Annotated in this window: 52 protein-coding genes, 1 tRNA gene and 1 pseudogene (2 of these 54 cut by a window edge); 19 read left to right on the forward strand and 35 right to left on the reverse strand. The window is 64.9% G+C overall.

Features of this window, described 5'->3' with window-relative positions; genetic code table 11:
• The 3 genes in view from CXY80_RS18385 to CXY80_RS18395 are tightly spaced (each overlapping or abutting the next) and all read right to left on the reverse strand, a layout consistent with a single transcriptional unit that may run on beyond the window.
• Nucleotides 1-74, reverse strand: partial view of an ABC transporter permease gene (locus CXY80_RS18385; RefSeq protein ID WP_104133322.1) — the beginning only. 769 nt of this gene lie to the left of the window's left edge; the window shows 74 of its 843 coding nt (coding positions 1-74); it begins with the start codon at nucleotides 72-74; the stop codon falls past the left edge of the window.
• On the reverse strand, nucleotides 71-955 hold the full coding sequence (locus CXY80_RS18390; RefSeq protein ID WP_104133323.1) for an ABC transporter permease: 885 nt from the start codon (nucleotides 953-955) through the stop codon (nucleotides 71-73). The genes CXY80_RS18385 and CXY80_RS18390 overlap by 4 nt, the downstream gene beginning before the upstream one ends.
• Entirely contained in the window at nucleotides 952-1,908 is a 957-nt protein-coding gene (locus CXY80_RS18395) for an ABC transporter ATP-binding protein (RefSeq protein WP_104133397.1), read from the reverse strand. Before CXY80_RS18395 ends, CXY80_RS18390 begins: the two co-directional genes overlap by 4 nt.
• 68 nt (nucleotides 1,909-1,976) lie before the next feature.
• Here CXY80_RS18395 and CXY80_RS18400 point away from each other — a divergent pair, with 68 nt between their 5' ends.
• Nucleotides 1,977-3,932, forward strand: coding sequence for an ABC transporter ATP-binding protein (locus CXY80_RS18400; protein WP_104133324.1), 1,956 nt, complete (start codon nucleotides 1,977-1,979; stop codon nucleotides 3,930-3,932).
• A 67-nt stretch (nucleotides 3,933-3,999) separates the two neighbouring features.
• Here CXY80_RS18400 and CXY80_RS19600 read toward each other — a convergent pair whose 3' ends face one another.
• On the reverse strand, nucleotides 4,000-7,341 hold the full coding sequence (locus CXY80_RS19600; protein ID WP_158251706.1) for a glycoside hydrolase family 38 C-terminal domain-containing protein: 3,342 nt from the start codon (nucleotides 7,339-7,341) through the stop codon (nucleotides 4,000-4,002).
• A 213-nt stretch (nucleotides 7,342-7,554) separates the two neighbouring features.
• On the reverse strand, nucleotides 7,555-9,405 hold the full coding sequence (locus CXY80_RS18415) for a phosphoenolpyruvate carboxykinase (GTP) (RefSeq protein WP_104133325.1): 1,851 nt from the start codon (nucleotides 9,403-9,405) through the stop codon (nucleotides 7,555-7,557).
• A gap of 189 nt (nucleotides 9,406-9,594) precedes the next feature.
• Here CXY80_RS18415 and CXY80_RS18420 point away from each other — a divergent pair, with 189 nt between their 5' ends.
• The 3 genes from CXY80_RS18420 to CXY80_RS18430 are packed head-to-tail and all read left to right on the forward strand — an operon-like array spanning nucleotide 9,595 to nucleotide 13,095.
• Nucleotides 9,595-11,037 carry a helix-turn-helix domain-containing protein gene (locus CXY80_RS18420; RefSeq protein WP_104133326.1) on the forward strand — a complete coding sequence of 481 codons (1,443 nt, stop codon included), beginning with the start codon at nucleotides 9,595-9,597 and terminating at the stop codon, nucleotides 11,035-11,037.
• Between the two features lie 55 nt (nucleotides 11,038-11,092).
• Nucleotides 11,093-12,064, forward strand: a complete 972-nt coding sequence (locus tag CXY80_RS18425; RefSeq protein WP_104133327.1) for a nitrilase-related carbon-nitrogen hydrolase — start codon at nucleotides 11,093-11,095, stop codon at nucleotides 12,062-12,064.
• On the forward strand, nucleotides 12,061-13,095 hold the full coding sequence (locus CXY80_RS18430) for an agmatine/peptidylarginine deiminase (protein ID WP_104133328.1): 1,035 nt from the start codon (nucleotides 12,061-12,063) through the stop codon (nucleotides 13,093-13,095). Before CXY80_RS18425 ends, CXY80_RS18430 begins: the two co-directional genes overlap by 4 nt.
• Here CXY80_RS18430 and CXY80_RS18435 read toward each other — a convergent pair whose 3' ends face one another.
• From CXY80_RS18435 to CXY80_RS18475, 9 genes are all read right to left on the reverse strand, one after another.
• The gene (locus CXY80_RS18435; RefSeq protein WP_092448941.1) at nucleotides 13,096-13,389 is read right to left on the reverse strand and encodes a hypothetical protein; all 294 of its coding nucleotides are present in this window, start codon (nucleotides 13,387-13,389) and stop codon (nucleotides 13,096-13,098) included.
• Nucleotides 13,389-13,694, reverse strand: coding sequence for a hypothetical protein (locus CXY80_RS18440; protein ID WP_092448942.1), 306 nt, complete (start codon nucleotides 13,692-13,694; stop codon nucleotides 13,389-13,391). The genes CXY80_RS18435 and CXY80_RS18440 overlap by 1 nt, the downstream gene beginning before the upstream one ends.
• A 42-nt stretch (nucleotides 13,695-13,736) precedes the next feature.
• Nucleotides 13,737-14,519, reverse strand: a complete 783-nt coding sequence (locus CXY80_RS18445; protein WP_092448943.1) for an SDR family NAD(P)-dependent oxidoreductase — start codon at nucleotides 14,517-14,519, stop codon at nucleotides 13,737-13,739.
• A complete protein-coding gene (locus CXY80_RS18450; RefSeq protein WP_104133329.1) occupies nucleotides 14,519-15,703 on the reverse strand; it encodes a thiolase family protein in 1,185 nt (394 codons plus the stop codon). Before CXY80_RS18450 ends, CXY80_RS18445 begins: the two co-directional genes overlap by 1 nt.
• A 41-nt stretch (nucleotides 15,704-15,744) precedes the next feature.
• Entirely contained in the window at nucleotides 15,745-16,551 is an 807-nt protein-coding gene (locus tag CXY80_RS18455; RefSeq protein ID WP_104133330.1) for an RNA methyltransferase, read from the reverse strand.
• A gap of 143 nt (nucleotides 16,552-16,694) precedes the next feature.
• Nucleotides 16,695-17,414: a DUF4397 domain-containing protein gene (locus CXY80_RS18460; RefSeq protein WP_104133331.1), complete on the reverse strand. Its 720-nt coding sequence runs from the start codon at nucleotides 17,412-17,414 to the stop codon at nucleotides 16,695-16,697.
• 109 nt (nucleotides 17,415-17,523) lie between these two features.
• Nucleotides 17,524-18,351 carry an anti-sigma factor gene (locus CXY80_RS18465; protein WP_104133332.1) on the reverse strand — a complete coding sequence of 276 codons (828 nt, stop codon included), beginning with the start codon at nucleotides 18,349-18,351 and terminating at the stop codon, nucleotides 17,524-17,526.
• Nucleotides 18,338-18,892 (reverse strand): RNA polymerase sigma factor, encoded by a 555-nt coding sequence (locus CXY80_RS18470; RefSeq protein WP_233195455.1) that lies wholly within the window; start codon nucleotides 18,890-18,892, stop codon nucleotides 18,338-18,340. The genes CXY80_RS18465 and CXY80_RS18470 overlap by 14 nt, the downstream gene beginning before the upstream one ends.
• 254 nt (nucleotides 18,893-19,146) lie before the next feature.
• A complete protein-coding gene (locus CXY80_RS18475) occupies nucleotides 19,147-20,628 on the reverse strand; it encodes an NAD-dependent succinate-semialdehyde dehydrogenase (protein WP_092448949.1) in 1,482 nt (493 codons plus the stop codon).
• A gap of 112 nt (nucleotides 20,629-20,740) precedes the next feature.
• Here CXY80_RS18475 and CXY80_RS18480 point away from each other — a divergent pair, with 112 nt between their 5' ends.
• The 7 genes from CXY80_RS18480 to hpaD all read left to right on the forward strand — a co-directional run bounded on the left by CXY80_RS18480 (nucleotide 20,741) and on the right by hpaD (nucleotide 28,909).
• The gene (locus CXY80_RS18480; protein ID WP_233195456.1) at nucleotides 20,741-21,466 is read left to right on the forward strand and encodes an IclR family transcriptional regulator; all 726 of its coding nucleotides are present in this window, start codon (nucleotides 20,741-20,743) and stop codon (nucleotides 21,464-21,466) included.
• 155 nt (nucleotides 21,467-21,621) lie between these two features.
• The gene (locus CXY80_RS18485) at nucleotides 21,622-22,968 is read left to right on the forward strand and encodes an MFS transporter (RefSeq protein ID WP_104133334.1); all 1,347 of its coding nucleotides are present in this window, start codon (nucleotides 21,622-21,624) and stop codon (nucleotides 22,966-22,968) included.
• 151 nt (nucleotides 22,969-23,119) lie between these two features.
• The gene (locus CXY80_RS18490) at nucleotides 23,120-24,580 is read left to right on the forward strand and encodes a fumarylacetoacetate hydrolase family protein (protein WP_199182294.1); all 1,461 of its coding nucleotides are present in this window, start codon (nucleotides 23,120-23,122) and stop codon (nucleotides 24,578-24,580) included.
• Nucleotides 24,562-25,251, forward strand: a complete 690-nt coding sequence (locus CXY80_RS18495; protein ID WP_092448951.1) for a GntR family transcriptional regulator — start codon at nucleotides 24,562-24,564, stop codon at nucleotides 25,249-25,251. The genes CXY80_RS18490 and CXY80_RS18495 overlap by 19 nt, the downstream gene beginning before the upstream one ends.
• Nucleotides 25,248-26,198 (forward strand): 4-hydroxy-tetrahydrodipicolinate synthase, encoded by a 951-nt coding sequence (gene dapA / locus CXY80_RS18500; RefSeq protein WP_092448952.1) that lies wholly within the window; start codon nucleotides 25,248-25,250, stop codon nucleotides 26,196-26,198. Before CXY80_RS18495 ends, dapA begins: the two co-directional genes overlap by 4 nt.
• Entirely contained in the window at nucleotides 26,198-27,691 is a 1,494-nt protein-coding gene (hpaE, locus tag CXY80_RS18505; RefSeq protein WP_104133335.1) for a 5-carboxymethyl-2-hydroxymuconate semialdehyde dehydrogenase, read from the forward strand. Before dapA ends, hpaE begins: the two co-directional genes overlap by 1 nt.
• A 156-nt stretch (nucleotides 27,692-27,847) precedes the next feature.
• Entirely contained in the window at nucleotides 27,848-28,909 is a 1,062-nt protein-coding gene (gene hpaD / locus CXY80_RS18510; RefSeq protein ID WP_104133336.1) for a 3,4-dihydroxyphenylacetate 2,3-dioxygenase, read from the forward strand.
• A 318-nt stretch (nucleotides 28,910-29,227) separates the two neighbouring features.
• Here hpaD and CXY80_RS18520 read toward each other — a convergent pair whose 3' ends face one another.
• The 4 genes from CXY80_RS18520 to CXY80_RS18535 are packed head-to-tail and all read right to left on the reverse strand — an operon-like array spanning nucleotide 29,228 to nucleotide 33,076.
• Nucleotides 29,228-29,959 (reverse strand): alpha/beta fold hydrolase, encoded by a 732-nt coding sequence (locus CXY80_RS18520; RefSeq protein ID WP_104133338.1) that lies wholly within the window; start codon nucleotides 29,957-29,959, stop codon nucleotides 29,228-29,230.
• Nucleotides 29,956-30,546 carry an isochorismatase family protein gene (locus tag CXY80_RS18525; protein ID WP_092448956.1) on the reverse strand — a complete coding sequence of 197 codons (591 nt, stop codon included), beginning with the start codon at nucleotides 30,544-30,546 and terminating at the stop codon, nucleotides 29,956-29,958. Before CXY80_RS18525 ends, CXY80_RS18520 begins: the two co-directional genes overlap by 4 nt.
• 34 nt (nucleotides 30,547-30,580) lie before the next feature.
• Nucleotides 30,581-32,056 carry a D-alanyl-D-alanine carboxypeptidase/D-alanyl-D-alanine-endopeptidase gene (locus CXY80_RS18530; protein ID WP_233195457.1) on the reverse strand — a complete coding sequence of 492 codons (1,476 nt, stop codon included), beginning with the start codon at nucleotides 32,054-32,056 and terminating at the stop codon, nucleotides 30,581-30,583.
• A 33-nt stretch (nucleotides 32,057-32,089) separates the two neighbouring features.
• Nucleotides 32,090-33,076, reverse strand: coding sequence for a Gfo/Idh/MocA family protein (locus tag CXY80_RS18535; RefSeq protein ID WP_092448958.1), 987 nt, complete (start codon nucleotides 33,074-33,076; stop codon nucleotides 32,090-32,092).
• A 95-nt stretch (nucleotides 33,077-33,171) separates the two neighbouring features.
• Between CXY80_RS18535 and CXY80_RS18540 the strand changes: the two genes are divergently transcribed.
• Nucleotides 33,172-33,441 (forward strand): hypothetical protein, encoded by a 270-nt coding sequence (locus CXY80_RS18540; RefSeq protein WP_092448959.1) that lies wholly within the window; start codon nucleotides 33,172-33,174, stop codon nucleotides 33,439-33,441.
• Here CXY80_RS18540 and arsA read toward each other — a convergent pair.
• Together arsA and arsD are read right to left on the reverse strand one after the other, a co-directional pair.
• Complete coding sequence (arsA, locus tag CXY80_RS18545; RefSeq protein ID WP_104133340.1) at nucleotides 33,438-35,192, reverse strand: arsenical pump-driving ATPase; 1,755 nt, start codon at nucleotides 35,190-35,192, stop codon at nucleotides 33,438-33,440. The genes CXY80_RS18540 and arsA overlap by 4 nt on opposite strands.
• Before the next feature lie 3 nt (nucleotides 35,193-35,195).
• A complete protein-coding gene (gene arsD / locus CXY80_RS18550) occupies nucleotides 35,196-35,585 on the reverse strand; it encodes an arsenite efflux transporter metallochaperone ArsD (RefSeq protein ID WP_104133341.1) in 390 nt (129 codons plus the stop codon).
• A gap of 90 nt (nucleotides 35,586-35,675) precedes the next feature.
• On the opposite strand from arsD, the gene arsM reads away from it, so the two are divergent.
• Nucleotides 35,676-36,428 carry an arsenite methyltransferase gene (gene arsM / locus CXY80_RS18555; protein ID WP_104133342.1) on the forward strand — a complete coding sequence of 251 codons (753 nt, stop codon included), beginning with the start codon at nucleotides 35,676-35,678 and terminating at the stop codon, nucleotides 36,426-36,428.
• 3 nt (nucleotides 36,429-36,431) lie between these two features.
• On the opposite strand, the gene CXY80_RS18560 is transcribed toward arsM, so the two are convergent.
• Nucleotides 36,432-36,794, reverse strand: coding sequence for a MerR family transcriptional regulator (locus CXY80_RS18560; RefSeq protein WP_104133400.1), 363 nt, complete (start codon nucleotides 36,792-36,794; stop codon nucleotides 36,432-36,434).
• Between the two features lie 242 nt (nucleotides 36,795-37,036).
• On the opposite strand from CXY80_RS18560, the gene CXY80_RS18565 reads away from it, so the two are divergent.
• On the forward strand, nucleotides 37,037-38,557 hold the full coding sequence (locus CXY80_RS18565) for a SulP family inorganic anion transporter (RefSeq protein ID WP_104133343.1): 1,521 nt from the start codon (nucleotides 37,037-37,039) through the stop codon (nucleotides 38,555-38,557).
• 249 nt (nucleotides 38,558-38,806) lie between these two features.
• Here the strand turns inward: CXY80_RS18565 and CXY80_RS18570 are convergent, their stop codons facing one another.
• From CXY80_RS18570 to CXY80_RS18590, 5 genes are read right to left on the reverse strand one after another with little or no spacing between them, the layout of a single operon-like run.
• A complete protein-coding gene (locus tag CXY80_RS18570) occupies nucleotides 38,807-39,748 on the reverse strand; it encodes an aldose 1-epimerase family protein (protein WP_104133344.1) in 942 nt (313 codons plus the stop codon).
• A gap of 14 nt (nucleotides 39,749-39,762) precedes the next feature.
• On the reverse strand, nucleotides 39,763-40,764 hold the full coding sequence (locus CXY80_RS18575) for a glycoside hydrolase family 43 protein (RefSeq protein WP_233195458.1): 1,002 nt from the start codon (nucleotides 40,762-40,764) through the stop codon (nucleotides 39,763-39,765).
• 6 nt (nucleotides 40,765-40,770) lie between these two features.
• Nucleotides 40,771-41,649, reverse strand: coding sequence for a carbohydrate ABC transporter permease (locus tag CXY80_RS18580; RefSeq protein ID WP_233195459.1), 879 nt, complete (start codon nucleotides 41,647-41,649; stop codon nucleotides 40,771-40,773).
• On the reverse strand, nucleotides 41,646-42,659 hold the full coding sequence (locus tag CXY80_RS18585; RefSeq protein ID WP_092448964.1) for a carbohydrate ABC transporter permease: 1,014 nt from the start codon (nucleotides 42,657-42,659) through the stop codon (nucleotides 41,646-41,648). Before CXY80_RS18585 ends, CXY80_RS18580 begins: the two co-directional genes overlap by 4 nt.
• A gap of 3 nt (nucleotides 42,660-42,662) precedes the next feature.
• Nucleotides 42,663-43,970, reverse strand: coding sequence for an ABC transporter substrate-binding protein (locus tag CXY80_RS18590; RefSeq protein WP_104133345.1), 1,308 nt, complete (start codon nucleotides 43,968-43,970; stop codon nucleotides 42,663-42,665).
• 220 nt (nucleotides 43,971-44,190) lie between these two features.
• Here CXY80_RS18590 and CXY80_RS18595 point away from each other — a divergent pair, with 220 nt between their 5' ends.
• The 4 genes from CXY80_RS18595 (at nucleotide 44,191) to CXY80_RS18610 (ending at nucleotide 49,589) form a co-directional block, all read left to right on the forward strand.
• Nucleotides 44,191-45,204, forward strand: coding sequence for a LacI family DNA-binding transcriptional regulator (locus tag CXY80_RS18595; RefSeq protein ID WP_104133346.1), 1,014 nt, complete (start codon nucleotides 44,191-44,193; stop codon nucleotides 45,202-45,204).
• A 55-nt stretch (nucleotides 45,205-45,259) separates the two neighbouring features.
• Nucleotides 45,260-47,095 (forward strand): glycoside hydrolase family 2 protein, encoded by a 1,836-nt coding sequence (locus CXY80_RS18600; protein ID WP_104133347.1) that lies wholly within the window; start codon nucleotides 45,260-45,262, stop codon nucleotides 47,093-47,095.
• A 779-nt stretch (nucleotides 47,096-47,874) separates the two neighbouring features.
• Complete coding sequence (locus tag CXY80_RS18605; RefSeq protein WP_199182295.1) at nucleotides 47,875-48,504, forward strand: RNA polymerase sigma factor; 630 nt, start codon at nucleotides 47,875-47,877, stop codon at nucleotides 48,502-48,504.
• On the forward strand, nucleotides 48,501-49,589 hold the full coding sequence (locus CXY80_RS18610; RefSeq protein ID WP_104133348.1) for a CU044_5270 family protein: 1,089 nt from the start codon (nucleotides 48,501-48,503) through the stop codon (nucleotides 49,587-49,589). The genes CXY80_RS18605 and CXY80_RS18610 overlap by 4 nt, the downstream gene beginning before the upstream one ends.
• A gap of 239 nt (nucleotides 49,590-49,828) precedes the next feature.
• Here CXY80_RS18610 and CXY80_RS18615 read toward each other — a convergent pair whose 3' ends face one another.
• From CXY80_RS18615 to CXY80_RS20875, 5 genes and pseudogenes are all read right to left on the reverse strand, one after another.
• Nucleotides 49,829-50,149, reverse strand: a complete 321-nt coding sequence (locus CXY80_RS18615; RefSeq protein ID WP_092449773.1) for a hypothetical protein — start codon at nucleotides 50,147-50,149, stop codon at nucleotides 49,829-49,831.
• A complete protein-coding gene (locus CXY80_RS18620) occupies nucleotides 50,146-50,385 on the reverse strand; it encodes an addiction module protein (RefSeq protein ID WP_134468324.1) in 240 nt (79 codons plus the stop codon). Before CXY80_RS18620 ends, CXY80_RS18615 begins: the two co-directional genes overlap by 4 nt.
• Nucleotides 50,386-50,634: 249 nt before the next feature.
• Nucleotides 50,635-50,844 (reverse strand): annotated as a pseudogene (locus CXY80_RS18625) (IS3 family transposase); the annotation flags it as partial.
• A 15-nt stretch (nucleotides 50,845-50,859) separates the two neighbouring features.
• A complete protein-coding gene (locus tag CXY80_RS18630; protein ID WP_199182296.1) occupies nucleotides 50,860-51,693 on the reverse strand; it encodes a transposase in 834 nt (277 codons plus the stop codon).
• Nucleotides 51,614-51,946 (reverse strand): transposase, encoded by a 333-nt coding sequence (locus CXY80_RS20875; RefSeq protein WP_369828726.1) that lies wholly within the window; start codon nucleotides 51,944-51,946, stop codon nucleotides 51,614-51,616. Before CXY80_RS20875 ends, CXY80_RS18630 begins: the two co-directional genes overlap by 80 nt.
• 432 nt (nucleotides 51,947-52,378) lie before the next feature.
• Here CXY80_RS20875 and CXY80_RS19605 point away from each other — a divergent pair, with 432 nt between their 5' ends.
• Complete coding sequence (locus tag CXY80_RS19605) at nucleotides 52,379-52,666, forward strand: integrase core domain-containing protein (RefSeq protein WP_158251707.1); 288 nt, start codon at nucleotides 52,379-52,381, stop codon at nucleotides 52,664-52,666.
• Between the two features lie 132 nt (nucleotides 52,667-52,798).
• Here CXY80_RS19605 and CXY80_RS18640 read toward each other — a convergent pair.
• From CXY80_RS18640 to CXY80_RS18655, 4 genes are all read right to left on the reverse strand, one after another.
• Nucleotides 52,799-52,874, reverse strand: a tRNA-Thr gene (locus CXY80_RS18640).
• A 46-nt stretch (nucleotides 52,875-52,920) separates the two neighbouring features.
• Entirely contained in the window at nucleotides 52,921-53,559 is a 639-nt protein-coding gene (locus tag CXY80_RS18645; protein WP_104133352.1) for a TetR/AcrR family transcriptional regulator, read from the reverse strand.
• A gap of 39 nt (nucleotides 53,560-53,598) precedes the next feature.
• Nucleotides 53,599-55,134: an alpha/beta hydrolase gene (locus tag CXY80_RS18650; RefSeq protein ID WP_104133353.1), complete on the reverse strand. Its 1,536-nt coding sequence runs from the start codon at nucleotides 55,132-55,134 to the stop codon at nucleotides 53,599-53,601.
• A 142-nt stretch (nucleotides 55,135-55,276) separates the two neighbouring features.
• Nucleotides 55,277-56,409: the 3' portion of a DNA polymerase III subunit delta' gene (locus tag CXY80_RS18655; RefSeq protein ID WP_092449764.1), read on the reverse strand. 43 nt of this gene lie beyond the right edge of the window; 1,133 of the gene's 1,176 nt are visible here — the last part of the coding sequence; its start codon lies beyond the right edge, outside the window; it ends in the stop codon at nucleotides 55,277-55,279.

Below are 56,409 nucleotides of genomic sequence, written 5' to 3' on the forward strand. Positions count from 1 at the left end.
TACTTACCGACACCACGGCTTCCGAACAGCCGTGGCGGGCGAGCAGCAGTGACGAGCGTCGACGAAAACCTCATTTGTTCAACCTCGCGGCCGTGAGGCGACGCGCCCAGATCCAGCCGACAGCGAGCAGGGCGGCCAGATAGAGCGCGTGCAGGACGCTCAGCCAGATCGGTTCCGGTCGGCCATAGGCGAAGACGCGGGACAGTTCGGTGCCGTGCCAGAGCGGTGAGATCCAGCCGAGCCAATGCAGGTAGGTCGGCAGCACGTCGAGCGGAAAGAACGTGCCGGAGAACAGCGTCATCGGCAGAATCACGAAGCGCTGCACCATGGCGAGCTGGCCGGTGTCGTCCTTGAGGGTGGCCGTGTACGCCATTAGGAGCGCGCCGAACGAGAGGCCGGTGAGTAGCGCCACGAGCACCGCCACGGCACCGAGCGGGCCAGGAACCGCACCAAAAATGAGCATGAAGACAGAGAAGATGGCGCAGGTGAGCAGCATGCGTGCCGCTACCGAGATGACGATGCCGTTGATGATCTGACCGGGTTGAATCGAACTCGCGTTCATACCGAAGAAGGTCGGGTTCCATTTGAAGCCGAGCATGATCGGGTAGCTGAACTCCTCGGAGGCGACTGCAATCGCGCTGCTCGCGAGCAGCGCCGGTGCGAGAAATTCAAGGTAGCTGACCCCGTTGACGGCGTTGTCGCCGAGATTGCCGTCGACCAGGCTGGCCAGGCCAACGCCCATCGCGTAGAGGTAGACGAGCGGGCTGCCGATCGCGGTGAACAGCACCGTCTGCGCGTACGACCGCATGACCCGAAACCGGTGCTCGGCCACATACCAGGAGCCGTAGCGGCGGGTGCGGGCGGCCGAGACGACAGCCGCCGCGACTGCCTGCGAACGGATGCTGTCGGTCGCCCCGCCAGCATCCCGAGCGTTGTCGAAATCGCCCGCGCTCATTCGATCAGGTTTCGGCCGGTGAGACGGAGGAACACGTCCTCGAGGCTGGAACGGCGTACCAGGCTCGTGATCGGGTGCAGGCCGGCCGCGGTCATCCGCTCTAATTCTCGCTCGCCGCTATCGCTGTAGACCAGAATGCGGTCGGGCAGCACGTCGACCCGTTCGCCGAAACCGCTCCCGCCGAAGCTTTGAAGGCGGTCGGCGACCTCGGCATTCTGGGCTGAGCCGAAGCGCACCTCGAGGACCTCGCGGGAGGAATACCGGCGGATCAGGTCGGCCGGAGAACCCTCGGCCATGATGCGGCCCTTGTCGACGACGATGAGGCGGTCGCAGAGCTGCTCGGCTTCGTCCATGTAGTGGGTGGTGACGAGCAGCGTCGTGCCCTGTTCCTTGAGTCGAAACAGGCGGTCCCAGAGAATGTGGCGTGCCTGCGGGTCGAGTCCGGTGGTCGGCTCGTCGAGCAGCAGGATGCGCGGGTCGTTAATAAGCGCCCGGGCGATGGTGAGGCGCCGTTTCATGCCACCGGAGAGGTCGTCGACCTTGGCTGTGGCCTTGTCCTGGAGCTGGGCGAACTCGAGCAGTTCGTCGGCCCGGCGGGCGACTCGGGCGCGCGGCAGCCCGAAGTAGCGGCCGTAGACCAGCAGATTTTCCCGCACCTTCAGCTCGAGGTCGAGGTTATTCTCCTGCGGCACCACGCCGAGTTGGGAACGAATCTCGGGACCGTACCGGTTCGCGTCGAGGCCGAGCACCGTGAGGTCGCCACTCGTGCGGGTGGACACCGCGCCGATCAAGCGCATCGTCGTGGATTTTCCGGCGCCGTTGGGGCCGAGCAACCCGAAGGACTCCCCCGGGGCCACTTCGAAACTGATCCCGTCGACGGCGACGAAGTTTTTCGAGCCGTTGACGGAATAGCTCTTGACGAGATTTCGGGTGACAATGACAGGTTCCGGCACAGTGCCCCACTGTAGACCGATGGCGGGATTGCGGGGAGGCTCGGACGCCGAACGGTTAAGATGAATCAGTGACCACCGCAACCCGCACGCCCGATTCATCCGCTGCCCAGAAGGCCGTCAAGCCGCCGCGCGGCCGACGCGGCCGGCCAGCCCCGACCGGTCCGCGCGCGAAGTTCAGCCAGCTGCTGCCCTACCTCTTCGAGCACAAAAAGGTGCTCGGCGTCGTCATCGTCCTGAGCGTGCTCGGTGCGGCCGCGAGCCTGGCCCAGCCGCTGCTGGTGAGTCAGGTCATCACGATCGTGCAGGCCGGTGACCCGCTCGGTTCGCTGGTTGGAGTACTCATTGCGCTCGTGGTAATTTCGGGCCTGATCAGCGGGTACCAGCACTACCTACTTCAGCGCACCGGTGAGGGAGTCGTGCTCTCCAGCCGCCGCAAGCTGGTCGGACGCCTGCTGCGCCTGCCGATCAGCGAATTCGATGCGCGCCGCACCGGCGACCTCGTCTCCCGCGTCGGCAGCGATACCACCCTGCTGCGCGCGGTGCTCACGCAGGGGTTGGTCGAAGCGATCGGCGGCTCGCTCACCTTCATCGGCGCGCTCGTGGCCATGCTCATTATCGACCCGGTTCTGCTCGGGCTGACCGTGCTCGTGATCGCGGTGTCGGTGGTCACCGTCACCCTGTTGTCCCGGCGCATCCGCACCGCGAGCCAGGCCGCGCAGGCGAAGGTCGGTGACCTCGCCGCGAGCGTCGAGCGTGCCATCAGTGCCATTCGCACCGTGCGCGCCGCGAACGCGACCGAGCGTGAGACGTCCGTGATCGAAGAAGATGCCCGCGGCGCCTGGCGCATGGGTATCAAGGTCGCCAAGATCAGTGCCCTCGTCGTGCCGATCGCCGGCATCGCCATGCAGGTGTCTTTCCTGGTCGTGCTGGGCGTCGGCGGTTTTCGCGTTGCGAGCGACGCCATCACCGTGGCCAACCTGGTCGCGTTCATTCTGTTCTTGTTCATGATGATCATGCCGCTCGGCCAGTTCTTCGGCGCGATCACCTCGGTCAACTCGGCTCTCGGAGCGCTCGGCCGCATCCAGGAGATCATCGACCTGCCCACCGAGGATCAATTCGACCGCGACATCGCGCCGCTCGCCATGACCGTCGGCGCCGCCAACGACAAAGTCAACCCGGAAGCCGCCGCGATCAGCTTCGAGAACGTGCACTTCGGCTACGCGGTGGCTCCGGCTGAGGTCGCCGCTGGTTCAGACGCTGCGCCGACAACGGATACTGCCGGCTCGGCCGAAACGGACGCTGATCTCGACGCCGATTCCATCGGGGAGTCTTCCCTGGGCCCGCGCCCGGTGCTCAAGGGAGTCTCGTTCAGCGCTCCGCGCGGGCTGCGCACCGCGCTCGTCGGGCCCAGCGGCGCTGGCAAGAGCACCATCCTCGCCCTGATCGAGCGGTTCTACGATGTCTCGGACGGCACCGTGCGGCTCGGTGGGCTGGATATTCGTTCGCTGGATCGCACCGCGCTGCGCGCGCAGATCGGCTACGTCGAGCAGGACGCCCCGGTCCTGGCCGGTTCGCTGCGCGACAATCTCACGCTCGCCACCCCCGATGCCACCGATGAGGACTGCATCAAGGTGCTGCAGGCGGTCAATCTGGGTGAAGTGCTCGACCGCGACCCAGCCGGGCTCGGCGCGGCGGTCGGCGAATCGGGTGTGAAACTCTCCGGCGGAGAACGCCAGCGGCTCGCAATCGCCCGGGCGCTGCTCGCGGCCCCGCCGATTCTTCTGCTCGATGAATCTACTTCCAGCCTCGACGGCAAGAACGAGCAGATGATGCGCGAAGCCATCGACGCCGTCGCGGTGGACCGCACGCTCATCGTGATCGCGCACCGCCTGTCCACCGTGGTCGACAGCGACCAAATCGTGGTGCTCGACCACGGCGAGGTCGTCGGCGTCGGCACCCACTCCGAACTCGTCGTCTCCACCCCGCTGTACCGCGACCTGGCCAAGCACCAGCTGCTGGTCTAACACCCCGCGAGAGCGCAAAAAGTGCCCGATTGGAACTCTCAATCGGGCACTTTTTGCGCTCTCGCGTTCAATGGATGGAAGGGTAGCGCAGCGTCACGAGCTGGAAGGGGCGCAATTCCAGGGTCAGGACGGCGTCATCCGTCGCAATGATGGCGGCCGGTGCGACTGGGCGCTCGAGCAGGTCCGTCTCGTGTGCTTCGGCTGCGGCGAATGAGCGGATGACCCGGGCCCGGGACCGGGTCCCGTGCGCCTCGTAGATCCGCACGATCACGTCGCCACTGCCGTCTTCGGCGAGCTTGACCGCCTCGATGACCACGGCAGGGTTGTCGACCGTGAAGAGCGGCTCGATCGGCGTAGAGCCGATGCCCGCGACGGTGCGCAGCGGTAGGTTCAGCCGGTAGCCCTCATATACCGCGTCGGGAATACTCGCGCCGACGCGGAGGGCGACGCGGAATTCGTGCTCGCCCTGATCGGCGGTCGGGTCGGGATAGACGGCGGCCCGTAGCAGAGTCAGTGCAACGGTAGTGCCGATGCGGGCCGCCGCTGCGGGCGGGGCCGTATCCGTCACCCGGTCGGGGCTGGCGGTGCTGCCGACGCGGACTTCTCCGTCACGGCTGGAACCCTGGCTGACGCTGGCATCCTCGCCGGGGCTGGAATACCCAGCTGCGTTCGCGTCCTGCCCGGTGCCGGGGTCACGCCGTGGAGCATCCGTTTCGCCTGGAGCAAACGCGGTGCGGATGATCGCGTGGCCATAGGTGGAGTCGTTGGCAACCGCGACGCCGAAACCCGGTTCGCCGACGTGGACCCAGCGGTGGGCGACGGTTTCGAAACGGGCAGCATCCCAGGAGGTGTTCGCATGCGTCGGGCGGAATATGTGCCCGAACTGGATCTCGGAGGAGGCCCGGTCGGCCTTGACGTCGAGCGGAAAGTTCAGTCGCAGCAGCTTCTGCCGCTCATGCCAGTCGATTTTGACGTGCAGGTCGATCGCGCTTGAATCCGACGCGAGAGTCACATCTTCGACGACCGAAGACTCGCCAAATCGTCGTGTGACGCGCACGCCGACCTGGCCGACCGGACGCTGGTCGAGCTGCTCAACCGAGTCGGCATCGGTGAGTGCCTCGAACAGGCGCGCGTGCGGGGTGTCGATGTCCCAGGCATCCCACTGAGTGGGGGTGTCCCGGTGCAGGGTGAGCAGGTTGGCTCGCGCTCCGGCCGGCACGACCTGGCGGTCAACGTGCCGATCGTAAACCGAGGTGAACAGTCCGTCGTCGTCGATCGTGACGGAGACGTGCTCGTTCGTCAGGACCCAGCCGGCCGGAGTGCGTGAGATTATGGCCCCGGCGTGCGCGGCGGCAGAGTCCCCCACCGCAGTCGCGGAAGCGCGCACGGGAGCAGTCTCCCCAGCATCCCGGCCCGAACCCTCCGCGCTCGTCGCCTCGTCACCCGCAGCACCGGCGCCGAGAGCATCGGCACCCTGAGTATCGGCGCTCGCGCTGCCGCCGAGCGCCGGCACGCCCGCCCGCGCATAGGGCCCCGCATTGAGCACGACCGCGCCATCGCCCGGCCCGACGAGCGCACGAATGGATGCCACAATCACCCCATCGAGCACGCCAGCGACCCGCACATACTCGCGCTCGGCCTGCGCGTGCACCCAAGCGATCGATGACCCCGGAAGGATGTCGTGAAATTGTTGCAGCAACACCGTCTGCCACGCGTTCTCGAGTGCCGCCCGCGGATACTGCGCCCCCACGCGCACGGCGGCCGTCGTCGCCCACAGTTCCGCCTCCCGCAGCAGGTGCTCGCAGCGCCGATTCCCCTGCTTGGTGCGAGCCTGGGAGGTGAGCGTGCCGCGGTGAAACTCCAGATACAACTCGCCCGACCACACCGGCGGCGCCGCATACTCGGCCTCCGCCGCTTCAAAGAACCGCCGCGGGCTGGACAGTTCGACCGTCGGCGATCCCTCAAGCGACGCGGTACGGTGGGCAGCGGCGATCATCTCCTCGGTCGGACCGCCGCCACCGTCGCCCCAACCGAACGGCACGAGCGAGGTATTGGCCACGCCCTTCTCCGCGAACAACCGCTCGGCCCTGGCCAGTTCCAGACCGGAGAGCTGCGCGTTGTAGTCGGCAACCGGTGGAAAGTGCGTGAAGACGCGGCTGCCGTCGAGCCCCTCCCAGAGAAAGCTGTGGTGCGGAAACAGATTCGTGTCGTTCCAGGACAGCTTCTGGGTGAGAAACCAGCGACTGCCGGCGGCACACGCGATTTGAGGAAGTGCCGCGGAGTAGCCGAACGAGTCGGGCAGCCAGACTTCGAGCGGTTCCACCCCGAACTCGCGCAGAAAGAACCCCTTGCCGGCCACGAATTGCCGGGCCAGGGCCTCGCCGCCGGGCATATTCGTGTCGAATTCAACCCACATCCCTCCGACCGGAACGAAGTTGCCGGCCGCGACGGCTTTACGCACGCGCTCGAACAGCTCCGGGTAGAACTGCTGGAGCCAGGCATACTGCTGCGCCGACGAGGCCGCGAACACAAAGTCGGGGTGCCGGTCGATCAGGTCGAGCACGTTGGACCAGGTGCGTGCGACCTTGCGCACGGTCTCACGCACCGGCCAGAGCCACGCGCTGTCGATGTGCGCGTGGCCAACCGCGTGCACCCGGTGCGCGCTGGCGTTGGCTGGGCTGGCGAGCACCGGAGCCAGGGCGGCGCGTCCGGCTTCCGCGGTGCCGCCCACATCGTTGGGGTCGAGCAGATCGAGGCAGCGTTCCAGGGCGCGCAGAATGTTCGCCCGCCGCGGCGATGCGGCCGAAAGCTCGCGGCGCAGTCCGTCGAGTGTGAACACGTCCTGGGCGAGCTGCCAGACCTGCGTGTCGCGCTGGGCGACATCCGCTTGGCGAAGCAGGTAGAGCGGTGTGCTGCCGGCGGTGCCAAGATCGCCGAGCAGGGTGGGAGTGAAGCTGAAGTCGGCGGCGATATTAGGGTTGGCGGCGGCCTCGATATAGAGGTCAATGGTGTCGCCGACCACCGTCACGGTGCGATTTAACGATTCCACGCCCTTGAGGACCCGGCCATTCGAGCTATAGGCGGTGCCCTCGGCCTGGAAGCCCGGCACAGCGACGGTGAACCCGAGGTCGACGACGACCTCGATGCGGGTATCGGCCAGGCCGGCCCATTTGGACGGTACCACTCCGGTGAGATGAAACCAGACAGTGCCCCACGGCCTTCCCCACGACTCGCCGACGACGAATGGTTCAAACGGATGCGAGACCGCCTCGGCAAACGAGACCGGCTCCCCCGGCGCGACCCAGGCGGTGACCGTGAGCGGCGCGGTGGCCCGGTAGATCGCTGGCTGCAACCGTTCGCGAACAAAACGGTTCAGCCGGGCCTCGACCAGTGCGCTGTCGTCATGCATGCTGGCATCCTACGACCGTCGCGCGCGGGCCGTTCGGCCGGTTCCCGGCGGGTTCCTGCGCGATGCCGGTCTATGAGGCCCTGGGCCCACCTTGTGACACCCGGCCCACGATAGATCATGGGCCCGCTTTCCGGGCCCGGAAAGTAATGCACGCACGGGAGGAACACGAACGGCCCCGCCACCTGCGTGACGGGGTCGTTCGCACTGCAGGAACTAGTCCTTGAGGTGGTAGCGCACGCTTGCGAGTTCGGCGCGCAGTGCCGGCGGAACCTTGTCGCCGAACTTGTCGAAGTATTCCTCGGTCAGGTCGCACTCGGCGAGCCAGCTGGTCTGGTCGATCGCAAACAGCTGGTCAACGGATTCCTTGGACAGGTCGAGACCGTCCAGGTTCAGCGCACCTTCGGCCGGCAGCAGTCCGATCGGGGTGTCGACGGCGTCGGCGCTGCCCTCGATGCGACGAATCATCCATTCGAGAACCCGCGAGTTCTCGCCGAATCCGGGCCAGATGAAGTCGCCGTCCGGGCCCTTGCGGAACCAGTTCACCTGGAAGATCGCCGGGGCGTTGGTGCCGAGTTCCTTGCCGACCTTGAGCCAGTGGCCCCAGTAGTCGGCCATGTTGTAGCCGCAGAACGGCAGCATCGCGAACGGGTCCCGACGCAGCTCGCCGACGATGCCGTCAGCGGCCGCGGTCTTCTCGGAGGAGATCGTCGCTCCCATGAAGACGCCGTGCTTCCAACTGCGGGCCTGGGCGACCAGCGGAACGTTGGTCGCGCGACGGCCGCCGAAGACGATGGCGTCGATCGGCACGCCGCCGGCCGCTTCCCAGTCGTCGGCGATCGACGGGCACTGGGCGGCCGCAACGGTGAAGCGCGAGTTCGGGTGGGCGGCGGTTCGACCGGAGTCGGGCGTCCAGTCCTTACCCTGCCAGTCGATCAGGTGATCGGGAGCCTTGTCGGTGAGCCCTTCCCACCAGACATCTCCGTCGTCACGCAGGGCGACGTTGGTGAAGATCGTGTTGCCCCACATGGTGGAGACGGCGGTCGGGTTGGTGGTTTCACCGGTTCCGGGGGCGACTCCGAAGAAGCCGGCTTCCGGGTTGATCGCCCAGAGGCGTCCGTCTTCGCCCTGGCGCAGCCACGCGATGTCGTCGCCGATGGTCTCGACCTTCCATCCGGGAATGGTCGGGCGCAGCATCGACAGGTTCGTCTTGCCACAGGCGGAGGGGAAGGCAGCGGCCACGTGGAACACGCCACCCGCGGGTGAGATCAGCTTGATGATCAGCATGTGCTCGGCCAGCCAGCCCTGATCGCGGCCCATCACCGACGCGATGCGCAGCGCAAAGGACTTCTTGGAGAGCAGGGCGTTTCCGCCGTAGCCGGAGCCGTAGGACCAGACCTCGCGGGTATCGGGGAACTGCACGATGTACTTGTCATCGTTGCAGGGCCATTCCACATCGGGACGGGTGATTCCCGATGCGTCGACGAGCGGGTACCCGACGCTGTGCACGGTGTGCACCCACGGGTCGCCGGCTTCGATCATAGTCAGCACGGTCTCGCCCATCCGCGTCATAATGCCCATGTTGAGCACGACATAGGGGGAATCGGTGATCTCAACGCCCAGCTGCGAGATGGGTCCGCCGAGCGGGCCCATCGAGAACGGCACGATGTACATTGTCCGACCGCGCATGCTGCCGGCGAAGACACCACGCAGTTCGGCGCGCATCTTGACCGGTGCGGCCCAGTTATTGGTGGGGCCGGCATCCGCTTCATCGTTGGAGCAGATGAAGGTGCGGTTTTCGACGCGGGCAACGTCTTTCGGGTTGGTGCGGGCGAGAAAGCTGTTGGGGCGCCATTCCGGGTTTAGGCGGATGAGCTGGCCGGAGGCGACGAGCAGTTTGGAGAGCTCGTTGGCCTCGCGCTTGGAGCCGTCGCACCAGACGATCGCGTCGGGCTCGGTCAGGCGGGCAATCTCATCAACCCAGGCCTGCAGGTTGGGGTCGGTGCTGCCCGTGCGCGTCGGGTACGAATCCCCGTTGGTCTGGAGGGAAGATTTGGTGAGAGTCATATGCTGGCCTTTCCGGTCGCCGGGTATCGAGAAAAAGTTGCGAAGTGGTCAAAAACGTCGGGCCCCGTTGCTGTCAGACGCTCTGCAAAACCATAATTTCGTCTTACACACCAACAATGGCCCTGCTTTGAGCCCCAAACCTGCAATATTGCTACTTAAGAAATGCAGTTCTTTAGATATCGTTAAGGAATGTCGCCTCAAGCCTCCGATCTGATCCTGCTCGGCCATCGCATCCGTCACTTTCGGGGGGAGCGCGGTCTCACCCTCGACCAACTGGGTGCGCTCGTTCACCTCGCCGGCAGTCAGCTGTCGCTGATCGAGAACGGCCGTCGCGAGCCGAAGCTGTCGACCCTGCAGGATCTCGCGACGGCCCTCGTTGTAGACCTGGCCGAGCTGCTGCGCCGCGAAGCTCCAAACAATCGGGCGGCGCTCGAGATCGAACTGGACCGTGCCCAGAAAAATCCGCTCTACGGGGCGCTCGGCCTGCCCGTCGTAAAAGTCACTAAGGGGATGCCGCTGCCCGCCATCGAATCGCTGCTCGGCCTGCACCGGGAGCTGTCCCGCCGGGCCAGCGAAGCCATCGCGACGCCGGAAGAGGCGCGGCGAGCCAACACCGAACTGCGCGAGCGGATGCGGGAACAGGGCAACTATCTGCCGGCCATCGAGGAACTGGTCGAGGAACGGGTGCGCGCGAGCGGCCACGTCTCGGGCGCACTCACCCACCGCGAGGTCAGCGTCATGGCCGATCAGCTCGGATTCAGCCTGATCTACGTGAACGATCTGCCCAACTCCACCCGCTCGGTGACCGACCTGGCCAATGGGCGCATCTACCTGCCGCCCGCGTCGATTCCCGGCGGGCACGGCCTGCGGTCGATGGCCCTGCAGGCGATGGGGCACCGGCTGCTCGGGCACGAACGGCCGGGCAGCTACGCGGAGTTCCTCTGGCAGCGGCTCGAGATCAACTACTTCGCGGCGGCCTGTTTGATGCCGCGCGAGGCATCCGTCGCCTTTCTGTCGAATGCCAAGCAGGAGCGCGAGCTGTCGGTGGAGGACTTTCGCGACACCTTCGGCGTGACCCATGAGGCTGCAGCGTTGCGACTGACCAACCTCGCCACCTCGCACCTCGATATGACCCTGCACTTTCTGCGCGTCAACGGCGACGGCGCTCTGCAAAAGGGGTACGAGAACGACGATCTGCCGTTTCCGGTGGACGTGACCGGGTCGATCGAGGGCCAGTACGTCTGCAAGCAGTGGAGCGCCCGCAGCGCCTTCACCCACACCAACCGCACCACCGAGTACTACCAGTACACCGACACCCCGGCCGGTACGTTTTGGTCGGCGACGCAGACCGGGTCAACGGATGCCGGTGAGTTTTCGATCAGCGTCGGCGTGCCGTTTGCGCAGGCGAAGTGGTTTCGCGGGCGGGAGACCACGCAGCGCACGGTGTCGCGCTGTCCCGATGAGTCGTGCTGTCGTCGGCCGAACTCGGATGCGGCCGCACGTTGGGCCGGCCGGGCCTGGCCGAGCGCCCGGCTGCACGCACACGTGCTGTCGCCGCTGCCGTCCGGCACGTTTCCCGGGGTCGACGACTCCGAGGTCTATGCGTTTTTGGAGGCGCACGCGGCAAAGTAGCCGGATTATGTAGATTGGGATCAGGTTTGATCGCCAATAATACCCAGGAGACCGCATGAGACTGATCGAGGCCCCGATTAGCCCCGCCTCGCCCACCCGGGTGCGCGAGCCCGACCGGACTCCCCTGCGCGTCGGTCTCGTGCAGCATCGCTGGCACGCGGACGACGCGACGCTCGAGGCGGAGCTGGCCGAGGGCATCCGTTTGGCGGCTGAGGCTGGCGCCCGCATCGTGTTTCTGCCGGAACTGACCCTTAGCAAATACTCCGGCAATGTACGAGCCACCGGCATTCCCAAAGCGGATGCCGAGCAGCTCCTGGGCGGCCCCACCTTCGCTTTCGCGGCCGAACAGGCACGGCTGCACAGCGTCATCCTGCACGCCTCGCTGTTCGAGCAGCCGGCTGAAGCCGACGAACCGAACGACCCACGCGGTTACAACACGGCCATTCTGGTGTCGCCGGCCGGCGAGCTCCTCGGTCGCACGCGCAAAATGCACATCCCGGTCACGGCCGGGTATTACGAAGACACCTACTTTCGGCCGGGGCCGGCCGAGGACGCGTACCCGGTCTACGACGTGGCCGGTGCACGCCTGGGGCTACCCACCTGCTGGGACGAGTGGTTTCCCGAGGTCTCCCGGCTGTATGGGCTCGGCGGCGCCGAAATTCTCGCCTACCCGACCGCGATCGGATCTGAACCGCTGTTTCCGAACTTCGACACCCAGCCGATCTGGCAGCAGGTCATCGTGGCCAACGGCATCACGAGCGGACTGTTCGTGGTCGTGCCGAACCGGCACGGCGACGAGGGCGACCTCACCTTTTACGGCTCGTCGTTCATCTCCGACCCGTTCGGACGGGTGCTCGTGCAGGCGCCTCGCGGCGAGTCGGTGGCGCTCGTGGCCGACCTGGACCTGACCCAGCGCGAGGAGTGGCTCGCCCTGTTTCCCTTCCTGATGACTCGACGCCCGGACAGTTATGCCGGGCTGGTCGCGCCGGTCGACCCGGCGCATCCGTTTGGATCGGCGATCGCATGACCTGGCGCATGCCAGCCGAAACCGCGCCGCAGGACCGTGTGTGGATGGCGTTTCCGGTGGGCGGCTACACCCTCGGCTACACTGCGACTGAAGCCCACGAAGCCCGCCGCACCTGGGCCGCCGTCGCCCACGCCGTGGCCGAATTCGAACCCGTGCGCATGGTCGTCGACCCCGCCGAGCGCGCCGTAGCCCGGCGCTATCTGTCGGCCGAGATCGAGGTGCTCGAGGCTCCGCTGAACGACAGCTGGATGCGCGACATCGGCCCGAGTTTCGTGCACGACGACACCGGCCGGCTCGGCGCCGTCGACTGGACCTTCAACGGCTGGGGCGGCCAGGACTGGGCCACCTGGGACCACGATTCGAAGATCAGCCGATTCGTAGCAAATGCCGCCGGTGCGGCAGTCGTGTCGTCCGCGCTCGTGAACGAGGGCGGCGGAATCCACGTCGACGGCGCAGGAACCGTGCTGGCGACGGAGAGCGTGCAACTCGGTTCGGGTCGCAACCCCGGCGCCACGCGCGCCTCGGTCGAGGAGGAGCTTCGCCGCACGATCGGCGCGGAGCACGTCGTCTGGCTGCCACGCGGCCTCACCCGCGACCACGAGCGATTCGGCACCCGTGGGCACATCGATATGGTCGCCGCGCTGCCATCGCCGGGCACGATTTTGCTGCACGCCCAGAACGATCCGGGTCACCCCGACTACCCGCTCACCCGCGAATTTCGCGGTCTGCTGGCCGGCGCGCACGACGCGGCCGGGCGATCGTTCACAATCATCGACCTGCCGGCGCCCGCTGTGCTGCGCGACGACGAGGGGTTCGTGGACTACAACTACGTCAATCATCTCGTCGTCAACGGCGGCGTCATCGCCTGCAGCTTCGGCGAGGAGCGGTCCGATTCCCTGGCCCGCGACGTGCTCGCGGCCGCCTATCCCGGGCGCCGCTTGATGTCGGTCGACGCGCGGCCGCTGTTTGCGCGGGGCGGCGGCATCCACTGCATTACGCAGCAGCAGCCGTCTACGCCGCTGCCAGCCTGATCAGGCTTCGACCGGTCGGCGCCTGTTGCGCCACAGGGCGAAGATCAACGGCAGAACGACGACGATTCCGAACATGAGATAGGCCACAGTGCCCAGCTCGTTGTGCAGTAGCTGGACGCCGAAAACCAGTAGGCCGACGTGGAGAATTCTCCAGCCCAGCATGGGCAGCTTCTGGCGAACCGTGGGATTCACATAGTTTCCCGAGCCTCGATTCTGCCCCGATATTCTCGCAGCTCCTGCCAGACCGAGGGCGGTCGAGATGGCGACGAGAACGGTGCCCAGCAGAAGCTCCATCAGCGCTGTGACCCTCGGGCGACCCGCCCATTGTGCCAGGCGCGAATCACGATGAACGGTCCCAGCACGGCAATGGTGAGCAGCACGAAAGCCCAGGCACCGATCTCCGGCGTCATGAGGTTCGCGCCCCAGATCACCAGCGCGACGGCTCCGACATTCAACAAAACGGATGCCCGTGGCCGGCTCGGTGCGCTGGTGAACATGGGCAGCGGCGTCGTTGGGTTCGCCCAGGCCACGAGCAGTACTCCGTAGACGGCACAGGCGAACCCGGCCAGAACGAGGATCGTGCCGAATATCACTGCCATACGAGGGTTCCCCTAAAGAGTCGTTCCTTCGAACCTACAGCTCTACTTCGGCTGCATCCGAATCGCCCCGTCAAGTCGGATAGTTTCTCCGTTGAGCATGGGATTTTCGATGATATGCCGAACCAGGAATGCGAACTCCTGAGGGTCACCGAGCCGGGACGGATGCGGCACCTGGGCTCCGAGAGAATCCCGCACCGGCTGCGGCAGCCCCTGCAGCATGGGCGTGTCGAAGATGCCGGGCGCGATCGACATCACTCGAATCAGGCTCTGCGCGAATTCGCGGGCGAGCGGAAGCGTCATCGCGGCGACGCCGCCCTTGGACGCGGCATAGGCGGCCTGCCCGATTTGCCCGTCGAAGGCAGCGACCGAGGCGGTGTTGACGATGACGCCGCGTTCGGCGCCGCCCTGGCGGCCCGGGTCTCCGACGGGTTCGGTGAGCTGCATCGCGGCGGCAGCCAGCCGCACGACGTTGAAGGTTCCGATCAGGTTGATGCGAATCGCCCGCTCAAAATCTTCAAGCGGCAGCGGGCCGTCGCGGCCGACCGTGCGGGCGCCGGGCGCGATGCCGGCGCAATTGATCACGATGCGAAGCGGCGCTTGGGCCACCGCCGCGTCGACGGCGGCCTGCACGTCGCCGGCGCTCGTCACGTCGCCCGCCACGAAGCGGGCCCGGTCGCCGAGCTCGGCGGCAATTGCGTCGCCGGGAGCGCCGGGGAGATCCAGCAATACGACGGATGCGCCGGCTTCGTGCAGGGTGCGAACGCAGGCCAGGCCGAGGCCGGAGGCGCCTCCGGTAATGAGGGCGGAGCATCCGTCAATCTGCATCAGAGCCTCTCAATCAAGGTGGCGTTGGCCATGCCGCCGCCCTCGCACATGGCCTGCAGGCCCCAGCGACCGCCGGTCATTTCGAGGTGATTGAGCAGCGTGCCGAGCAGGCGCGTGCCCGAGGAACCGAGCGCGTGGCCGAGGGCGATGGCGCCGCCGCGCGGGTTGAGGCAATCGGGGTCGGCGTGAAGTTCGCGCAGCCAGGCCAGCGGCACGCTCGCAAAGGCCTCGTTGATCTCGTAGGCGTCGATATCGTCGATGCCGAGGCCGGCCCGCGAGAGGATGCGCTGGGTCGCCGGAATCACGCCGGTCAGCATGAGCATAGGGTCGCTTCCCATCACGGTGAAGCTGTGAAACCGGGCGCGGGGGTTCAGACCGAGCTGCGCGGCCCTCTTGGCGCTCATGATCAGGGTCGCCGAGGCGCCATCGGTGAGCGGTGAGGAGTTACCGGCCGTGACGTGCCAGCCGAGCTTCGGAAAGCGTTCCGCGAGCGTGTCGGTACGAAAGGCGGGGCGCAGTCCGGCGAGTGAAGCATGCGAGGTGCCCGGGCGGATGGTCTCGTCCTCGCTGATCACGCTGCCGTCCGGCCGGGTGACGGCCACGATTTCGCCGCCGAAATCACCCCGGTCAGCCGCCGCTGCGGCGAGCCGGTGCGAGCGGGCCGCGTAGTTGTCGAGGGCGTCGCGGCCCAGGTTCCACTTCTGATTGATGAGCTCGGCCGACACCCCCTGGTTGACCAGGCCGTCGGGGTAACGCTCGTGCATGAGCGTGCCGAACGGGTCCTGCCCGCCGGCCGTAGACCCGAGGGGTACCCGACTCATCGACTCGACGCCGCAGGCGATGACCACGTCGGCGTTGCCGCTCATCACGGCCTGGGCGGCGAAAGTGGCGGCCTGCTGGCTCGAGCCGCACTGCCGATCGATCGTCGTACCGGGCACGGTGTGCGGAAAGCCGGCACTCAACAGGGCGGTGCGGGTCACGTTATTGCCTTGCTCGCCGGCCTGGCTGACACAGCCGCCGATCACGTCATCGATCAGTGCCGGGTCGAGGTTGTTGCGGCTGACCAACTCACGCAGCACCGTGGCCAGGAGGTCGGCCGGATGGATGCCGTCCAGGGCTCCACCGGGTTTGCCCCGGCCCGACGGGGTGCGCAGAACGTCGATGATGACAGCTTCATTGCTCATGCCCCCAGCCTAGGCCCGACGGGCTCGGGTGGCAGAAGGGGTTACCCGGACAGCGCCCACATCGCGACGGCACTCGCGGCGGCGACGTTGAGGGAGTCGATGCCGTGCTTCATCGGAATCTGCACGACGGTGTCCGATGCGGCGAGCGCCTTGGGGGTGAGTCCCTCGCCCTCGGCGCCGAGCAACAGGGCCAGACGTTCGTGTGCGGTACCGTCAAAATCGCGCAGGCTGACTGCATCCGGCGTCAGCGCGAGGGCCGCCACATGAAAGCCGTGCCGGGTGAGTAGGGCGCGGGTCTCGGTCCAGTCGCCGGCCCGGGTCCACGGCACCTGCAGCACCGTGCCCATCGAGACCCGGATGGCGCGACGGTAGAACGGGTCGGAACAGCGCGGCGTAACCAGAATGGCATCCGCTCCGATGGCGCCGGCCGAGCGAAAGATGGCGCCGACGTTGGTCGGGTCGGCCACGTTTTCGAGGATGACGATGCGACGCGCATCGGCCAGCAGGCTGTCGGCGCTCGGCAGTTCGGGTCGGTGCATCGAGGCGATCAAGCCGCGGTGCAGAATGTAGCCGGTGAGGTCGGCGAGCATTTCGCCGGGGCCGACAAAGACGGGCACCTCGGCCGCGTAATCGCCGAGCACCGCGAGCGCCTCATCGGCTGTGTTGCCGAGCGCGAGCACGGATCGTGGAATGTGCCCGGCGCGCAGAGCCCGCTCCAAAACCAGGGCTGATTCGGCGATGTACAACCCGTGTTCGGTGCCGCGGACCTTCTTGAGGGCCACGTCGGTGAGGTGGGCATAGTCGACCAGTCGCGGGTCGCTCAGGTCGTTGATCGCGATCAGGGGCATCCGCAAAGTCTAGCCAGCGGCGCGGTGCACCCGGCTCGAGCGGCATAACTCCTGCAATTTCACGGACCCGGCCGCGCGGGCCCCGGAAATCCGGGGCCCGCGCCGGGTCGACGCTCAGATTGCAGGAGTTATGCCGGACGAAGCTACTTCGTGGACACCGTCTGCACAGCCAGGGCGAGCGTGCCGTCAGCGAGGCTGCCCCAGGCGTAGACGATGGTGTTGGTGCGCGGGGCGATCGTGACTTCCGCCGGGCCGAGCAGCGGCGCGGTCGTTCCGGCGGCGGCCACGACGGCGCTGATCGTGCCGACCGGCAGATCGAGCACGGCCTGCGACGGATTGGTCAGGCCGGCGACGGCAACGGCGCCGTTGGCGAGAACGTCAACGGCCGGAGCGGCCGCAACGTGGCGCACGGTGAGGCGGCCCTGTCCGGCGGCCAGCGGCTTGGTGTCATCGTTGTACAGGGTGGCGGTGGGAAGGCCGGCATCCGTGAGGTGGGCAACCGCCGTGAAACTGCGATTGGCCGTGACCGTGATTGTCGTCGAGCCGCTCACGGCGATCGACGGAAGTGGCGAGCCGTTGGCGCTGCCGCCGACTTCGAGGGAATCTGCCGCGGAGATTCCGACGGTGTGGGTGCCGGCCGTGAGCTTCAGCGGGCCGAGCAGGGTTCCAGGCATGAAATCGGCGACGACGACGCGACCGTCGACCGAGATGTCGAGGGTCAGTCCGGGAATGGCGTGCAGCACCGACACGGATGCCATACCCGGTGAAGCGGATGCCGCGGGAACGGCCGCCTGCGCCGGCGCGAGCCCGGCGAGTGCGACGAGAAGGCCGGCGGAAATTCCGACGGCGATGGACTTGCGCATTGCTACCTCCAGGTTGGTCGTTACGGAAGGCGGCTGTGCCTCCCTGGTAACAACTTCTCCGGTCGGGCGCGTTTCGGATGCACCACGGCGACTTATTTAGAGAAACGACTCAGAGCGGGTGTAATTCGCCGCGCACGATTGAGTCGCCGGAGTGTGCCGGGTCGCCGTCGGCGGGTTCGGCGGACACGTCCACCAGTGGGTATTGGGCGAGGTCGACGCTCGCGGGGATAGTGAAACGACCGAAGGAACCGTCGAGGAATCCGATGCTGACCAGGCCGGACGCATCCGCTTTGAGCAGCCAGACCTCGCGCAGGCCGGTGCCCGGCGGATTCGGCGCGTCGAGGTCGACGACGACCGAGCGGCGGCCGTCGGCGGTTTGCTCGACCCGGACCGACCCGCTCGCGGCCCATCCCGGCAGGGCGTCGAGGGCGCCTTCGGCCACGACTTGCTCGGGTGGCGGGCCGGCGGTGCTCGCCACGCCGATGGCGATGCCGCCGATCAAGCCGATCATGCCGGCGGCTGCCGCGAACGGGACCCAGCGGCGGAGGGACAGCAGACGCACGGGTGCTGGTTCGACCGACGACTCGGCCGTCGGTTCGGCCGCCGCCGGGTCGGCGACCGGCGAAGCAGGTGCCTGGGGCGGAGCCGCAGCATCCGTCGCGTCAGCGGTTTTCGTGAAGGGGGGTGGTGTGTGCACCGCGTTGCTCAGCCCGAGTTCGGCCTGGATGCCTGCCCAGACGCCCGCAGGCGGGGTGAGCCGCGAATCGAACCCGACGGAACGACCGAGTTGCACGACCTGCCACAGGGCGAGGTATTCCCCAGGGCACTCGGCGCAGGCGGCGAGGTGGGCCCGTTCCGCCGCGCTCGCGTCGACCTCGGCCAGCGCGAGCAGGTGCAGGTCGTCCGCGGCGATGTGGGTGCCATCAAGAGGAGTCATCGGACACCTCCAACCGGGTGCGGAGGCGGGTCAGGCTGCGCCGCATGTGGCTCTTGACCGTGCCGAGCGGCAGCCCCAGGCTATCGGCGATCTGCACCTGGGTGAGATCGTCGAAGAAGGCGAGGCGCATCACCTGCCGGGGCACGGGTTCGAGTCGGTCGATTTCGTCGCCGACCAGCACCCGGTTGACGACACTCAAACTGTCATCGATGCGGTGTGCCGGGATGGTCGCGGCGAGTGAGTCTTCGAGCCGCCGCTGGCGACTGCGTGCCTCGTGGGTGTCGGCAATCACGTGCCTCGTAATGCCGATCAGCCACGCCAGCAGCCGGGAACGGGCCGGGTCGAACCCACCGCGCCCCCGCCAGGCGGCAATGAAAACCTTCTGGGTGACGTCTTCGGCGTCGGACGCATTGGCGAGGGAGCGCACGGCGATCGTAAATACCAACGGTGACCAGCGGTCATACGCCGCGGCCAGGGCGCGCTCATCACCGTCCTGAAAGGCGCGGTCGAGGGACGCGTCATCGTCGGTAGGTGCGCTCACGTGAGGGTGGGTCCTTCGGGCCGAAACACGTACCGGGCAGGGGCACGGTGATCGCACTGTGTAAGTGACAACCTCCGCGCGCACCAGCATAGTGAGTTTCCTTCGACTCGGTTGCAGTTCTCCCTGCCAGCAGAAGGGGCCACAGCAGCAAACCCGACGTCGCGTGCTGTGGCCCTCCCCTGGCGGGAAACCACTTACTTATCTATTTCTCTCCTCGAGGGCGAAACGGATGTGCCCTGCGGCAATTTGCCGCTTTAGGGCGTCGGCGTGAGTGTGTACTTCGTCGACAGATACTCGTGAATGCCCTCGAGCCCGCCCTCGCGACCGAGGCCGGACTGCTTGACGCCGCCGAACGGTGCGGCCGCGTTGGAGACAACGCCGGTATTCAGGCCCATCATGCCGGTCTGCAGCTTGTCGATCATGCGCTGGCCACGGGCCAGATCGGTCGTGAACACGTAGCTGATCAGGCCGAACTCGGTGTCGTTGGCGAGGCGCACGGCATCCGCTTCGTCGGTGAAGGTGCTGATCGCGAGCACCGGGCCGAAGATTTCGTCGCGCAGAATGTCGCTGCCGGCCTTGACGTCGGTGAGCACGGTGGGTGCGTAGAAGGTGCCCTCGCGCTCGATTGCGGCGCCGCCGGTGAGCAGGGTCGCGCCGCGGGTGAGCGCATCTTGTACGAGCGAGTCAGCCTTGGCGACGGCTTTGCCGTCGATCAGCGGGCCGATGGTGATGCCGGCCTCTGTGCCGCGGCCGATCTGGAACGCTTCGACCCGCTCGGTGACCCGGCGGGCGAATTCTGCGGCGATGGACTCGTGCACAATGAAGCGGTTGGCGGCGGTGCAGGCCTGCCCGATGTTGCGGAACTTGGCGATGAGCGCGCCGTCGACAGCCTTGTCGAGGTCGGCGTCGGCGAACACGACGAACGGGGCGTTACCACCGAGTTCCATCGAGGTGCGCAGCACGTTCTCGGCGGAGAGCTTGATGAGCGACTTGCCGACCGCGGTCGACCCGGTGAAGCTGAGTTTGCGGAGGCGTCGGTCGGCGATGATCGGCTCGGAGACCGCGCCGGACTGCGACGTCGTGATGACGTTGACGACGCCGGCGGGCAGGCCGGCCTCTTCGAGCAGGGCCACGAAGTGCAGGGTGGTCAGCGGGGTGAGCGCGGCCGGCTTGACGACGACGGTGCAGCCCGCGGCGAGCGCCGGGGCGATCTTGCGGGTCGCCATGGCGAGCGGAAAATTCCACGGGGTGATCAGAAAGCAGGGTCCGACCGGCTGCTGGGTGACGATCATGCGACCGGTGCCCTCGGGGTTGGCACCGTAGCGGCCGCTGATGCGCACGGCTTCTTCGCTGAACCAACGCAGGAATTCGCCGCCGTAGGCGACTTCGCCGAGCGCCTCGGGCAGCGGCTTGCCCATTTCGATGGTCATCAACAGGGCAAACTCCTGCTTGCGTTCCTGCAGCAGATCGAATGCGCGGCGCAGAATTTCGCCCCGCACGCGAGCCGGGGTCGCCGCCCAGTCGGCCTGGGCAGCGTCGGCCGCATCGAGGGCAGCGGTACCGTCGGCCACGCTCGCATCGGCGATGGTCTTGATGACGCGGCCGGTGGCCGGGTCTGTGACATCGAGGGTGCGGCCGCCGGTGGCGGCAACCCACTTGCCGTTGATGTAGAGCTGGTTCGGCACGCGAGCGAGCAGCTCGGCTTCGTTCGTGTTCGTGTCTGTAACAACCGTCATTGGTTCTCCCCTACTTTGCCTGCCCGTCGATCTGACGGTATTAGCCTAGCTGCGCCCGCCGACAGGGCGGCTGGCTAACCGAGAGGACCTGGCCGAGTGCGAGAATACCAGCGTGTCGATTCCAGAATTCGCGGACCCCAAGGCTGCACCCGCCCACTCGCAAACCCTGTCGCGCGGCATCCGCATGCTGGAGATTCTCGCCGACACCGACAAACCCATGACGATCGTCGAACTCGCCGCCGCCCTCGACGTGCACCGCTCGATCGCCTATCGCATTCTGCGCACCCTGGAAGATCACGGTCTCGTTGTTCGCGACCCGGCGGGACTGGTACGGCTCGGCGCGCGACTGGCTGCCCTGGCGCGCGGGGTGTCCCGCGATCTGCAGGCCACTGCCCGGCCTGTGCTCACCCGCATCGCCAACGAGCTCGGCATGACCGCCTTCGTCGCGGTACTCGACCAGGGCGAGATCTTCACGCTCGTGAGTATCGAGCCGCGGCAGGCCCACGCGACGGTCGCACAGCAGCCTGGCACGCGGCATCCGCTGCACATGGGTGCACCGGGAATCGCGATCCAGTCAGGCCTGAGCGCGGCGCAATGGGCCGCGCTTGGCCACCCGGAAACCCGCCGCAGCGAGGCCGGGGAGGTCGTTGCTCTCGGCTACGCCTCGAGCCACAACGAGGTCATTCCGGGCCTGTCGTCGATTGCCGTTCCGTTGCTCGTGCCCGGGGAATCACCCGCCTCCCTCGCCGTCGTGTACATCTCGAGCCTGCACTCCCCCACCGACATCGGTGCTGTGCTCACCGCGGCCGCCCGCACGATCGTCGCAGAGCTCAGCTAGTCACCCCGCGACCGGAAAAACAACAATACTGACCAAAAGGTAGGTAATCGTAAAAAATCCTGCCATACTGCCGCAGTGCCGGTTTTCTCCGCACGATCCACAGACTTTGCAGCACCACCCGCCCAGCACCGCAGTGAGATACGAGGGAGTATTCCATGGCTATTACGACCGAGCGCACGCCAACGGCCAGCGCCAAACGCAGTGAGGAACGGCGGGTTCTCGCCGGCACCATGGTGGGTACCACCATCGAGTGGTACGACTTCTTCATCTACGCCCAGGCCGCCGGACTCGTGCTTGCCGGCCTGTTCTTCGCCCCGCTCGCCGGCGAGAACGCTCCGCTGGCCCAGCTGATCGCCTGGGCCTCGCTCGGCATCAGCTTTCTGTTTCGCCCGCTCGGCGCTATCGTCGCCGGACACCTCGGGGACCGCCTGGGCCGCAAGGCGATGCTGGTCTTCACGCTCGTCATGATGGGCGCCGCCACAGCGCTCATAGGTCTGCTGCCCACCTTTGACCAGATCGGCGTCTGGGCACCGATCCTGTTGATCGTGCTGCGCATCCTTCAGGGCTTCTCGGCCGGCGGCGAATGGGGCGGTGCGGCACTGATGAGCGTCGAGCACGCACCGATCAAAAAGCGTGGCTTCTTCGGTGCCTACCCGCAGATCGGCGTTCCGGTCGGCCTCATTCTCGCCACCGGAGTCATGATCGCCGTGACCACCTCAATGAGCCCGGAGGACTTCCTCGCCTGGGGCTGGCGAATCCCGTTCCTCGTCTCCGTGCTGCTCATCGTCGTCGGCTGGGTCATCCGCCGCGCGGTCGCCGAGAGCCCCGTCTTCAAGGAGATGCAGACGCGCAAGAAGGAATCTGCGGCTCCGCTCAAGCAACTGTTCAAGAACCACTCGCGCCAGGTCATCCTCACCGCACTCATCTTCATCGCCAACAACGCGGCCGGCTACATGCTTATCGCGTTCTTCAACTCCTACGCCACCAAGCCCGCTGAAGCTGGCGGACTCGGCATGGAGCGCACCCCGGTGCTCATCGCGAGCACCGTCGCCGCGTTCTTCTGGCTGGCATCGACGATGATGGGGGGCATCCTCTCCGACAAAATCGGTCGCGTGCGCACATTCCAGCTCGGCTACGCCTTCCTGTTCCTCTGGGCCATTCCGATGTTCCTGCTGATCGACACCGGCGACATCGTCTGGTTCTCGACGGCCCTCACCGTGCTGGCGGCCGGGCTCGGCTTCTCCTACGGCCCGCAGGCCGCGCTCTACGCCGAGATGTTCCCGGCCCAGGTGCGCTACTCGGGCGTGTCCATCGGCTACGCCCTCGGCGCTATTCTCGGTGGCGCCTTCGCCCCGCTCATCGCCCAGCTGCTGCTCGATGAGACCGGATCCACCACCTCAATCGGCATCTACCTCATGGGCCTCGCCGCGATTTCCTTCGTCGCGGTCACCCTCGTGAAGGAGACCCGCGGAATTCCGCTGGGCATCAGCACCCACGAGTAGACAGTTCAGTTTCAGACCGTGCCGCCCGGGTTTCGACCCGGGCGGCACGGTTTTTCTCTGCCCATCTCAGGCAAAACGAACCCTCGACATCCGCTCTCGAATCGTATATGGTTTCATATATAACCACCTGCAACGACGCGATTGGACGCTTATGACTCCCGAATCCCTGCCCGAACTGGGCCGGCCCGGCAAAGTGATCGCCGTGCACATCAATTACCCGTCCCGGGCCGCCCAGCGCGGGCGCACCCCCGAGCAGCCGTCCTACTTTCTCAAGCCCTCGACCAGCGTCGCGGCCAGCGGCGACACCATCGTTCGTCCAAGCGGATGCGAACTGCTCGCCTTCGAAGGCGAAATCGCGCTGGTCATCGGTCGCCGGCTGCGCGGCGTCAGTGTCGAGGAGGGTTGGGCCGGCGTCGCCGGGGTCACTGCCGCGAACGACTTCGGCGTCTACGACCTCCGTTACGCCGACAAGGGCTCCAACCTCAAGTCCAAGGGCGGAGACGGCTTCACCCCGCTCGGCCCGCGAGTCCTTGCCGCCGAGACCGTCGACCCGGCCAACCTGCGCATCCGCACCTGGGTCAACTCCGAGCTCGTGCAGAGCGATACCACCGCTGACCTGCTCTTTAACTTCGGTCGCCTCGTCGCCGACCTCTCCCAGCTGATGACGCTCGAGCGCGGCGATGTCATTCTCACCGGAACACCGGCCGGCGCCTCCGTCGTCGGGCCGGGCGACACTGTCGAGGTCGAGGTTGACGCCCCGACCATGCCCGGCGCGCCGAGCACAGGCCGCCTGATCACCCGGGTCGCCGAGGGCACCCAGAAGTTCGGCACGTTCGGCTCCGGCCCGAAGGTGGACGACTTGCAACGGGCCGAAGCCTGGGGCTCGGCCGAAGAGGCCGGCCTCGAACCGGCGTTCGTGCTCACCGATGAACTGAAGGCCCGCATCAACAGCGTCGGCACCGCCACCCTGAGCGCCCAGCTGCGCAAACGCGGCCTGAACAACGTGTCGATCGATGGCCTGCACTCGACCCGCCCGAACGCCCGGCTGGTTGGCCGGGCTCGCACCCTGCGCTTCATTCCCAATCGCGAAGACCTGTTCGATGCTGCCGGCGGCGGCCACAACGCCCAGAAGCGCGCCTTCGACAGCCTCGGCGTCGACGACGTGCTCGTGATCGAAGCCCGCGGAGAAACCGGCACCGGCACCGTCGGCGATATCCTCGCACTGCGCGCCCAGGTGCGCGGCGCCGCCGGCATCGTCACCGACGGCGGAGTGCGCGACCTCGCCGCGGTCAGCGCCCTCGATATGCCCACCTATCACCACGGCGGCCACCCGGCGGTGCTCGGCCGGCGCCACGTTCCGTGGGACTTAGGCCTCACGATCGCCTGTGGCGGGGCATCCGTCCAGCCCGGCGACGTGATCGTCGGCGACGCCGACGGGCTGCTCGTCATTCCGCCGCACCTCATCGATCAGCTCGTCACCGACAGCATCGAGCAGGAACGCGAAGAAACCTTCATCGCCGAGATGGTCGGCGAAGGCTTCAGCGTCGACGGCCTCTACCCGATGAACCCCGCCTGGAAGGAGAGGTACCGCGCATGGCTCGCCAGTCGATAGTGGATGCCGCCCCGCCGACCATCGGCAAGGCCCAGTTCGCCTACGACTGGCTGAAAACCCGCATCAACGATGGCACCTTCGGCCCCGGTTTTCGACTGGTCCTCGACCAGATCGCCCGGGATACGTCGATGAGTCCCGTTCCCGTGCGGGAAGCCATCCGCCGCCTCGAAGCCGAGGGTCTGGTGACCTTCGCCCGCAACGTCGGGGCGCAGGTGGCGATGCTCGACCCCACCGAGTACCAGCACACCATGCAGACCCTCGGCCTGGTCGAGGGCGCGGCCACCGCGCTTTCGGCGCCGACGCTGAGCCCGGCAGCGATAGCGCGCGCCCGGCAGATCAACGCGCAGATGCGCGACACGCTGCGCCACTTCGACCCGACCAGATTCACGTCGCTCAACCGTGACTTTCACTCCGAGCTGTACAGCACCTGCCCCAACCCGCACATTCTCGACCTCGTTCACCGCGGCTGGAACCGGTTGTCGGTGCTGCGCGAATCCACCTTCGGCTTCGTGCCGGGGCGCGCGGCCGAATCGGTCGCGGAGCACGACCATATTCTCGACCTGATTGAGCAGCACGCCTCGGCTGCAGAAATCGAACACGCGGCCCGCGACCACCGGCTGGCCACCCTGAACGCGTTTCTTTCATCTCGCAATAAGGAAGGCATTTCATGAAGTTCCGCAGCAACCCGAGCCAGATTCGCGGATCCATCGCCGCACTGATGACCCCGTTTACCGAAGGCGGCGCCGTCGACCATGCGGGCCTGACCAACCTGGTCAACTGGCAGATCGCCTCCGGCTCGCACGGCATCTCGATCGGCGGCTCGACCGGCGAGCCCAGCTCGCAGACCATCGCCGAACGCGCCGCCGCCATTCGCACCGTTGCGACCGCCATCAACGAGCGCGTGCATTTCATGGCCGGAACCGGTTCCACCAAGCTCGACGAGACCCTCGAGCTAACCGCGGCCGGCCGCGACGCCGGCATCGACGCCGCGCTCATCATCACGCCGTACTACGCCCGCCCCACCCAGGAGGCGCTCTACGTCTGGTACAAAACCGTCTGTGAAGAGTTCCCGGATCTGCCGATCGTGGCCTACAACGTGCCGAGCCGGACCGCCGTCGACATCGCGCCCGACACCGTGTACCGCCTCTACCGTGATTTCGATAACTTCGTCGGCGTGAAGGAAACCACGAAGGACTTCGAGCATTTCTCCCGCGTGCTGCACCTCTGCGGCCCGGACCTGCTGGTCTGGAGCGGCCTCGAACTGCTCTGCCTGCCGCTCATGGCCCTCGGCGGCGCCGGCTTCGTCAGCGCCACGAGCAATATCGCGCCTGCCGCCGTCGCGCAGATGTTTGAGGCCTGGGAACAAGGCGATTTCGCCACCGCCCGCAAGATTCACTATGGCCTGCACCCGCTCGTCGACCTGCTATTCGTGGAGACCAACCCGGCGCCGGGCAAGTGGGTCATGGCCCAGCGCGGCCTGATCGAGAGCGGCTTTGTGCGTCCGCCGCTGATCGAACCGACCCCCGGAGGCCTCACCAAGATGCGCATTTTGATGGATGCCGGCTCCGAGTACCTGACATCGACCGCCGGCTTCACCCTGACCGGGGCCTCCAAATAATGACTCATTACGTGCCCGCGGACCTGCCCACCAGCATCCGTCATTTCATCGGTGGAGAATTTGTCGACAGTGTCGGTGGGGAGACCTTCGATGTGCTCGATCCGGTGTCGAACCAGACCTACGCCACCGCAGCCGCCGGCCAGCAGGCCGACATCGACCTGGCCGTCGCCGCCGCGAAAGAAGCATTCGATCACGGACCCTGGCCGCGCCTGCTGCCCCGCGCCCGGGCCCGGGTGCTGCACCGCATCGCCGATGCCGTCGAGGCCCAGGACGCCCGGCTCGCCGAGCTCGAAACCTTCGACACCGGACTGCCGATCACGCAGGCGCTCGGCCAGGCGCAGCGCGCGGCCGAGAATTTTCGCTTCTTCGCCGACCTGATCGTGGCGCAGGCGGACGACACCTACAAGGTGCCCGGCAAGCAAATCAACTACGTCAATCGCAAGCCGGTCGGGGTGGCCGGGCTGATCACCCCATGGAACACCCCGTTCATGCTCGAGAGCTGGAAGCTCGCTCCCGCGCTGGCCTCGGGCTGCACCGTCGTGTTGAAGCCGGCCGAATTCACGCCGTTGTCGGCGAGCCTGTGGGCGGAGATCTTCGCCGCCGCGGGGGTGCCCGACGGCGTGTTCAACCTGGTCAACGGTATCGGTGAGGAGGCCGGCGATGCGCTGGTCAAGCATCCGGATGTGCCGCTCATCTCGTTCACCGGCGAGACCACGACCGGCCAGACGATCTACCGCAACTGTGCCGCGAACCTCAAGGGCATGTCGATGGAGCTCGGCGGCAAGTCACCCGCCGTGGTCTTCGCCGACGCCGACCTCGACGCCGCGATCGATTCGACCCTGTTCGGTGTGTTCTCGCTCAACGGCGAGCGCTGCACGGCATCGAGCCGCATCCTGGTCGAACGCTCGATCTACGACGACTTCTGCGCCCGTTACGCCGCCCGCGCCGCGAGCATCGTGGTCGGCGATCCGCACGACCCGGCGACCGAGGTCGGCGCCCTCGTGCACCCCGAGCACTACGCGAAGGTCATGAGCTACGTCGAAATCGGCAAGTCCGAGGGGCGTCTGCTTGCCGGCGGCGGCCGCCCATCCGGCCTGCCGGAGGGTAACTACGTCTCTCCCACCGTCTTCGCCGACGTCGCCCCGACCGCCCGCATCTTTCAGGAGGAGATCTTCGGCCCGGTCGTGGCCATCACCCCCTTCGAAACGGATGCCGACGCGCTCGCGTTGGCCAACGGGGTCAAGTACGGGCTGGCCGCCTACATCTGGACCACCGACCTGACCCGCGCCCACAACTTCGCCCAGTCCGTCGATGCCGGCATGGTCTGGCTGAACTCGCACAACGTGCGAGACCTGCGCACCCCGTTCGGTGGCGTCAAGGCGTCCGGCCTCGGCCACGAGGGCGGCTACCGGTCGATCGACTTCTACACCGACTCCCAGGCCGTGCACATCACCCTCGCCCCCGTGCACACCCCCCGCTTCGGAGCCCACTAGCTCGCCCCTTTGGGGACGGGGCCTGGGCCCCGTCCCCGGGCCCCGTTTAGAAACTGAACCCAGGTTCATAAGGTGGGCCCAGCCGCACCGCCCACCGACTCTTGCGGCCTCGAGAACCAGCCGTACGCATCCGCTTGACTCAATGAGGAGAACCCCATGACAATCCCCACCGCCACCCCGCCCGACATCCTGCGCTGCGCCTACATGGACATCGTCGTGACCGACCTGGCGAAGTCGCGCGAGTTCTACGTCGACATTCTCGGCCTCGTCGTCACCGAAGAGAGCGACACCGAGATCTACCTGCGCAGCTTCGAAGAATTCATTCACCACAACCTCGTGCTGCGTCAGGGGCCGATTGCTGCCGTCGCCGCGATGGCTTTTCGGGTGCGCAGCCCCGAAGACGTCGACCTCGCCGAGGCCTACTATAAGGAGCTCGGCTGCCGCACCGAACGTCGCACCGAGGGCTTCGTGAAGGGCATCGGCGACAGCGTGCGCGTCGAAGATCCGCTGGGTTTTCCGTACGAGTTCTTCTACGCCACCACCCACGTTGAACGCCTCGCCTGGCGCTACGACCTGCAGGGCCCGGGCGCGCTCGTGCGGCTCGACCACTTCAACCAGGTCACCCCCGATGTCGGCCGTGGTCGCAAATACCTCGAGGACCTGGGCTTTCGCGTTACCGAAGACATTCAGGACTCCGACGGCGTCACCTACGCGGCCTGGATGCGGCGCAAAGACACCGTGCACGACACCGCCCTCACCGGCGGCAATGGCCCGCGCATGCACCACATCGCGTTCTCGACCCACGAGAAGCACAACATCATCTACATCTGCGACAAGCTCGGCGCCCTACGCAAGAGCGATCTGATCGAGCGGGGACCTGGCCGCCACGGCGTCTCGAACGCGTTCTACCTCTACCTGCGCGACCCCGACGGGCACCGCATCGAGATCTACACACAGGACTATTACACCGGCGACCCCGACAACCCCGTCGTCACCTGGGACGTGCATGACAACCAGCGCCGCGACTGGTGGGGCAACCCCGTCGTACCCAGCTGGTACACCGACGCCTCACTCGTGCTCGACCTCGACGGCAACCCGCAGCCGGTGATCGAGCGCACCGAGCCTCGCGAAATGGCCGTGACCGTCGGCGCCGACGGCTTCTCCTACACCCGCAAGGACGACGCCCTGGCTGGCTTCAAGCTCGGCACGACCCTCTGATTCCGACCGGGCCCGGGCCCGGAAAGCGGGCCCATGATTGATCATGGGCCCGCTTCCTTAAGGTGGGCCCGCTCCGCCCAGATGGCCCGAGGTCCGCACGGTGGCGGATTCAGGATGGAGGTCGTGGCCGGGACGATACCGCCGCGTGTTTTCGCGGGGTGGGCGCACGCATCCGTTCTCGTTACCTGAATTCGCCACCGACCGGTGAGGAAACCGACACCGGAATGGGCCCCGCCGAAGCGAGAACCCGTGCCCGAAGACCCCACACCGCCGAACGGGGCATTGGCCTCGTCGGCAACGGTCTACGCAGGTCGCGGCTCAGACCAGAAACTCCAGCGCGGCCTGCTTGAACGCACGCGCACTCAGCGCGTTCAGGTGGGTGCGACCGGGCAGCTCGAGGTACTGCGCGCCGCGTTCGGCAGCGAGAGCCGCCACCCCGGCCGGAATCGAGTCGGCACCACCGGCTACAAACAGCTGCGGGATGCCCGCGGGCACGTCGAGCGTGCAGCCCACGACCCCCTGCACGCACGCCAACAGCGCCTGGCGGTCGGCACCGGCGGCGATGGAGGGGCCGAGCACCCCGGCAATAGTCGGATCCGCGGGAAGCGCGCCCGAAACGACGAACCGGTTGACCTCGTCAAGGTCCCAGGTCTCGAACAGCTCGACCGGACCGGCCCCGCCGAGCACGAGCCGCCGTACCCGTTCGGGCGCCAGCCGAACCAGGGCTGCCACGACCCGCGACCCCATGGAGTAGCCGATCACGTCGACCCGTTCCAGTTCGAGGGTGTCCAGCACGGCCACGAGGTCGGCGGCCAGCTGGCGCGGGGCGTAGTCGGCCGCCCGATGCGGCTTGTCACTCTGGCCGTGGCCACGCAGGTCGGGCGTGATCGCGCCGCGCCCAACCTCGGCGAATGCCCGCACCCAGCCGGATCCGCCCCAGGTCACCGCGGCGGTCGACGCAAAACCATGCACGAACAGCACCGGTCGCTCCCCCGGCGTGGCCTCGAAGGCGATGCGTATCCCGTCGAGACGCCGAGCGAACCGGGTCATTCGACGGCGTCGCTCGCGGCGAACACCGCGCCGGCGTGCGCCATCTCGGCGAGGGCGGTCTCGGTCGATTGCGCGGCGACTCCGGCGACCAGATCGGTCAGTACCCGCACATGCTGGCCGTGCTCGAGCGCGTCGAGGGTGGAAGCGCGCACGCAGTAATCGGTGGCGAGACCGACCACGTCGATCTCGGTCACCCCGTGCTCGGTCAGCAGCGACCCCACGGTCTGTCCGGCCTCGGTGGTGCCCTCGAAGATGGAGTACGCGGGCTTGCCCTGGCCCTTACGAATGTGAAAGGTCACGGCATCCGTTGTGAGAGCCTGGTGATATTCGGCGCCCGCGGTGCCGGCCACGCAGTGCACCGGCCAGGTCGTGACGTAGTCGGGTGCCGTGTCGCGGGCAAAATGGCCACCGTTGTCATTGCCGATATCGTGCCAGTCGCGCGACGCGAAGACGTATTTATAGGCAAGCGGATGCTGCGCGAGCAGCGCGCTCACGCCCGCTGCGACGGTCGCCCCGCCGTCAACGCCCAGGGCACCGCCCTCGGTGAAATCATTCTGAACGTCGATGATGAACAGGGCGCGGGTCACTGTGGCTCCTTTTGGACAGTCAGTTGTTACATGGTCAGTTGTTCGACAGATTATCGCCACAGTGGAAGAAACCGGTGGTCAGTGTGTCGATGGCGATTTTCGCGTTCGAGCTGACGTTGCCGATCGCGTAGATGGCGAAGGTGAGCGGGGTACCGTCGGCGGCGTGGATGATGCCGGAGAGCGTGTAGCCGGTATCGATCCAGCCGGTTTTGGCAAAGATGGCGCCGTCGGCGGCGGAATTCGCACCGGCGAAACGGTCAGCGTAGGAGAGCGATCCTCGCGGCCCACCGGCGATCGGCAGGCCATCGAACAGCATGCCGAGGTTGCCCTCGCGGGCGTTGACCTTGACGAACAGGGCGGTCAGGTAGGCCGGCGACACGGCGTTGTGTGGGCTGAGGCCCGATCCGTCCTTGATGATCATGCCAGTGGTGTCGATGCCGTAGGCGGCGAGTCCGCCGACGATGCCCTGCTGCAGGGCTGAAAAGGAGTTGCCGGCACCGTTTTCGATCGCCACGAGGCGGGCGAGCATCTCGGCCAGGGTGTTGTCGCTCACGATCAGGGACTGCTGAATCAGGGTCGACACCGGCGCGGACTGCACGGCGCCCAGTTGGGCTGCACCGGCCGGGGCGGTGGCCTGGCTGATTTCGAGGCCACCGCCGAGAGCGTCAGCGAAGGCCTGGCCGGCGCGAGCGATCGGGTCTTCGCTGCGGGCGGACGTGCTGCGGGTGGGGTCGTTCCGGTCGCCGTCGACCATCAGCGCCGTAATTTCGGGCATGTAGCCGAGGCCGAGTTCGGTTCGGGCCCAGCCTTCGTCCCAGTCCGGGCCGGAGAAATAGGAGGAATCGAGCACGAGTGAAGTGATCGGCGGGTTGGCCGGGTCGGCGGCCCAGGAAACCATGGTCTGGGTGGCAAGGTCATCGAGGTGCGCGGCGCCGGTGTAGAACGGTTCCTGGCCGGTCGGCAGCCGCGACAGGGTGAGGTCTCCCCCGCCAACGAGCACGACCTGGCCGGGTTCGGAGCCCCGGACGACGCGGGTCGTGGCGCGGTAGTCGCTGCCGAGAACGTTGAGCGCCGCGGCCGAGGTGAGCACCTTCATGACGCTGGCCGTGCGCGAGGAGGTCGTGCCGCCCCGATCGAACAGCACCTCGCCGGTGTTGGCGTTGACCACCTGCGCCTGAAAATCGGCGAGTCTCGTGTCGGCGGCGAGCCCGGCAACCGAGCAGGTGCGCAGTCGGCTGGCTGCAGTCGCCTCGGCGGGCACCGGCCGCGCCGGGTCGACGGTCGGCGTGGGACTCGGCGTCGCCGTGGGTGTTCCTACAACGGATGCCACCACCGGCTCATTCGCGCCGGTCTGCGTTCCCGCGAACACGGCGCCACTGCCGAGCAGCACGAAGACGAGGGTGCCGGCGGCGATCAGCCAGGCGCGGCGGCGATCAGCGCTGACAGCAGCGATCCCGCCACGCGGGGCGTCAACCGCGGGGGACGCGGGTGTCTGCACTGGTTCTTCCACCTCCGTATGGTAACCGACCCGCCTCCAGGCCAGCTATTCGCCCGGGTAGCGCAGCCCGATCTGGGCCCGAACCGCGTCAAGGGTCGTCATCACGGCGACCGATTCTTCGGCCGGCATGATGTCGCTCGAGATTTTGCCGGCCCGAATCAGCTCCTCAACCTCGACCGCTTCGAACTGCATACCGCGGCCGGTGAACTCGGCCCGGGCGAAGGCCTCCAGCACGGTGCCGCCGTTGTCGAGCACTCGAAAACTGGTCGGCGCGTACCAAACGCCATCGATGTCGATGCGCCCGTGCGTGCCGATGATCGACGCCGTGGTCGGGCCGAGGGTGTCGCTGGACGAAAATGTCGTGGCAATCTGGCCACCGGGGTAGCGAAAAATCGTCGCGACCTGGGCATCCGCTCCCGTCGCCTTAAATGAGGCGCTCGCCAAAATCGTGTCGGGCGACCCGAATACGGCGTGCGCGAAGTTCACCGGATACACCCCGAGGTCGAGCAGCGCGCCACCGCCGAGCTCGAGCGAGTTCAGGCGGTGCGCCGGGTCGTCGGGCAGGTCCTGGGTATGGTCGGCGATCAGGCTGCGCACCTCGCCGAGCGTGCCGGCGGCGAGGATCTCGCGGATGCGCACCAGGTGCGGCAGGAATCGGGTCCACAGGGCCTCCATCACGAGCAGATTCTTGCTCGCGGCGAGGTTGACGATCTGCCGGGCCTCGCCGGCGTTGATCGCGATCGGCTTCTCGATCAACACGTGCTTGCCAGCGTTCAACGCGAGGGCTGCGTGCTCGGCGTGAAACGGATGCGGCGTCGACACGTAGATGACGTCGACTTCGGGGTCATCGACGAGTTCGGCATAGCTGGCATGCGCGGTGGGGATGCCGAATTCGGCAGCAAACGCATCTGCCGAGGCCTGACTGCGCGACCCGACGGCCTGCACCTTGTGGCCGTTCTGCACCAGATCGCTCGTGAACGCGTGGGCGATGCCACCGGTGGCCAAGATTCCCCAGCGAATCGATTCCGTCATGCTTGCAGTTTATCCAGGGCCACCGACACGCGCCGACACGCGCCGACACGCGCCGACACGCGCCGACACGGCAACATATAGGTCAAACTAGATCAATGATCACCCTGCAGCAGGATGCCGATGGTTTCATCCGCATGAACCGGCACTTTCCCGACAACTCGCTCATCAGCATCAGCTTTACCGAGGGGGCTGCGGAGGAATTCACCGGCGCACAGCTCAACGTCATCTTCGACGATGCCCTGGCCGAGTTTCGCGGGCAGAACCGTCTCGAGGGGGCGAAGGGCTTCTCGCGCGCGCCCGCGAAAACCGTGCATCCGACCAAGAACATCACCTTCGTGAAGGTGCACCCCGGAATGGCCAGCTAAGAGACGGTCGCCAACGCGGTGAGCGCCGCAAGCCGATCGACCCCGATCGGTTCGTCGGCCAGCAGCGGCACGATCGCGACCCGGTCGGCGCGGGCGACCACGATATCGATCTGAGTGGCCTCGCTGGCGGCGCGCGCCTGCAAAAAGGGCGTCTCGGGGTGCGCTGCCGCGATGGAATTGTTGACCACCCAGCCCCAGGGCTGAATTCCGGCGCGCTGCAGATCCTGCTGCAGGCCCTCCGCTTCGAGCACCGGCGTGGTCTCGGCGAGCGTCACCAGCAAAACCTTGGTCAGGGCCGGATCCTGCAGCCGCATCAATGGCGTCACGAACGCCATTCCGTCCCCCATCTGGCGCGCGATTTCGCGATGGTACGACCCGGTGGCATCCAGCAGCAACAGGGTGTGGCCGGTCGGCGCGGTGTCGACGACGACGAATTCGTGCCGTGATTCGTGCACGGCCTGGGAGAACTGCCGAAACACCGCGACCTCGTCAGTGCACGGGGAGAGCAGGTCTTCGGCCAGGGCTGCCCGGCCATCGGCGTCGAGATTCTTGCCCTTGGTCGCCATCACGTGCTCGCGATAATCGCGAATCGCCTCGTCGGGGTCGATGCGGGAGACGCGCAGCCCTGGCAGGCTCCCGTGCAGGGTCTCGACCAGATGAGCTGCCGGGTCGGTCGTGGTCAGGTGAACGGCGTGACCGCGCTCGGCCAGAGCCACGGCCAGAGCCACAGCGATTGTGGTCTTGCCCACGCCGCCCTTGCCCATGCAGAGGATCAGACCGTGCCCGGTCTGCTCCAGCTCGTCGACGAATTGGCCGAGTGGGGCGTCCGGAACGTCGACCACAGCGTGCAATTGCCCGGGGCCGTCGCGGTCGGTGCGAAACAGGGTGCGCAGCGCGTCGATGCCCATCATGTTGCCGGCCTTGAGCTCCAGAATGTCCCTCGGCAGTGCAGCGATGGCCGCCGGAATACCCGTCAGCGCCGCCGATTCGCGATTGCGCACCGCTACGGCGATCGGCTCGGTTCCCGCGCTGGCTGGCAGCACTCCATTAATGACAACGTAGCTGCCGCGAATTCCGATCTGCGCCAACTCAGCGTGCGTGCGCTCGATCTCCGTCAAAGCGGATGCCTGCGCTCGCGCCACGAGCACCAGCCGCGTTCGCTCGGGGTCGGCCAGCGCGGCGACGGCCGCTGCGTACACCGCTTTGTGCTTGTCGAGCCCGGACAGCGGTCCGAGGCAGGACGGATCGCCCTTGCCGGCGTCGAGAAACTCGGTCCAGGAACCGGGAAGCTGCAGAAGCCTAATGGTGTGCCCGGTCGGCGCGGTGTCGAACACGATGTGGTCGTACGTCGTGAGCAGACCGTCATCGGTGAGCAGGTTCGTGAACTCGTCGAACGAGGCGACCTCGGTCGTGCACGATCCGGACAGGCCCTCGGCGATACTCGCGAGCTCGCGCTCCGGCAGGAGCCCCCGAACCGGGGCGATAATGCGTTCGCGATAGGCATCCGCTGCCTGCTCCGGGTCGATTTCGAGTGCGCTCAGGCCGGCAATGGCGCCAATCGGAGTGACCGTATTGCCGATCGTGAGCCCGAACACCTGCCCGATATTGGAGGCCGGATCGGTGCTCACCAGCAGCACCCGGCGACCCCGTTCGGCCAGTTCGATGGCCGAAGCGCAGGCAACGGATGTCTTCCCCACGCCGCCCTTACCGGTGAAAAAGAGAAACCGAGGCGGGTCTGCCAGGAACTTCATGTGTTAGCAGCAGCCGGTGGCGCCGCCGCAGCATCCGCTTGCCGATTTCTCGGTCAGGCCGAGCTGGGGCCGGTCGGTCGGCGCTACGGCAGCGAGGCCGGCGAAGGCGAGTAGCTGGGATTTCGATGGGTAGGCGCCGGTCGCCACGGTGACGCCGTCGACGACGGTGAGCGGCAGGCCGGTAGAGCCGACGACGTGCATGAAGGCGCGCACGGTCTCATCCGTGGTGAAGGCGAGGGGATCGGTGGCCAGGTTATGGCGCTGAATGTCGGCGCCAAGTTCCTGCAGGCTGCGCACGGTGGCGGTCACCTCGACCAGGGACTGATCGACGTCGACACCGCAGACTCCGGTGTCGCAGCACAAGGCCGGTTCGTAGATTCGGATGGCAGTCATGTCGATCTCCCTAGTAACGTCTGCAGCTATATCGATAAGTATCAATGTAGCAGTAGGCTGGTGCCGCGACCTACAGGAAAGGATCAACTTATGGACAAGACATCTGAGATCACGGAGCGCGTGCGAGAGCGCTACGCCGCCGCCGCCCTCCAACTGACCGACGTCTCGAGCACGTCGTGCTGTGCCCCCACCGATCTGACTAACGGCGACGTGTTCGGATCCACCCTGTATACCGCCGAAGAAGGTTCGGAGATTCCCGAGGAAGCCTTTCTGGCCAGTCTCGGCTGCGGCAATCCAACCGCGGTCGCCGACCTCCGCCCGGGAGAAATCGTGCTCGACCTCGGCTCCGGTGGCGGCATCGACGTGCTGCTCTCCGCGCGCCGCGTCGGGCCGACCGGGTTCGCCTACGGACTCGACATGACCGATGAAATGCTCGCACTCGCCCGCGCCAACGCCGCCAAAGCCGAGGCCACCAATGTGGAGTTCATCAAGGGCCAGATCGAGGCCATCCCCCTGGCCGATGACACCATCGACGTCATCATCTCCAACTGCGTCATCAATCTCTCGGCCGACAAGAACGCGGTCATCGCCGAGATGTTCCGAGTGCTCAAGCCCGGCGGGCGCCTCGGAATCTCCGACGTCGTCGCCGAAAACCAGCTGAGCGCAGAGGACCGCATCCGCCGAGGCAGCTACACCGGCTGCATCGCCGGAGCCCTGTCGCACCAGGACTACCTCGATGCCCTGCACCAGGCCGGTTTCGCCGACCCGAGCGTTCTCTACACCCACGAGGTCGCCCCCGAAATGCACGGGGCCATCGTGAAGGCGATCAAACCCGCCCGGTAGCCTCTACTGGACCCGCAGCAGCTCCAGAAACTCGTCGGCCATTCCCAGCTGATCCTGCAGTTTTTGCCGACGCTCGACCGCCTGGGCGATGAAGGTCTCGAGCTCGGCGCGTACCTCCGGAACGTCAGATCCGGTCAGCCCACCCTGCAGCGTGTCGATGACCTTCAGCAGGGCCATCATCTCGTCGAGCGTGAAGCCGAGCGGTTTCATGCGGCGAATGAGCATCAGCCGGGTGAAGTCATCGGGCGAGTAGAGCCGAAAACCACCATCGGTGCGAGCGGATGCCTTCAGCAGGCCGACCTCGTCGTAGTGGCGGATCGTGCGCAGCGACAGCCCAGTCTTCTCGGCGAGTTCGCCGATGTGCATCGTGACCGCGGATCCAATCGCGCCTGACGTCACCGGATGCCTTCTTTCCCTGAAATTTACGATCAACCCTTACGTTAGGGTAGTGTTGCAGAAGTCGGCTGACATTCATCTGTGAGCCCACTCTCCCACCATTGTCCTCGATGGCCTTGTCCTCAACGACCGGTGGAGGTGCGCACCGCGGCGCCCACCCAACTCTTCTGCATCCACTTCGGCCGCACCCCGGCCCAGCTTCTGGAGGCCTCATGGCCATTGTTCAAAAATCCGCTTCAGCCAATCGATACCAAGCTGAGCCCTCGGTACTCACCGCGCTCCGCACGCCCCGCCTGCTCACCCGCGAGGTACTCGCCGGCCTGGTCGTGGCCATGGCCCTCATCCCTGAGGCGATCGCCTTCTCGATCATCGCCGGCGTCGACCCGCGCGTCGGCTTGTTCTCCTCCTTCGTCATGGCTGTGACCATCTCCTTCGTCGGTGGGCGCCCGGCCATGATCACCGCAGCGACCGGCGCCGTCGCCCTCGTCATCGCCCCGGTCGCCCGCGACTATGGCATGGAGTATTTCATCGCCACCGTCATCCTCGCCGGGATCTTCCAAATCGTGCTGAGTCTGGTCGGCGTCGCCAAACTCATGCGCTTCATTCCGCGAAGCGTCATGGTCGGCTTCGTCAACGCCCTCGCCATCCTCATTTTCGGTGCCCAACTCCCCCAGCTGCTCGGCGTGCCTTTCATGGTCTACCCGCTCGTCGCCGCCGGATTGATCATCATGATCGTCATGCCGCGCATCACCAAGGTGATCCCGGCACCGCTCGTGGCCATCGTCGTGCTCACCGTCGTGACCGTGGTGACCGCCATCGCGGTCCCTACCATCGGCGATCAGGGCGAACTGCCCGAGAGCCTGCCCGAGCTGTTCATTCCCAACATCCCGCTCAACTGGGACACGTTCACGATCATCGCCCCCTATGCCCTCGGCATGGCCCTGGTCGGAATTCTCGAGTCGCTCATGACCGCGAAGTTCGTCGACGAGATCACCGACACCCACTCCAACAAAACCCGCGAGACCTGGGGCCAGGGCGTCGCCAACGTCATGAGCGGCCTGTTCGGCGGCATGGGCGGCTGCGCCATGATTGGCCAAACCATGATCAACGTGAAGGCCTCCGGCGCTCGCACCCGCATCTCCACCTTCCTCGCCGGCGTCTTCCTGCTCGTTCTCGTGCTCGGCCTCGGCGACGTGCTCGCCGTTGTGCCCATGGCTGCCCTGGTCGCGGTGATGATCATCGTGTCCTATCTCACATTCGACTGGCACAGCATCCGCTTGTCTACTCTTAAGCGGATGCCGAAGAGCGAGACCACCGTCATGGTCGCCACGGTCGTCGTCATCGTTCTCACCCACAACCTCGCGATCGGCGTCGTCGTCGGTGTCATCGTCGCAATGGTCGCGTTCGCGCGTCGCGTCGCCCACCTCGCCACGGTGGAGCGCACCGTCGAGCTCGACCAGCCCGTGCCGACCGCCTACTACACGGTGACCGGGGCGCTGTTCTTTGCCTCGAGCAACGACCTGATGACCCAGTTCGAGTACGCCGACGACCCCGACCGCATCGTCATCGACCTGTCGGCCTCACACATCTGGGACGCCTCCACCGTCGCGACCCTCGACGCCATCTCCTACAAGTATGAGCGGCAGGATAAGTACGTCGTGATTGAGGGGCTCAACGAGGCCAGCCATGAGCTGCACAGCCGCTTGGCCGGGAACCTCGGCGGCGGCCACTAACAAAGGGGCTCTCGGCCTTCATCGGGCCGAAGCCGGAAAAACCGGACCTGACTCTTGTAGCGCTCATTGGCAAGAGCATCGATTGAAAAAGTCCCGATAATGGGGGCCGGCGGTGGTACGAATCCACCTTCCACCGTCCGCCCCTCCACTCTGACGGCCGCTACAATTTCCCACCCCGTAAGGTCTCCGGTGCGCTTCCGGTAGCCGTGAACGACGCCTGTCGCTTTATTCCGGAGCGGCGTCGCTTGGCTAGTCGATTGCTCGAATCGTCCAGGAGGCGCGTGCGGGATCTGCTGGCTGAAGGACGTTCAGGTATATTCCAGAGTTGAAAGCATCCGGAGGACAGGTCATTGGTTCGACGGCTAGTCCAATCCTGTCAGTCAAGGGTGCGGTTTGATCAGCAGTATGCACCTGAACCCACGGGCATTCGCTATCCCAGCTCAGGGCCACTCCACTGCCGCCGTTCGTCGTCACGCGAACTGTCGCGTTGCCTTCATAATCCCGGTCGAGGCCGGTGAAGGCGTGATCGATGAAAGTGTTATCGATAGTCCGTGGCGTACGAAAATCAAAGGCGGCAAGATCACTATCATCGACGTCACGAAGGCGAAGGGGAATGAGACGGTCAGGAGTCACAGTCAGTATTTTCCTGGCGGGGAGTTCGAGCGTCCAGTCGTTGATGCGGCCAGCCCCGGCAACAAGGTAGGGGTGCGGAGCGACCCCAAAAGGGGCAGCTTTTGGACCGGAATTCACTGCCGTCACTTTCGTTCGAAGGCCCTCGCCGTCAAGCGCAAAATCTACCTCTAGCGTCACCCGGTGAGGATACCCAGGTTGCGCCTCGACGGTTGCCTCTAGAACGAGCCGATTGGACGTCTGCCTCACCGCAGCAAAGTCCAGCCAGGACGCGAGTCCATGGAGCGCGTGTCCCCTCGACGGCTCGGTGATGCTGAGCTGTTGCTCGATGCCATCGAATGTGTACCTTCCATCCACGACTCGGTTCGGCCACGGTGCCAGGATGGCGCCGCGAAAGAAGGGCCGCACTTGATTGGCGTCGAAAGGCACGATGAGGTTGCGCCCGTGGTATCGGAGCGATCGAAGGCTCGCGCCGATGCTGGCGATCGAGGCGGTGTAGCCGTGAGCCTCAAGAACGAATTGTGTTCCCGACAGCGGCCTGAGCGATATGGAGTTTCCCATGGGGCCCCATTCAGTTAACGTTGGATTGCTTCGTTGGGAATCACGATTCGAGGAATGTCGGCGCCCCAATCGACCTCGGCAACGTGCAGGGCGCGGTACGTGTAATCCTTGTCCCACGCGTGGAAAACGAGGTAGTCCTGACCATCCACATCCATGACCAGGTCTTGGCCACCGGGGCCACGATATAGACCCCCGGAGCTGTCCGTCGATAGGATCGGACCAATTTCCTTCGTCCATGGGCCGTCGATTGAGGCAGCCGATGCAGCACCGACCGCGTATCGGGCGTCTCCGTAGGAGTTCGCGGAGTAGAGCATCACAAGTCCTGAACCGCGAGTTATAACGGTCGGCGCCTCGATAAGGCTACCCTCCCAATCTTCGGTTTGCATTAGGAGCATGATGGGATCGCCCGTGACGCTGAGCCCATCGGGAGAGAGCGTGGCAGCCTGAATCCAGGTATCGAGTTCACAACAGTTCCCGTCATTTTTCCAGACGAGATACAAGACGTCGTCGATGACCACGGTGCTCGCATCGATCGCGCCGCCTTCGTCTTCTGGACAGATGATCATGGCGTCGCCCTGAACGGTGAACGGTCCGGCTGGGTCGCTGGCGGTGGCAACACCGATGCACTGCAGCGTTGGCGCAAAATTCGTCGCCGTGAAGTACATGACGAAGGAATCATCGGAGAGTCTCGTTACCTCAGGTGCCCAGGTCTTTCCCGGAATGATCCAGCTCGGAAGCTTCGGCAACGCGTCGGGCAGCACCTCCCAATCGAGAAGATTGGCGGAGGAGGCGACCTGCACGTTGCGGTTGTTGTCGTTGGTGGCATACGCGAAGTACGTGCCGTCGACCTGTACCACGTCGGGATCAGCGAAATTCACGTTGAGTACCGGGGCTCCTGGTATGGCGTCCGCTGGGGATCCCGAATGCTCCACCGCCGCCGTGCAGCCACTCACCGCGAGGGCCGTCATGATGGCGGCGGACACGCACGCCAAAAATGCACGGCGAGCCGAGTTCATCAGGTGCTATCCCTTCACGCCAGAGCGCGAAACGCCCTCGATGATGAAGCGCTGGAGAAAGATGAACAGCGCCAGCACTGGCACGCTCGCGACGACCGCGCCGGCCATCAGCAGGTCATAGCGGACCGCATTTGCGGATTGAAGCGTGGACAGGCCTGCGGGCAGAGTTTGCACCTCTGGGCTGAACAAGACGTAGACGGGCCAGAGGAAGTCATTCCAGTTGGCGAGGAAGGCGAGCAGTGCAAGTGTCGCAAGAGCGGGTTTGGCGAGCGGCAGAACGACCTGCGTAAAGATCACGAATCGGTTAGCCCCATCGAGCCGGGCGGCCTCCTCCAACTCCACGGGCAGCCCCACGAAGAACTGTCGCATGAAAAACACTCCAAAAGCGGATGCCGCCGTTGGAATGATGATCGCGACGAGCGAGTTGAGCCACCCCAGTTCACTCACGATGAGGTAATTGGGAATCACCAGAATAACCGGCGGCACCAGCAGGGTCGCGACGATGATGACGAAGACGAAATTCTTGCCGCGAAACTGCATCCGTGCGAGCGGATACGCCGCGAGGGACGCCGTGATGACGACCAGCGCGGCATTGAGCGCTGCTGCAACCATGCTGTTTGCGAACCATTGCAGCACCGGCGTCGCGGTCCCGGGAGCGAGGATAGACGCGAAAGCCTGCAGAGAAATCGGATTCGGAATCCACGACGGTGGAATAGCAGTCGCGTCGGCCCGGGTTTTGAGGCTGGTCACGATCATGAAGATAATCGGGCTAATGAACGCGATTGCGATCGCGCCGAGAACGGCGACGCGAGCAATACCGCCGCTCCGCCGGCGTGCACGGCGTGCGCGGGATCCCGCACTGATCGTGCTCGTGACATTGCTCACGAGAGAACCTCTTTCTCTTGCTTCTTGGGCTTTTTCTCGCGAAAGATATAGAAGACAAAGGCGCTGATCGCCATGAGGAAGATGGTCAGTACGTAGCTCATCGCTGCGGCGCTGCCCATCTGAAAGTTTCGCAATCCCGTGTCAGCGATCTGATAAATGGCTGTGCGCGTCTCGCGTCCGGGGCCGCCCTGGGTCATGAGATAGGACTGGCCAAACATGTTGGCGGAGGCAAGGAGGGTGATGATCGTGATGAACGACAGGATGGGCTTGAGCCCCGGAATCGTCACGTGCAGAAACTGCATCCACGGCCCGGCACCATCAACACGGGCGGCTTCGTAGAGCTCAATAGGGATGTCCTGAAGGCCAGCGAGATAGATAATGGCATTGAATCCAAGCGTCCACCAGACAGTCACTCCCACGAGTGCGACCCAGGCCGCGGGCGTCGTTGTCGTCCACGCGGTGTCGTCCGGGAGTCCGAGGAGTCCCAGATAGTGGTTCACGAGGCCAATGTTGTTGTCGAGCAGGTACCGCCAAAGTACCGAAATGACAGCGACGCCGAGCACGTAGGGGGCGAAGTAGATGGCTCGGAGAAAGTCCCGTCCGGGAAACTTCTTGCTCATGAGTAGGGCGACAGCGAGCGGGACAACCAGGAGCAGCGGCACGCTGAGTACGGTGAAGATTCCGGTGGCCCGCATGGATCCCCAGAACGGGCCAGAAATCGTCGTTCCAGGGGAGAACAAGGCGACGTAGTTGCCGAGGCCGACGAAGGGTTTGTTTGGCAGCGTGTAGTCCCAGGAATGAAGACTGATCCACACCCCGAGAACTGCCGGGAGGATGACGAAGCTGCCAAACAGCAGCAGGTAGGGGGCGAGAAAAAGCCAGGGCGTTGCTATCCCCTGTTGCCGAGTGCCCGCTCGTACTCCACGTTTCTTCTGCGACTCCGGTTCGGAAGTCGAGGGGCGGCGCGCCCTACCCTTAGGAAGAGCGCGCTCACCAACCTTCGTCGACATTGGTCAGCCCCCGAACGAGGCTTTGTTGTCGTCCATGAGTTGCGTCGCCGTGGCGGCGGCTTTTTTGAGCGACTCACTCGGCGTTGTTGTTCCCTGAACCCCGTCGGCGACGGCGATTTCGAGTGTCTCAGTCTGCACCTGGCCGATCCCGGGAATGGGCGGCAGGAAACGCATCGAATCGATCGTCTCGGCGATTGATTCCTGCGGGAGTCCCTCAAGGGCGCCCGCATCGCGTACTGACTGACGAGCGGGGATCATGCCCGAGCCTGCCCACTCGGCCGATTGCTCGCTTATCCAGGCGATAAACACCTTCGACGCGTTGACCTTGTTCTGGTCAGCGCTGCTCTGGCGTGGGAGGAAGAAGTTATGGGAGTTGGCCCAAACGGCGTCTGTTTCGCCGATTGTGGGAATCGGGGCAACCGCGTACGGAAGTCCTGACTCGGCGAGATCGTTGATCTGCCAGATGCCGTCCCAGGTGATGGAGGTCTCACCGTTCTTGAAAGCGACGTACTGGGAGTCGATGGCAACGTCACTCGGGCTATATCCGTCGTCCACGATGGAGCGCTGCCACTCAAGTGCATCTATCCCGGCCGCTGAATCGAACGTTGCTCCGTCGTCGCCATACGGTTCACCGCCGTTCTGCCAGAGCACGGAGAGATTCATGAGGTGGCTTGGCCACCGCGTCGGCATCCAGAAGGGAGTTTCATAGCCAGCTGCCTGAAGCTTGTCGAGCGCATCTTGGAAAGAAGCAGCGTCGGTCGGGGCTTCCGTGATCCCCGCCGCGGCGAAATGTTCGGTGTTGTAGTACATGCCCAGGGAGTGCACGTCGAGGGGAATGCCGTAACGGGCGTCCTTATAGACGCCGGCATCCCAGACTTCCTCGGTGAAGTCAGCCGACGTCAGACCCAACTCCTCGGCGAGATCGTCGATCGGCACTATGACGTTTCGCGCGGCATTCGACGCGAGCTGGTCCAGGTGCATCACGCCGACGTCCGGGCCCTCGCCAGCGGTAACCGCTGCGGGAAGGCGCTGGTAGAAGTCAGCCCATTGCATCGTGTTTGAGACAACCTTGATGTTGTCGTGCTCCGCGTTGAACTCGGAGACCATCGTTTCCATAAACGGGCCATCACCACCGGTGAATCCGTTCCAATAGGACAGCTCGACTTCAGGTCCGGTGTATTCACCGGTGAAGGGCTCACTCGCCGGCTGTCCGCTTTCACCCGCAGAACACCCGGCAAGTACCAGCGTGAGTGCGGCGCCGAGAGCGGTGACTGCAATAGCTCGCCACCCCAAGAAGTCTTTCTGCTTCATGATCGTTCGTCCTCCTCATCGAAAACATCGCTCCGCGACCCATGCGCAAAGCCGGTCACACACTCCCCGCACGCAACGGTGCAGCAAACGAGTGCCTCCCGATAATGTACAGCGCTAGAAAGATATTTGTCTACACCAGAAGAATTCAACTCCTAGGGCGTTTCCAGCGCCAACGGCAGTCCCCCCTAGGATGGACCGGACCGGACTGGACGGAACAAACATGGCAAGGGTTCGACTAATTGACGTTGCAGAACTTGCGGGCGTGTCCATGAAGACCGTCTCGAACGTCGTCCACAGCTATCCCCACGTGGCCCCTGCCCTTCGCGAGAAGGTGCAAGCAGCAATCGACCAGCTCGGGTATCGCCCTAACCTGACGGCACGGCGTCTGGCTACCGGGAAAACCGGAATGATCGCCCTGGCCATCCCGGAAATCGACCACCCGTACTTTTCAGAGCTTTCACGTCAAATGGCCGAAGAAGCCACTCGGCGGGGATACCGCGTCATCATCGAGCAGACTTTGAGCGATCCTGATTTGGAGCGCGCGGTACTCAGCGATCGCGAAGCCGGGCTGGTCGACGGCGTGATCTTTCACCCTGTCCGCATGGGGACGATTGACATTGCCAAGCTCGATGCCGGCACTCCACTAGTTTTGCTCGGCGAGGCCGCTATGCCAGTTATGACCGACCACGTGATGATCGACAACGTCTCGGCTGCTCTCGATGCTACGCGGCATCTCCTGGCAAGCGGATGCCGACGCATCGCTTTTCTCGGCGTCATCGCGGCGGACATCACTGGTTCGACAAGTCAGCGTCTTCTTGGCTACCAGCAGGGTCTGCTTGAGGCACGGATTCGATTGGATCCTGAGCTGGTCTTCACCGCGCTGGAATTCACTGCGGAAGCCGGCCTTCGCTCAGTCACTGATGCCATCGAGCGCGGGGTGCGTTTCGACGGCGTGGTCTGCCGCGACGACCGATTCGCGATCGGCGCGCTGAAGGCCCTCCACGATTCTGGGCGATCGGTACCTGAAGATGTGGCCGTGGTCGGCTGGGACAACACCTTCCTGGCTGCCTACACGTCCCCGACACTCACCTCGGTGGCGCCGAAAAAGACCGCACTGGTCGCGGCTGCCTTCGATCTTCTCGAGGAACGCATTGGTGGATACCGGGGCGTCGGCCGACACGTAATCGTGGGGCATTCGCTCGAGGTGCGCGAGAGTGCTCCGCACGCTTTTTAGCGTTTCCAATCTCGCAAAACTTTACAGCGCTGTAATTTATCGGCATGATTGCGGTATGTCGCGTTCTCTCCCGATTTCTGCCAGTGCCCAGGGTGGCGTGTACCCCCGCCCCCAACTTGTCCGCCCTAACTGGCACGACCTCGCCGGCGAGTGGGCATTCGAACACGACGACCAAGACATTGGCGGGAAAGAGCGTTGGTTCGCCAATGCTTCGCACCTTGGCCGGGTCATCAAAGTTCCGTTCCCACCGGAGTCGGAGATGTCCGGCATCAGCGATCCTGGCTTCCACCCTGTCGTCTGGTATTCACGCGTCATTAGCCCGGAAGACGTGGCCGCTAGTGGTCTGTCGCCAGAACGCGACCGGGTGGTATTGCACTTTGGAGCGGTCGACTACCGCGCATCGGTATGGATCGATGGTCAGTTCATCGGGTCACACGAGGGCGGCCAGACGCCCTTCTCCTTTGACGTCACCGAAGCGCTGACGCTCCAAAAGGACTGCGTGCTAGTGGTGCGGGCCGAGGATGACCCTCACGACGTCGCCCAGCCGCGCGGCAAACAGGATTGGCTCGAAGAGCCGCACGTGATTTGGTACCACCGTACGACGGGCATTTGGCAACCGGTCTGGCTTGAGTCCGTACCGGACCAGCGCATCGAGTCACTGGATTGGACCCCGAATGCGCAGGCTGGGAACGTTGAGATCGACGTGGGCTTGGCCCGGCGACCGGCGACCGGCGTAACCGTGCAGGTGGAACTTTCCATCGCGGGCGAAATCCTCGCCAGGCAGTCTTTCCTGACCCTGGAGCCGCGATCTCTAGCAACCATTCAGATTGCGCGACAGGCCAACGGTCAGGCCTTCGAAACTCTGTTGTGGTCGCCGGAAAACCCGCGGCTGATTGACGCGCATGTGTCAATCATTGCTGACGACGGGAGCATCCTCGACGATTCATACTCGTATTTTGGGCTACGCAGCGTCAGCATTGACGGCGGCAGGTTCCTGCTCAACGACCGACCCTATTTCGTGCGATCGGTGCTCGAACAGGGTTACTGGCCACAGTCGCACCTCGCTGCCCCGTCCGCCGAGGCGCTGCGTGACGAGGTGGAGCTCATCAAGGCCCTCGGATTCAACGCAGCAAGAATTCACGAAAAGGTCGAGGACCCCCGCTTTCTTTATTGGGCGGATCGGCTCGGACTTCTCATTTGGGGCGAAATGGGGAGCACCTATGAGTTCTCATCGGCGGCAGTGTCGCGAGTTACCCGCGAATGGACGGATGTGGTGCGCCGCGACCGATCGCATCCGTCAATCGTCACCTGGGTGCCCCTCAACGAAAGCTGGGGTGTTCAACAGATTTCCCACGACGAGGCCCAGTTGAGCTTCGCCCAGTCGCTTTACTTTCTGACTCGCGCGCTCGATCCGAGCCGCCCCGTCATCTCCAATGACGGCTGGGAACACGCCATTTCTGACATTCTCACGATCCACGATTATGCCGGCACGGCCGAACAACTCGACGCCAACTACAAAAACATCGACGCCATCCGCGCCCTCGTTGCGGGCATGGGTCCAGCAGGTCGTCGCCTGCAGCTCATTCCCCGCGAAGTCGAGGGTCAGTCGATTATGGTCACCGAATTCGGCGGGGTCAGCTTCGCGCCCGACGCGGCCGATGACTCCTGGGGCTACACGACAGCAACGAGCCATGAGGACTTCGAAAGTCGAGTGTCAGGTCTCGTGGGCAGCCTTCGGGACAACCCACTACTGTCCGGCTTCTGCTACACCCAGCTGACGGACACAATGCAGGAAACTAACGGGTTGACCGACGCGAACAGGAAGCCCAAACTGCCGATCGCCGTCATTCGCAGCATCGTGTCGGGGAAGGACGCACCTCGCTCCAAGTGACGGCGGTTCTTGGCTACGGTTGCACTGCGTCGCACGTGCGCCAAGCCGCCGACTGGTGACGTAGACAACGGCAATGCCCCGGATACCGCCCAGTTCAGTGAGATCGCTTTCGAGGAATCTGGATAGCGCCGCGAGAGTTCTGGTTGATGTCATGTCCACCCACCAACCAGGCGGATATTTCAGTCAATGAATCGGCCGGCCGTCGCGCCCCACCAGTTCGACGCCACGCCGAATCCAGAAAAACAGGAATGTGGGCAAAGTGTGGGCAAAATCGTCAAGTTCGGTGAGACGTTTCGCCGAGATCGGTCGAAGAATCGACAGGGACAAGCATTTTTAATGGAGCCGCCTGTCAGAATCGAACTGACGACCTTCTCATTACGAGTGACCGATGGGTGCCCGGAAACACGCCTCACGGTGTCAAAATCGTTGATTTTACGGGCTTTTTGGGCTTCACGTGATCACCGAAAACAGCATCATTTCAGTTCAAATGTGGGCAAATTGTGGGCAAGAAAATGATCCATTCACTCGAAAAATTGTGACGTATCAGGACGCCTCTGACAGTTCACTTATCGGGACCCAACACCACATAAGGGTCAGAGAGCTGTTGAGTCATACGGGTCAGTGATGTCCTGACAGATCTCCTTGCGACCATACGCTGGCAGAATCCGCGACAATGGGGGCGTTGTCGTTGTCGACAACGATCCCTCTGCCGCAGGTGTCGGCAGCTCGCCACCCAGAGCGAGGGCGAGACGATTTCACCGCTCAGGACACTCCTCAATATGACCTCGAAATCTGAACCAGCGGACCTGCTCATTTCGATGCCGTCCCCAGCCGATGTCAGTAGCTGCGCCGTTTCTGATCTGGCGCATCTCACCCAGGTTCAGGGCGGTGATCGCAAGGCGTTTGTCGTGCTGTACAACTGCCACGTCCGGGCGGTGTATTGGTTCGCGCTCAAAATGGTTCGGTCTATCGCGGACGCGGAAGACATCACCCAGGACACGTTTGTCATCGCCTGGAGCAAACGGCATGCGATCAGGCCCGTGGACCAGTCCGTTTTGCCGTGGCTTCTCGTGACCGCCCGCTACCTCGGAAACAATCGCATCCGCAGCCGCGCTCGCGACGACCATCACCGCACTGACAGTGATCTCTCGAATTTTCCCGACCCCCAGCACCGTTCGGTCCACGACGAAGTGCAGAGCCGGATGTTGTTGGACGCGATCGACCACGCCGTCGGCCAACTCTCCGAGACGGACCAAACCCTCTACTACCTCTGCATTGACGAAGGCCTGAGCTATGAGCAGGCGGCACGCGCGCTGGGGACGTCCCATGGCGCCGTTCGAAACAGGCTCGCTCGGGTCCGCATCACTCTCCGAGGCAAACTCTCCGCACAGAAAGAAGCGCTCTCATGATCACGACAATTGGTCCATCGGAAACTCAAATCAAGCGGATGCGGGACGACATCGTCAGCAGAATGAGTGAATCGGTGCCGACTCTCGAACACGCAACAGCCCCGCGCCAGTTCATCGGGGCACCAGCACCTGAGCAACTCGTGCGTGCACCTCGAGAATTTCCACACAACGTGCGGCAGCTGCCTAAACGATCCGCCCGAACGCGTCGCGTCTCCGCACTATCGCTCGCCGCGGCAGCCCTGGTCGCCATAGCCATTCTGGGAAATGCCTTCGGATGGGGACCAAACGGGGGTGCATCCGCCGAAGCCTCCAACTTGCTTGAGCAAACGGCCGTCGCAACGATTCAGACGTCGGACCCGGTGGTCGCGCCCGGGCAGTTCCTCCAGATCAGCACTCAGGCGGTCTTCGTTACCTACGCTGTCGGGCCCAACGATGATCCCAAGAATCTGGCCAGCCGATCGGTCTTCTTGACCCCCTCCGCGAGCACTCTGTACATACCGGCGGATAGATCCGGCCAGTGGGTCTGGGAGCGCACCGCCCTCAAGCCCGACACCTTCTTCAGCGAGAAGGCCAGGGAGTACGCCCTTAACAGCTGGGCGCAGCTCAGCCCCGCCGAGCGCACAGAGATCGCCCGAGCCGCGGGCGGCAATTTCGATGGATCACCCTGGACCGCTGAGGACCTTGCAGCTATGCCCAGCGACCCCGCCGCTTTGCTGTCCTACTTTTATATGACCTCCGTAGGCGGGTCGAACTCACCCGAGGAAGACGCGCTGTCCCGAATCTCCGATGTCCTTCGATCCGGGCTGGCACCGGCCGAATTGCGCGCAGCGCTCTACCGGGCCATCGCAATGATTCCCGACGTCACAATCGTCGAACGCTCCGCCACGCTCAACGGACAGGTTGGCGTAGCCATCGGGCGGCAGGACCCGACGCGTGACTTCAGACAGGACCTCATCATCAACCCCGCCACCGGACTATTGATTGGCGAACGCCAAGTGCAGGTCACAGCCGACGCCAACGTGCCGGCGAACACCGTCATCGGCTGGACCTCGGTCACGACCACCGTCGTCGATTCCACGCCGTAGCCGTTCTAAACGACGCCTATCAGCTACTAGAGAGGCATGGAACATGCACTACGGCGCGTCGATGACAGGCCGTAGTGCATTTCTCAAGTTGGATGGTGCCTAACCCGTTGGGGTCAGAGGACTGAGAACCACCGGTCGTAGCTCCATGACCTCAGGGCCTGGATGGCGATTGCCATTGTGGGCACCCGCCTCGACACGACTGGAGACTGCCTTGGGTTCTTCGACCGACCCTCGCCCGGTCATTCGGCGAGTCGCTGCGTCCAGTAACCGGGGCGACGAGACTCGTGAGCATAGGCAAGCACGAATATCCCATCCCCTCCGACGACGTAGACCAGGTTGTACGGAAACTTGCCGAGATGCCATGAGCGCACAATGGGCTCGCGCTGCCGACCCCGGAATGGCGACGCCGCATCCGGCCATTGAAGGATCAATTCAGCAGCGGCCTCTGCTGCATCTGCGAACTCGTCGCCGAGTTTGCCGTGATCGATGGCCGAGTAGCGTTCGTGAGCATCCAGAAACTCGTCACGAGCGTCCGGATGCTCGCGCCAATCGAGAGTCACCGGCGCCGTGAGGCCGATCGTGCCCGCGCGATGGCGATGGTCTCCCGGCCGCTGACCGACTCGACCTTGCCGCTGATGAGTTCGTCAAGTCGGCGGTCGATCACCTCGCCCCAAGCGTCGTCAATCGCAGCCTGGTCTGCCTCATCGACCTGCTGAAGAGCGAGCGCGGCAATCTCGCGCTCGTCAGCATCGAGGGCCTTACCCGCCGCGATGTAAGCCGAGAGCTTCGGTGTCATCTGGCCAGTGTACGACGGCATGCTGACATCAGCCAGTGTCCGAATTTACCGCCCGTGTCGGCGCTGGGCCGCAGCCCGACGCGTCTCGTTAGGAAGAGTGGCGGACTCGTCAGGCAATCACTGGAGTCACTGGACGTTCCAGAGCCGACTCCGCCGCCCAAGTCTCCGACCACGGGATTCACCGAGCACGTGACGTCCGTAAGGGGATGCGCCCGTCAAGTTATTGAGACAATCTGATTGATTTTTCTTCTACGCTGCAGCCGTTTGGCGGGCGTCGCGGTGAGCGGCCAACGCGACCGCAGGTTGGAGCCCTCCGTTGCGTGAATGAGGGCGCCGCCGGTTGTACCAAGATTCGATATATTCCATCACGGCGGTCCTCGCGGCGAGGTGGTTCTCGAACTCGTGCTGGTAATACATTTCGGTCTTCAAATGCGAGAAGAAACTTTCCGCCACCGCGTTGATGCCCCTATGTTGTCAATTCATGCTGCGCGAGGTTTTGGGCTGGTCGGGAAGGGTTTTCAGGATGGTGAAGATTTCGCGTGCGAGGTATCGTTTGTGGCAGCGGATGACGTCTCGCTTGCTTTTCCCTTGTTCGGTGCGGTGCTGTAGGTACTTCTGGGTGGTTTCATCCCACCGAAGTCTCGTCAGCACGATTCGATACAGGGCTGCGTTGGCTTGGCGGTTCCCACCGCGATTGAGGCGCCGCTTCGTCGTTTTCCCTGACGAGAACTCGACCGGGCTGACGCCGCAGAGCGCTGCGAAGGCGGCTTCGTTCTTCATTCTTTCGGGATTGTCGCCGACGGCGATGAGTAGCGCAGCGGCGCTGTCGTAGCCGACACCGGGGCGGTCTAGGAGCTCGGGCGCGCAGGCTGTCACCGTTCGTGTCATGGCCGTTTCCAGGCGGCTGAGCTGCTGAGTGAGGTGGTGGATGCGGGTGGCAAGTTCACTCATGAGCATTCGTTCGACGGTGCTGGGCAGCAGCAGGGCGCAGGCCCGGCTGAGGGCTTTGGTGCTGAGTCCACGGAGCTGATCGCGCAGTGCTGGCTCCGCTCCGACAACGAGGCCTTTGAGCTGGTTGATTGCGGTCGTTCGTGCCTTCACTGCTGACGATTTCACCAACCGCATTTGGCGTAGGTCTTCGGCGGCACCGATACCGGTTTTCGGCGTGGCCAAGGACCGGCCGGCGAGAACTGCCCGGGCCGCAGCTTCAGCGTCAACGGCATCTTTTTTACCGGCTTTGCGCCGCAGCGCTCGGTCTGGTTGATTCACCTCGAACACTGTCACGTTCTGGGTTTGGAGGTACTTCATCAGCGCGAAAACCGTACGAGCCGGTGCATTCGATACCGGCCGCGTTCACGTCCCCGAACCGGTGGGCCCACTCCAAAGTCGCTGCATAGCCATCGCGTGTCGTCGGGAAGCTGTGGGTCGCTAGAAGAACTCCCGTGATCGTCAGGATCGCCGCGACGTGGACATCCTTGTGTGTGTCTACGCCAAGGATCACCCCTTCACCGTGGAGCGCTGGTCGCGACTTTCGGGGGTGATTCAGAACAGATGACCTCATGGCTGCCTTTCGTGGGGGTTGACGAGCAATTCCACGAGAGAAAGTCAGTCAGGACTGTGACGATCCACGCAGGCAGCGAACGCCCACGGAAAGGCCCCTATTGGGACATGGCTGGGCCAGGTGAAATTCAGGCACCAGACCCGGTCGCGGCCGACAGATCAACGCAAGGACACGCCGGCGATGAGGCCGACTGTCAATCCCAACACGGGTCAAGCCGCGACCCGGCCTGATGGGTTGATCGTCTCACAGTCCCAACACAGACCGACGGCTCCCATCGACTGCGTGACCTGGTTCGCGGCGCACCACTTTTGGAACAGGCTCGACGTATATTGCGTGCCACGGTCGGAGTTAAGCCGAATTCGGCTTATCTCCGATGCAAGATCACAGCATACGTCCATCAAATTCACAGAAACCGTCGTTCTTGAGGGACTCGTGGCCTCGATCGGGACGGTCGGTGACGCGTACGATAACGCGGCCGCAGAGACCGTCACGGGGCTCTACAAGAACGAGGCCCTCGCGAAGAACTCCCCCTTCCACACGGGCCCGCTGAAGACCCTCGCCGACGTCGAAGAACTCACCATCGACTGGATCGATTGGTACAACAATCGGCGCCTCCACAGCTCCCTCGGGAACATGCCGCCCGAGGAATATGAAAGCAACTACTACGCTGAAACGAACGGCCCGATAAATATCGAAGCCGCCAACAAAACGGCGGCATGAAAACCGGCACGGTTCAGTTGCAGACGCCCTCAATAACCGTGCACTTAAAACAAATGTGGGCAAATTGGGGCAAATTCGGCGAAACATACCGTTGAGACAGTTTTAGAAGCCCCGTCTGACCGGGAGTTTTAGTGGAGCCGCCTGTCAGAATCGAACTGACGACCTTCTCATTACGAGTGAGATGCTCTACCAACTGAGCTAAGGCGGCGTTACCAGATCACCTCGAAAACCAGTCGGTGACACAGCAGCCAAGCTTAGTCGTTTCTACGAGTGATTCTGTACACCTCGGCGAATGAGGCGTTCACGCACTCCGAAAGCGGGGCCACATCGTCGCCCTCCGCCCAGACCCGCCAGGCATGACGGATCGCCGCGACGGCTACGAGCGTGAACAACAGGGCCCGCTGATTCCGCTCGGCCGGGTCCTCGGCTCGCTCCGGGGCATCCGCTCTGAAACGGCGCTCGATAATCTGCTGCAGCTGGTCCTCGAAGTCGCGCAGGGTCGCCATGCGCATACCGAACAGGTAGGCGTTCTCCTTCATAACCGTGCGGCGCAGCTGGTGAATCTCCCGATCGGCCTCGGTGCGCTGCAGACTCTTGGCGAGCAGCAGGGCCAAATCGGCGAGCACGTCGCTGCTCGGGCCAGCCGCGACAAAGATTTCTATATCTTCAGCGGATGCCATTCCAGGCGCGTCCCCAATTAGGGCGGCGTCTTTCGAAGGGAAATAGTTGAAAAAGGTGCGCGGCGAGATATTGGCGAGGCGGCTGATGTCCTCGACCGTGACGTGCTCAATGCCGCGCTCGCGGGACAGGGTCAGCACGGCGTGTTGGATGGCTCGCCGAGTGGTGAGGCGCTTGCGCTCACGCAGGCCCGGCTGTTCCGTTTCGATCGACATGCCCCAATTGTTCCACAGCGCTCGAACGCCCTTGAGTGGTTAGCACTGCGGGTCGGCGGCCGGCACGATTCCGTCGACGAGATAGGAGTCGACCGCATCATTCACGCAGGAATTCGACTTGTTGTAGGCGGTGTGACCTTCACCGGTGTAGGTCACCAGGGTGCCGCTGTCGAGCTGCTCGGCCAGCTGCTGCGCCCAAACGTAAGGGGTCGCCGGGTCATTGGTGGTGCCGACGACCAGAATCGGCGCCGCGCCCGCCGCGTGGATCTCGTCGCGTTCGCCGGTGAACGTGTATGGCCAGTTGGCGCACCCGATGTCGCCGAAGCTCATGTACGGGCCGATCACCGGGGCAGCTTCGGCGAGTTCGGCGGCCTGGGCGCGCATCGACGCCGGGTCGGCGTTGTAGGCGTAGTCGATGCAGTTGATGGCCATGAATGACTCGGTCGAGTTGTCGGAATAGTTACCGTCGGCATCCCGGCCGTTGTAGGCGTCGGCGAACTGAAAGGCGCCGTCGGCGCTGCCGTGCATGACGGTGTCGAACATGACGCTGAGCTGCGGCCACGCCGTGGCCTGATAAAGCGGATAGATGATCGCCGTGAGCAGCGCGCTCGCGCCGAGCTGACGGCCATCCGTTGCCGTGATCGGGCTCGCGTCAACCGACGCCATGAGCGCCCCGATTGTCGTCAGAGCGTTGTCAACACTGCCCCGGAACGGGCAGTCCTCCCCCGTCACACAGTCGGCGAGGTAGGCGCGCAGCGCATTTTCAAAGCCCACCGCCTGGCTCTTGGTGACCTCGAAGTTGCTCGTCGACGGGTCGACGGCCCCGTCGAGCACGAAGCGCCCGACCTTCTCGGGAAAGAGCTCGGCATAGGTGGCGCCGAGAAAGGTGCCGTAGGAGTAGCCGAGAAAATTAAGCTCAGTATCGCCGAGGGCGGCGCGCAGCAGATCGAGGTCACGGGCGGCGCTCTGCGTGTCGACGGTGCCGAGGAGCGGACCGGTCTCGTCGGCGCAGGCCGCTGCGAAGGCGTCGGACGAAGCTGCAAGCTGCGCGATCCAGGCATCCGTGCCGCGTTTCGCCTCGGTCAGCCCATACAGGTACTCGTCCATCTCGGCGGAGTCGTAGCAGGACACCGCCGAAGAACGGCCCACCCCGCGCGGGTCGAATCCGACGATATCGAAGCTCGCCTGCAGTTTTTTGTCGGTGGCGTAGTCGAGGGAATCCGCGACAAAATCGTAGCCGGAACCGCCGGGTCCGCCGGGGTTCACCAGCAGGGAACCAATGCGATCGTTCCCGGTGGCCACGTGGCGCACGAGGGCGAGCGAGATCTCCCCGGCGGCCGGATCGCCATAGGAGAGCGGGGCGGACGCCTCCGCACACTGCAGGCCGTCGCCGCAGCCGTCCCACTGCAGCACCTGGCTGTAGAACGGGGCGAGGTCGCTGTCAACCTGTTCGCCGGTAGGCGTGGACTCGGCCGGGCCAGCATCCGTCGCAAACCAGGCGGAGCATCCGCTCAAAATAAGCGTGAGCGCCAGTGCGGCGGCCGTGGCGCTCAGTGCGAGGATACTGCGGTTCAACGGATTTCCTCTTTCCTGAAGCGGATGCTGCGGCTCACGCTACCGAAAGCGGCTGGGAGTCCCTGTGGGGGACGTCGCTGTGTCATTGGTTTCGACGTCACTGGTTTCGACGTCGTTGGTTTCGACGTCATTGGTTTCGACGTCACTGGGGGCGGCGGATCGCCGACACCAGCATCGCCTCGAGCGCGAGCGCGGGCGCGACGTTGCCCTGGATACGCTGGCGGGCCACGGCGATCGCGTCCATGGTGGCGACGGTGGCCGCCGGAGCGCTGGCCGCACTCGCGGTGCGCAGTTCGGCGAGCAGCTCGAGATTGATCACCGCTTGGTCCCGGCCCAGCTGCACCATCATCACGTCACGGTAGAGCGAGGCGAGGTCGACCAGGATGCGGTCGATGCCGTCGCGCAGGCTGCGCACGGCCCGACGCTTCTGGTCGTCTTCGAGGGCCTTGATCTGGCTGCGCAGCCCCGGCGGTACCGACTGGCCAGCCTCGACCCCGAGAGAGCGCAGCATGCCGTCGCGCTCGGCGGCATCCAGCTCGAGGGTGATGGCCTTGGCGTCGTCGCCGGCGATGGCAAGCAGCCGCGCGGCAGCGTTGACGGCCGATGACACCGAACGGATGCCGAGGGCCGTGCGCAGGGTTTCCTCGCGTCTGGCCCGGGCGTCGGCATTGGTGGCGAGCCGCTTGGCCATGCCGATGTGGCTCTGGGCGAGGCGGGCGCTGAGTTCGGCGATGACCGGGTCGACACCGTTGCGGCGCACCAGCAGGTCGGCCACGTCGGCGACGCTTGGCATGCGCAGGCGCACGGTGCGTACGCGTGAGCGGATGGTGGGGAGCAGGTCGGCCTCGCTGGGCGCGCACAGAATCCACACGGTGCGTTCGGGCGGCTCTTCGAGGGCTTTCAGCAGCACGTTGGAGGTGCGCTCGACCATGCGGTCGGCGTCTTCGACCACGACGACGCGGTAGCGGCCGACCGAGGGCGAGTACTGCGAGCGGGCGACGGCTTCCTTGACGGATTCCATTTTGATGATGACGCCCTCGGTGGCGAGCACGCTGAGGTCTGGATGGGTGCGGGCCTCGACCTGGCGGGCCGCGGCGAGGTCTTCGGCGGGGGTGCCCGGGCTGAGCAGGGCTGCGGCGAAGGCGAATGCGAGGTTCGAGCGGCCGGACCCGGGTGGCCCGGTGATGAGCCAGGCGTGCGTCATCGAGTTGGACTCGGCGGAGCTGCTGCTGTCACTGGCGGAGGGCACCCGCTGCGCCGCCGCCCTGAAGATGG

Origin of the sequence: Cryobacterium sp. M91, assembly GCF_002929615.1 — a bacterium.
Classification (GTDB): domain Bacteria; phylum Actinomycetota; class Actinomycetes; order Actinomycetales; family Microbacteriaceae; genus Cryobacterium; species Cryobacterium levicorallinum.

Coding starts and splice junctions, on each gene's coding strand:
- CXY80_RS18390 (WP_104133323.1), bottom strand. CDS start 955: ATGAGCGCGGGCGATTTCGACAACGCTCGGGATGCTGGCGGGGCGACC.
- CXY80_RS18475 (WP_092448949.1), bottom strand. CDS start 20,628: ATGACGGTTGTTACAGACACGAACACGAACGAAGCCGAGCTGCTCGCT.
- CXY80_RS18450 (WP_104133329.1), bottom strand. CDS start 15,703: ATGAGCAATGAAGCTGTCATCATCGACGTTCTGCGCACCCCGTCGGGC.
- CXY80_RS18565 (WP_104133343.1), top strand. CDS start 37,037: ATGGCCATTGTTCAAAAATCCGCTTCAGCCAATCGATACCAAGCTGAG.
- CXY80_RS18495 (WP_092448951.1), top strand. CDS start 24,562: ATGGCTCGCCAGTCGATAGTGGATGCCGCCCCGCCGACCATCGGCAAG.
- CXY80_RS18455 (WP_104133330.1), bottom strand. CDS start 16,551: ATGCCCCTGATCGCGATCAACGACCTGAGCGACCCGCGACTGGTCGAC.
- CXY80_RS18575 (WP_233195458.1), bottom strand. CDS start 40,764: ATGAACTCGGCTCGCCGTGCATTTTTGGCGTGCGTGTCCGCCGCCATC.
- CXY80_RS18560 (WP_104133400.1), bottom strand. CDS start 36,794: ATGCACATCGGCGAACTCGCCGAGAAGACTGGGCTGTCGCTGCGCACG.
- CXY80_RS18490 (WP_199182294.1), top strand. CDS start 23,120: ATGACTCCCGAATCCCTGCCCGAACTGGGCCGGCCCGGCAAAGTGATC.
- hpaD (WP_104133336.1), top strand. CDS start 27,848: ATGACAATCCCCACCGCCACCCCGCCCGACATCCTGCGCTGCGCCTAC.
- CXY80_RS18460 (WP_104133331.1), bottom strand. CDS start 17,414: ATGCGCAAGTCCATCGCCGTCGGAATTTCCGCCGGCCTTCTCGTCGCA.
- CXY80_RS18585 (WP_092448964.1), bottom strand. CDS start 42,659: ATGTCGACGAAGGTTGGTGAGCGCGCTCTTCCTAAGGGTAGGGCGCGC.
- CXY80_RS18430 (WP_104133328.1), top strand. CDS start 12,061: ATGACCTGGCGCATGCCAGCCGAAACCGCGCCGCAGGACCGTGTGTGG.
- CXY80_RS18570 (WP_104133344.1), bottom strand. CDS start 39,748: ATGGGAAACTCCATATCGCTCAGGCCGCTGTCGGGAACACAATTCGTT.
- CXY80_RS18620 (WP_134468324.1), bottom strand. CDS start 50,385: ATGACACCGAAGCTCTCGGCTTACATCGCGGCGGGTAAGGCCCTCGAT.
- CXY80_RS18610 (WP_104133348.1), top strand. CDS start 48,501: ATGATCACGACAATTGGTCCATCGGAAACTCAAATCAAGCGGATGCGG.
- CXY80_RS18425 (WP_104133327.1), top strand. CDS start 11,093: ATGAGACTGATCGAGGCCCCGATTAGCCCCGCCTCGCCCACCCGGGTG.
- CXY80_RS18540 (WP_092448959.1), top strand. CDS start 33,172: ATGATCACCCTGCAGCAGGATGCCGATGGTTTCATCCGCATGAACCGG.
- CXY80_RS18445 (WP_092448943.1), bottom strand. CDS start 14,519: ATGCAGATTGACGGATGCTCCGCCCTCATTACCGGAGGCGCCTCCGGC.
- CXY80_RS18415 (WP_104133325.1), bottom strand. CDS start 9,405: ATGACTCTCACCAAATCTTCCCTCCAGACCAACGGGGATTCGTACCCG.
- CXY80_RS18630 (WP_199182296.1), bottom strand. CDS start 51,693: ATGAAGTACCTCCAAACCCAGAACGTGACAGTGTTCGAGGTGAATCAA.
- CXY80_RS18420 (WP_104133326.1), top strand. CDS start 9,595: ATGTCGCCTCAAGCCTCCGATCTGATCCTGCTCGGCCATCGCATCCGT.
- CXY80_RS18595 (WP_104133346.1), top strand. CDS start 44,191: ATGGCAAGGGTTCGACTAATTGACGTTGCAGAACTTGCGGGCGTGTCC.
- arsD (WP_104133341.1), bottom strand. CDS start 35,585: ATGACTGCCATCCGAATCTACGAACCGGCCTTGTGCTGCGACACCGGA.
- CXY80_RS18440 (WP_092448942.1), bottom strand. CDS start 13,694: ATGGCAGTGATATTCGGCACGATCCTCGTTCTGGCCGGGTTCGCCTGT.
- CXY80_RS18535 (WP_092448958.1), bottom strand. CDS start 33,076: ATGACGGAATCGATTCGCTGGGGAATCTTGGCCACCGGTGGCATCGCC.
- CXY80_RS20875 (WP_369828726.1), bottom strand. CDS start 51,946: ATGAGGTCATCTGTTCTGAATCACCCCCGAAAGTCGCGACCAGCGCTC.
- hpaE (WP_104133335.1), top strand. CDS start 26,198: ATGACTCATTACGTGCCCGCGGACCTGCCCACCAGCATCCGTCATTTC.
- CXY80_RS18590 (WP_104133345.1), bottom strand. CDS start 43,970: ATGAAGCAGAAAGACTTCTTGGGGTGGCGAGCTATTGCAGTCACCGCT.
- CXY80_RS18435 (WP_092448941.1), bottom strand. CDS start 13,389: ATGGAGCTTCTGCTGGGCACCGTTCTCGTCGCCATCTCGACCGCCCTC.
- CXY80_RS18485 (WP_104133334.1), top strand. CDS start 21,622: ATGGCTATTACGACCGAGCGCACGCCAACGGCCAGCGCCAAACGCAGT.
- CXY80_RS18465 (WP_104133332.1), bottom strand. CDS start 18,351: ATGACTCCTCTTGATGGCACCCACATCGCCGCGGACGACCTGCACCTG.
- CXY80_RS18600 (WP_104133347.1), top strand. CDS start 45,260: ATGTCGCGTTCTCTCCCGATTTCTGCCAGTGCCCAGGGTGGCGTGTAC.
- CXY80_RS19600 (WP_158251706.1), bottom strand. CDS start 7,341: ATGCATGACGACAGCGCACTGGTCGAGGCCCGGCTGAACCGTTTTGTT.
- CXY80_RS18605 (WP_199182295.1), top strand. CDS start 47,875: ATGACCTCGAAATCTGAACCAGCGGACCTGCTCATTTCGATGCCGTCC.
- CXY80_RS18645 (WP_104133352.1), bottom strand. CDS start 53,559: ATGTCGATCGAAACGGAACAGCCGGGCCTGCGTGAGCGCAAGCGCCTC.
- dapA (WP_092448952.1), top strand. CDS start 25,248: ATGAAGTTCCGCAGCAACCCGAGCCAGATTCGCGGATCCATCGCCGCA.
- CXY80_RS18520 (WP_104133338.1), bottom strand. CDS start 29,959: ATGACCCGGTTCGCTCGGCGTCTCGACGGGATACGCATCGCCTTCGAG.
- arsM (WP_104133342.1), top strand. CDS start 35,676: ATGGACAAGACATCTGAGATCACGGAGCGCGTGCGAGAGCGCTACGCC.
- arsA (WP_104133340.1), bottom strand. CDS start 35,192: ATGAAGTTCCTGGCAGACCCGCCTCGGTTTCTCTTTTTCACCGGTAAG.